A 57,276-nucleotide genomic window follows, 5' to 3' on the forward strand; every position below is an offset into this window, starting at 1 on the left:
GACTGCCCACTTCACTTCATTTGAATATACGTTTTTGCCCATGCAAAAACACCTCCGAATTAGTACTTTGTTTAAGTGTACCATTCCGAAGGTGTTTTATAGTGTCTCGTTAATTTAGGTTAGTCTACTGCTTATCTAATGCAGTTCCGGCTTTTTTCACGCATTCCAAGGCGAATCGAAATGCTGACGCAGTCCTTTCAAGGAAGTTACTATTTTTTTTGGTTTTTTCTATTGAAGCCATCCATTTCTTGTTCCAGCTCTTTTAAAATTTCTTCTTTCATTTCAGCTCTTTCCTGCATTTTCGCCACTGTTTTTGCCTGCTTCGTATCCTCAATGAACATTTTGAGCATCGAAACGACCATCATGCTCATAATAATGGAAAATGGCAGCGCTGCGACAATGGAAGCTGTCTGCAGCCCTTCCAGACCGCCGGATAACAATAATACAGCAGCAGTGCCTGCAATCAACAAGCCCCATACTAATTTTGCAAATAACGTCGGGTTAAGGCTTCCTTTCGAGGTCATGGCACCTAGAGTGTAGGAAGCGGAATCTGCTGACGTAATAAAGAAAATAACGATAAGCATGACAGCAAGACCGTTCGTAAGCCCGGCGAGAGGGTACTCCTGCAGGGTGGCAAATAAAGCAAGCTCAACGGTATCATTCACAATATTAACGATACCTGCCTGACCGGTCAATTCAAGGTTCAGCGCAGCTCCGCCAAAAACGGCAAACCAGATGACCGCAAGCAGTGAGGGGATAAGAAGAACCCCGGCGATAAATTCCCGGATCGTACGGCCGCGGGAGATCCGCGCTATGAACATTCCCATGAACGGTGCCCACGAAATATGCCAGGCCCAATAAAAAATTGTGTTTGCACCGATCCAGCTGCTGTCTGTAAAAGGGGTCATTGATAAGCTCATCTCAGGAAAATTAGATATATATCCTCCGAGCGACGTAGTGATGTTTTCCAGTAGGTAGATCGTCGGTCCGACAGCGATGACAAAAAGCAGGAGAATACCTGCGACTGTCAGATTTATAACACTTAAATACTTTATTCCCTTATCGAGCCCGCTTGCTGCGGAAAACATAAACAATACGGATATAATTGCAATAATCGTCAGCTGGGTGACAGGTTCATTAGGAAGTCCGGTCAAATAGGAAAGACCACCGCTTATTTGCATGGCACTCAGGCCAAAGGTAGTCGCTACCCCGGTGGACGTGGCAAGAACAGCCAGTATATCAATGCTCTGTCCTAACCTGCCGCGCACTTTGTCACCAAATAAAGGATAAAAGGCGGAGCTGATCAAAGCCGGCTGATCTTTTCTGAACTGAACATATCCGAGAGCAAGAGCAACAAGTGAAAAAATAGCCCACGGATGCAGGCCCCAGTGAAAAATACCGTACTCCAGCCCGAGCTGGGCGGCTTCTGCCTGAGATTCTACATCCTGTCCCAGTGGAGTATCATCAAAATATAGGATCGGCTCAGCCACACCCCAGAAGACAAAACCCACACCGATACCGGCTGAAAAGAGCATGCCAAGCCAGGCGTAAAACGAATATTCAGGCCTGTCCTCCGGTTTTCCAAGGCGCAGCCTTCCGTAGGGGCTCACTGCAAGAAAGAAAATAAAGCCCACAAAAAAAGCGGCTACAAGCATATACAGCCAGCCGAATGTATGAATGGTAAACTCCAGTGCTTCTGTAGCCGCTGCTGCGAGCTGGCCGGGGCGTATGAATCCCCATACTACAAACAGGGCCACAAAAACCGTGGACACAAGAAATACGAGTCCTGGTTTTTGTGTGTTGTATGTATATTTTTCTTTTGCCAATGGATCCACTCCTTCTAGCTTTCCGCTGCAGTATTAGATTGTGAGACAGATGTAGGGGCCCGGGCTGTAATGGCCGGCGGTAGGCTCAGCTTTCTTCAAAGCGCTTCAGATCATTTTTATGGCCAATGACGATTAACACATCGTCCCGATAGATCTTATCGTTTGCCATTGGAGAAATATTAATATTCTTTCCACGCTTAATACCGAGGATAGTGACACCGAATTTGGCACGAATATCAAGATCTATTAAGGTCTTGCGGTGCATATCATCGGTAGCCCCAATTTCTACGATGGAATAGTCGTCCGAAAGTTCTATATAATCGATTACTTTGTCAGACATGAGATGCTGGACGATCCGGTTTCCCATGTCATGCTCAGGGTGAATAATCTTGTCTGCGCCAATCTTATCAAGCACTTTATGATGGTAATAATTCTGGGCCTTTGCCCAGACGGACTCTATCCCCATATCCTTTAAAAGAAGAGTGCAGAGAATACTTGCCTGCAGATTATCGCCGATAGCTACAATAACGTGATCAAAGTTCGTAATTCCCAGGTTGCGCAGCGCTTTTTCGTCGGTGCCGTCTGCAATGGCGCTGTACGTAGAATCATTTACCATTTCATTTACCTTATGCTCGTTGACATCAATGGCGAGCACATCATGGCCGAGCTTGTGGAGCTCTGTACTTACACTGATGCCAAAGCGCCCCAGACCTATTACTGCAAATTGTTTTTTCACGCTGCTTCGCCTCACTTTTACTGCATTTCCATGACTGTAATGTACCTCTCGTGAAAAGACTTTGTCAATAATGATTCAGTACCTAAAACTTCCACTTGAATAAAAGAACGTATATTCGGTATAATAAATACAAACAAGTGTTCGTTTTTGGGAGGGGAGAAGGATTATGCAAATAAAAGAAGAAGAACATATTATGATTCATTACTTTATTCTGCTTCCTCTCGTCAAAAAAGTATTAGAAAAAGATCTGCAGTTGTTTGAAGAGGGGCCTTTTAAAGTGCGTGATCCCTATTTAATGATGGTGCAGGAATCGCTGCGCATGCTTCATGAGGATATGCGCCACATCAAAAAATATATGCACGGCCATAATATGCAGGTGAGCTTTGAAGAAAACGATGGCACTTTTTCCCGCTATTCTTATGCGTGCCGGGGTTATGAAGGTGCAAGCAGCTATTTGAACGCAAATTTAAAGCGTCAGGCTCGCCATTGCATGGAAGCGTATTTTCTGAAACAGTCTCCCCTGAAGTCCGATAAAGTTCTTCATTCTTAATTTGTCAGAAATTTTCTTTAAGCAAGTTATTCAAAAGATATTGCAACATACGTTATAATATAGGAAAGCGTATAAAAGCGCTTTCATATCTTCCGGAAAATAAGCTTCAGTGTTCCGCCATCCGGACAGGGGAAAGGAAGTATAGTTTTGCCTATTACCATTCTGTGCTCGGGCTTTGAGCCGTTCGGAGGGATGGCAGTAAATCCAACTGAACAGCTCGTGAAAGACATTGAAAGAGAGTATACGAACGAAGACGTCAATATTCAGAGCTTCGGACTGCCGGTCGATTATGAGACATGTGCCGATCAGCTGATAGAAGCCGTCATCAAGAATAAACCAGACGCTGTTTTTGCCTGCGGACTAGCATACGGCCGCAGTGCCGTAACAGTGGAAAGGATCGGAATTAATGTTCAGGATACGATCGGAGAAGGTCAGAAAGGAGATAACAGAGGACGGAAGCCTGTCGACGACCCGATTGTCGATGGAGGACCGGATGGACTCTTTGCCACGCTTCCCATCCGGAGTATTGTGGAAAGACTGAGACAAGATGACATTCCGGCGCGAATATCGAATACAGCAGGGACATATATCTGTAATACGACCCTGTACAGGTTAATGTATGAGATAAAGAGAGAAAGCCTGGCAACCAAAGCGGGATTTATTCATTTCCCAGCCACGCCGGAGATGACAGCAGCTGACACAGCGGATACTCCATCTATGAGTTACTTTATGCAGAAACAGGCACTCAAGGCAGCGATTGACGAGACCGTAATATCATTGAAAAATAACAAATTTAGTAAAAATGCGTTTTAAAGGTGCTTTAAACGGGTAAAGTCTTTATAACTAATACTATCTTTCCATAATGAGCGGGGAGCATATACATTGACCGTTCACTAAACCAACAGCCAATAACCGGCATAGAACCGGTGAAAGGACAGGGGGTTCGACGAAAATGTTACATCCAACGCATGAACAGCATTTCATGAAAAAGGTAAAATCTGCAAAAAACGGCAGGCGCCCTTCCAGACAAGTGCTTCAGTCGCTTTACGCACAAATGACGATGGAATATTCCGTATTCCATTTCAATAAAGACCGGCTTCAGCGGATGATTGATGATTCATTGGATTGTAAGGACCCGGAAAGTTTTCAAGAGCTTACCAAGGAGTATAACGCACTGATCGGTGAATACCGGCACGGAAAAATTATTTCTGAACAGGGCTATGAAATTGAATTAGATTTTAAAATTAAATAGCACGGAAAACTATTTATGCCCCGCATCAAGTAAAATTGCTGCGGGGCCGTTTTTGTATAGGACGAAGCGGTAACGAATAAGTAGAGATTTCTGCCCATCCATTACACTCCGGGAACAACGTGGTTTGCCGGACATGAGTTCCGTTATTGGCAGAAAAGTAGGGTGAAATTCCCGTCATTTAGGCAATAGAGATTCCGAAGCTGAAATATAAGAAGCAGAGAGCAGAGCCCATCCAAATAAAATTATAAGCTGCATGACGATAGTAGAGTGCGGCTTTTTGCTGTGAAGTAAAGTTTTCCATAAAAACAGCATGGTGTTTGCAGCTGTTATTCTCTATACTAAATAATAGAAAGAAAACAGGAGGGACTCACCGTTGATTTTATCAGACCAGACTATCAGAGAAATGATGGACGCAGATACGCTTCGTATCGATCCGATTAATGATCATCAAATACAGCCGGCATCCGTAGATATCAGGCTCGGCAACCATTTTTTGAAAATAGATGAAAATGCGATTGAATCAATCGCACTTGACGAGCCTGCAAAATATGTAGAGTTTGAGAGCGACGAAGTCATTATACCGCCTCACTCTTTCCTGCTTGCCACGACAAGAGAATACATAAAACTGCCGGAAAATCTGACGGCCTTTGTAGAAGGCCGAAGCTCCATCGGACGAATGGGCCTGTTTATTCAGAACGCCGGGTGGGTCGATCCGGGATTTGAAGGAGAAATCACGCTGGAGCTTTATAACGCAAACCGCCTTCCAATCCGCCTAAAAGCAGATAGACGCATTGCCCAGCTGGTGTTTGCGCAGATGGATAAGGAAGCAGGGACGCCATACCGCGGAAAATATCAGGGACAGCGAAAAGCCGTGGGGAGCCAGGTATATATGGATAAGGAAGTCAATCCAGGCTGAATACTGGGACTTGAATAATGGGCGGTGCTTTCTTTATTTAACAATTACTAGAAAAAGCCGAAATAATAGATGACGGGGTTTAGGTAGTTGTGGAGAGAGGGGACATCATTGATAAGGAAAAGTTCATTCCGCATATTACATAAGAAAGCATTGGTCATTGCAATCACTTATTTTCTCGCTGGATGTATGTGGATTAGTTTATCGGATCAGCTCCTGTTACTGCTGGCTTCCGAAGGAGAAAATCCCGGGATGGTGCAAACCTATAAAGGCTGGGTCTACGTTTTTGTAACAACGATTTTATTATATGCCGCAATATCGCTCTTTATCGAGAAAGAAAGCAATGAAAAAAAGAGAACGCTGCAGGCAGACCGCCGCTATCGGATCCTCTTTAACAGTATACCGGATATGTTGTTTATTGCTCCAAAACCAAAAATAAGTACGAAGCTGATATTCACGGAAGCAAATGAAGCGGCCTGGAGGCAGCTTGGATATGCAAAAAAAAATATAAAATCTTTTACATTTGAAGGAATTGCTGCCCCATCTCTAAAAAAAGGCGCTTCTGCCCAGGCGCAAAAAATAGCCGAATTGCCGGAATGTAAGTTTGACTGGGAGTGGGAAAGGTCAGACGGAGAAATTCTCCCTGTAGAAATACATACAAAACAGGATGTTCTGTCCGGAGAGCCGGTTATCATTGCCGTGGCACGAGATATCTCAGCCTACAAGAAAGCGGTCGAGGACATTCATCAGCTCTCTCATTATGACCGGCTGACAAACCTCCCCAATCTCCGTTATTTCAGGGAGCAGTTAACCCAAAACATTGGACCGAACCAAAAAATAGCCGTTATCACGTTAAATATCAACCGGTTTCGCCGCATTAATGAAACGAAGGGGCTGCAAACCGGTGACAAAATCCTCATGCAGATAAGCCAGCGTATAAAGTCAATTCTTCATTATCAACAGGTGCTTGCTAGAAAAGCAAATGACGAATTTTTGCTTTTCAGCAGGTTTTCAGATGATAAAGAGATTATCCAGCTGATCGAACATATCCAAAGCCTGTTTCAACGGCCGCTTGTCCCGGTAAAGGAAGAAATATACATATTGCTTACCGCCGGTATCGCCTTTGTGGGCAAAGACGGTACTGAAGCGGATGAGATGATTCAGAGTGCAGATATTGCACTTTCCCATGCCAAAAGGACCGGCAAGTCCTATGATTTTTACAGAAAAGGAATGGAGCAGGAAGCGAAGGAGTTTTACCAGCTTGAAAATGACCTTTACAACGCCGTCGTAAAAAAAGAACTCTATCTTGTCTATCAGCCGTATGTAAGTTGTCAAACGGGTGAGCTGATGGGAGTCGAAGCGCTGGTCCGCTGGAAGCATCACGAAAAAGGAAGCATTCCTCCTGGTATATTTATCCCCGTGGCTGAGGACAACGGTTACATACAAACACTAGGACACTGGATTCTTCATCAGGTGTGCCGGGAGATGGCAGTATTTCTACAAAAAAAAACCGGGCGGACAGTCTCTGTCAACATATCAAGCATACAATTAGAAGACCCGGCCTTTGCCAGTGAGCTTTATGACCTGGTTACTGCCTATGATATAGAACCGCGCCAGGTCGTTTTAGAAATAACAGAGCGGACAACCATGGACATGAAGCAGATGATGCCGGTTCTTCACAGCTTAAAAACAATGGGATTCCCGCTGAGCCTGGATGATTTTGGGACGGGATACAGTTCCTTGAGCCAGTTAAAGGATTTACCTATTGATACTTTGAAAATAGACCGGTCCTTTATTAAAGATATGACCAAAAAAGAGCAGAATCTAGCGATAGTCAAAACGATTATCGATACAGCAGATAGTTTGAATTTGAATGTCATCGCAGAAGGCGTAGAAAATGCCGAACAGGCCAAACAGCTGCTTACGTTAAGATGTCATTATTTTCAAGGATATTATTTTGCAGAACCCGCCCGCCTTCAGGAGTTAAAGCTGGGAAAAAATGCATAAACCCTGCTGGGACAAAAGTAAATTATTTATTGCAAAAATCCAGACGATTCTACTGAATCTGTCTGGATTGTTTGTTAATTATGTGTTTTCAAAATATGCTCCGTCCAAACGCTTCGCTTTCCGCGGGCACGACTCACTCATTTTGACTACGCAAAGGAGCTGATTTCTCAATCAAAGAAATTAATATTCGTCTTTCAAGATGCTATTTTTATTTGTCTTAACTTCTTCGTACGCTCATTTTTTGACTTAAATTAATATGGTGTTTATTCTTCGATTGAAGAACGGAAGGCGGCGACTCCGGGTCGATTAAAACCGGCCACGTCCTGTGGCCAACATCGACACTAACACCTCCTGTGCGTCGCGGGATCAGCGCCGTCTGAAAATCCATTCTGCCGAAGCTTCGCTGAGACAGAATTAGTTGAAGACAAGCCCCGCGGAAAGCGTCCGCCTGCAGAGATGAAATCAACAAAACCCATACTTTCTCTGTTTTTAAAAAAGTGGCTGGGACAAAAGAAAATTATTTATTGCAAAATCCAGACAATTCTATTGAATATTTGTCTGAGCCATATTTTTGTACATACGGTCGTGAAAAGTTCCCATTTCTATGTGTTACAAGTTTTTTTGAAGCTAACTGAATTAGAAAATGTTATAATAGGAGCATTGTGAAAAAGATACCCCAAATTTGGGTAAGAATAGAAAGAAGGACATTTTCATGAGTTTTTCCGGAGAAAAAGCGGTTGTTGTTTTCAGCGGAGGCCAGGACAGCACCACCTGTCTTTTCTGGGCATTGAAACGTTTTGAAGAAGTGATTGCGGTAACGTTTCATTACGGTCAGCGTCATGCTGATGAAGTTGACGTGGCAGCCAGCATTGCCACAGAGCTCGAAGTGGAGCACCACGTGCTGGACATGGGGCTGTTGAACCAACTGGCGCCGAACGCTCTCACGCGCGAGAATATTGAGGTAACTGCAGGAGGAAAGGGGGAGCTTCCCTCAACATTTGTGGAAGGGCGCAATCTGCTGTTCTTTTCATTTGCATCGATTCTAGCCTCTCAAAAAGGGGCCAGGCACATTGTTACTGGAGTGTGTGAAACTGACTACAGCGGCTATCCGGACTGCCGCGATGTGTTTGTAAAATCACTGAATGTATCATTAAACCTCGCTCTTGATAAAGAGCTGGTTCTGCATACCCCGCTAATGTGGCTTAACAAAAAAGAAACGTGGAAACTAGCAGACGAATTAGGCAGATTAAGCTTTGTGAAAAACAAGACCTTAACCTGCTACCACGGCATCCGTGGAGATGGCTGCGGAGAATGCCCTGCCTGCAGGCTGCGGCAGGACGGCTACCTTCAATATATGGATGAAAAGGAAAGGGAAAACTAATGCTTCATCAATTTTATCCTCAAGTGATGCATGACTTCAGGTATGAACTGAATAAGGATATGCATTTAGCAGCTGCTCATTTTATTCCAGATAGTGCTGCAGGTAAATGCATGGATATTCACGGGCATACGTATGTGATAAACGTTACGATTGCCGGCGATGAACTGAATCATACAGGCTTTCTGGCGGATTTTAAACTATTGAAGGAGATCGTGCACAAACGCTACGATCATACTCTTTTAAATGACAAGGTAGAATTTAATGATCAGAAAGATCCGGCTGCTTTCCCTACGACGGAGGTTGTCGCAAAAACGCTCTGGAGCTTGATTCAGCGGGAGCTTGACAACTCTGAAAATAAACCTCGCTGTCTTCAGGTGCTTGTTCGTGAAACACCGACAAGCTATGTAATGTACCGCCCAAAGAAAGGAGATTTTGAGTGATGAAAAAAATCCCCATACTAGAAATCTTTGGGCCGACGATTCAGGGAGAAGGAATGGTTATCGGACAAAAGACAATGTTTATTCGCACTGGGGGCTGTGATTATCGCTGTTCCTGGTGCGATTCTGCGTTTACATGGGACGGCTCGCAGCAGGCCGTATTAATGACGGCTCCGGAAATCATGGAGAAGCTTAAGGACGCCGGTGGAAAGAATTTCAGCCATGTGACCATTTCTGGAGGCAATCCAGCTCTGCATAAAGGCTTAGCAGAAGTGGTGGAGATGCTTCAGCAAAAGGGGATCCGTACTGCAGTTGAAACACAGGGAAGCATATGGCAGGAATGGATGCTCGATATTGACGACGTGACCATTTCACCGAAGCCGCCCAGTTCTACTATGAAAACGGAATGGGAGCAGCTTGATTATTATGTAAAACGGTTAATCAGCCGTCCAGGAAAAAGCATGAGCCTCAAAATCGTGATTTTTAATGACAAAGATCTTGATTATTTAATACAGGTGCATGAACGCTATCCATCCGTCGAAATGTACGCCCAGACCGGAAACGATGAGCTGAGCGCCGAGGACAGCAGACAGCTGCGCGACCATCTGCTTGAGCGTTATCAGTGGCTTATTGAGAAAGTGACGAACTCAGAAAAATTAAACAGTGTCAAAGTTCTACCGCAGCTTCATACTCTGCTGTGGGGCAATAAACAAGGTGTGTAATGAAAGGAGCAGCCAGCATATGCCAGACCAGAATAGAAAAGATGTGGATCAGCTTTCCCATTTAGGAAGTGAAAATACTGTCTACACTTTCGAATATGATCCGACCCAGCTGGAGTCATTTGAAAATAATCACCCCGGCCGTGATTATTTTGTGAAATTTAACTGTCCAGAGTTTACAACGCTTTGTCCAAAAACTGGGCAGCCCGATTTTGCCACCCTGTATATCAGCTACGTGCCGGATAAGAAAATGGTGGAGAGCAAGTCGCTGAAGCTGTATTTATTCAGCTTCCGAAACCACGGCGGCTTTCATGAGGAAGCGGTTAATATGATTGTAAATGATTTAGTCGAGCTGATGGACCCCCGCTACCTTGAAGTGTGGGGAAAGTTTACTCCCCGTGGAGGAATTTCGATTGATCCGTATGTTAATTACGGCCGCCCTGGTACAAAATATGAAGAAATGGCAGCTAAGCGGCTGTTATACCACGATATGTATCCGGAAACGATTGACAACCGGTAGAGCGCCAGTTTTCTAAAGTAATCGCTCAGCTCATACAGGTGAAGAAGATTGTGACTTTGTAATACAATGAAAAAACCGCCGGGGCACATATCCCGGCGGTTTTTACTTCTCCTGATTCGGTGTTGCTTCTCTCTCGGCAGCGAGTCTTGCCTGCTTTTTTAATATTTCCATTTCTGAGCATATCAGTTCATAGCGAACCTGGCCGGATTGGCGGCATTTTTCTTTACGTTCCCGGCAGCGCTGGGCAGCCGCAGAAGGAGACTCCTTTACTTTCCTGGCTGAACCAGCTGTCTTGGTGCGGGATGTTCTGCCATCTTGTGGTGCAAGCAGCAGGCCAGCCGCTGCGGAGATCAGCAGCCCGGCACCAGCTCCTGCCAATAAAGAGCCGCTGGATTTCCTGCTCATTGGGCTTGATTCCCTTCTTTAATTTCCTTTAACGTCTTACGCTTTTGTGTTAAATAGTAGCCTAAAGCAAGCACGCCATATATTCCGCCAAGATCTCTGCGCTGGGTCTCTTCTTTTCCTTCTTCTGTATTGCGTTTCATGGACATCGTCATATCCACGAGGGAGGACGACAGCTTTCTTGAGGCTTCTCCTGCATCGCCGACAATGTAAAAAAGAGGATTCAGTGCGCGCAGTTTTTCATTCAAATCAAGGATGGTTTCGTTGCTGTTATGAATAACCAGCTCAGATTGATTCATAACCTCCTCAAGCTGCTCCGGCAGCTTTTCGACCGTCTTATCAACATCGGCAAGCACCTTTGTTAAATTCGAAAGAACTTTAATTAAAAAGATAACAAGTACAGCAAATGCAATGCCAAAAATAAGTATTCCGATTCCTAGCAGATCCATAATGAAAACCTCCTGTTAAGGGTTGATTGCTTCTGTATTTTTAAATTCGACATCTTTTGATTAATTCCTTTCTTCATTTATCACATTGAGCATATCACCCATATATTCCCCAATTACCGGAACGGCCTGCAGCTGCGCTAAAATAAAAATGAGCAGTGCAATAAACAAACCAGCACCGATCGTCAGTCCGACGCCTCTTGCGATTCCTGCAATCAGATTCGTTTTGACAACCTCTCCTGGTTTAGTGTAGTGATAAGCCATATCTTTCATTCGTGATTTTGTCGTAATCTCATCGAGACGCTCGACAACTTTTTCCAGCTTCTTTACATCTTCATGTTCAGGCGGCCGTTTCTTTGTCTCCAGCCGTTCATTGCGAACCTCTCGTTCTGCGCTCACACTAACCCTCCTATTCCTGCATACAGAAAGCTTTTGATGTCTTCTTTTAGACTGATACCCCGGCAAACTTCGCTTCAAACCAAACATCTTAAAATACAGAAAATACTCTTACAGGCAGTAAATAGTTTGGATCGAAAGAAATTATCAGGGAAAGAATGATCGGTGCTGTTTTTGAAAACGATCAGCGAAAATCTCGATGTGATCAGCGGAAATTTGAAATTCATGAGCGAAATTTGGAAAATGATCAGCGGAAAATTAAATTTGATCAGCGAAAATTCGAATTTGATCAAACTGCCAGATCAAACTTCGGCACTCCCTATATGAAGAATTAATAACATGTACCGATATAATAAAAAAAAGGGGGCAGGCCATGACATCGGAACAATCGCTTCTGCAGGAAATCATTGTGATGGAAGGCAGCTTTGGGACAGGGGCCGGAAAAATTGTTGAGCTCAAACAAAATGTGTTTGGAATCGAATGGCTTGCCGGCATTAAAGAAAATAAGCCTGCAGCCGGGAATCTCGTCAACTGTCAGGTGGACCCGGTGGCTTCCGGACAAATTTACAGATTAAAAGCAGAAGTATTAACTTTTCATTCCTTTGATAATCGTCAAATTGTAAGAATTGCAGTAAAGCATTCCGAAATCTCCCAAAATAAAAGGCATCATACGCGGCTGACACTCCTCGGCTATTTTTCAACACCGGGTGCAGCAAGGTGGCGCTCGTTTCCGCCGCGTGATTCTCCCTGGAATAAGGGGGAGGTTATGGATATCGGAGAAGGAGGGGCTCGTCTGCTTACCAATACTTATTACGATACCGGGCAGCTGATTGAATGTGAAATAAAAGAGCCTGTGTTTACAGTGGCAGAGCTTGTGCTGGCAAAGGTTACATCTGTAAATGAAAGACCAGGAAAAGGTTATCAGCTCGCTATGCAGTTTTTGAATTTATCGAGAAAAAATACAAGGCGGATAAAGCAGATGGTCGAAGCTGCAGGCAGGAGGATGGACAATAGAAAAATATATAAAAAATAAACGAAGACTCTGACCGCGGTCTTCGTTTATACTTTAATGGTTTAATTTTATTAAAGAATAAAAGCATAAGCTGAGGCTGTCGCCTTTTAGAATGGGCGGCAGGCCAGGTTTTTCTTTATTTTCTCTTAAACATGAGTCAAATGCACGTAAGCGTTTTTCATCATATGATCGTGATGGATATAAGAATCATAAACCATTCGCAATGCTTCCTGTTCGTCTCCAATGGACTGAACTGCTTCGCTGAAGGAAGCCTCTAGAAAAGGATCCGTATTTACCATCTGTCTCATTCTTTCTGCGTGAAACTCCATCATCTTTTCCCCCTTCTCGCTGCAATTTCTTTTACTACTAAGATATGCTCAAACTTTAAAAATGACCTCTAGGCCACTAGGAAGATGAGCGAAATATTATTGCTGAATCTGGTCGTACAAGGAGTTGAATTTCTGGGCTGCATCGGTATCCTTTTCCGTGATGCCGCCTTCATCGTGTGTCGATAAATGTACGGTAATATCGGTATGATCGATAATAATTTTAGGATGGTGCTGCACTTCTTCGGCGTATTTCGACAATTCATCCACAAAAGAAATACCAGTAAGAAATTGGTCGAACGTATAAATTTTACCAAGCGTTTTCGCGTCTTTTCGTTTCCATCCGGCTAAATCCTGCAGCTTTTCTTCAATCTGTTCATTTCGCAGCGTGGACATAAGCTACCCTACCTTTCTTAGCTGTGTTACATGCAGTATACCCATGGAAAGCTTTTCTCTAAACGTTGAAAGGAAAAGCGTAATTTTTTCACGTATGGGGAAAAGATAGGAAAGAAGGGGGTCGAACTAAATGTTAACGAAAAAGCTGGGAATTTGCCGAACGGAATATGGCAGGCTCATTGAAGTGCTGGTATGCTCTCCAGAAGAAATGAGAATTGAAGAAGTAATTAATCGAACACAGGAGAAATATGAAGAAATCGATCAAACGAAAGCGGTGGAAGAGCATAATTATTTTGTTCTCTTGCTTCGGGAGCACGGGGTTCATGTGCACTATCTGAAGCCCTCCGAAAAAATGCCTGAACAGGTGTTTACTAGAGATTTAGGATTTACCTCCGAACAGGGGATTATTCTCGGTTCGATGCGCACAGATATAAGACGCCCGGAAACGAACCGGTTTGAAGTCTGGATGGAGAAAAACGGCTGGGCGTATGACCAGATTACAAACGCACCATTAGAAGGAGGGGATGTCCTTCTGAGCGGAGATACAATATATATCGGGGAAAGCAGCCGCACAACGAGCGCTGCAATAGAGGCTGTCCAGGGAGCATTTTCTGATTATCAGGTAGTAGTCCTTCCTTTTGCGAAAGAATATCTGCACCTCGACTGTGTCTTTAACATACTTTCCGAGGACACTGCTCTGCTGTTTCCCGATGCACTGTCTGAAGAACATGTCAGCGTGCTGGAGAATAAATTCCATATCATACGTGTAAAACCGGAAGAACAGTTTTATCTAGGGACAAATGTACTGTCGATCGGAGAAAAAAAGGTCTGTAGTCTTCCGGAAAATAAGCGGATCAATGAAGAAATGACCGCACGGGGGTTTACCGTGCTGCCGGTGCCATTTTCTGAAATTATTAAATCGGGGGGATCCTACCGCTGCTGTACGTTTCCACTTATCCGAGAATAGCCAGGGTAATAAATATGGAGCGTCGGGGGCGCCTTATATGGAGTCGAGCGCATAATTGGGAAAGGATGTAATTCAAAAGTAGGCAGCCGCATGGTTGACCTCAAAGAAGCGAAACAGCACCTCCGCGTACGTCTCAAAAAGGTTTGGAAAGCTAGCTTGCTTCGTTAACGAAGGATGTACATTCAGCACGGAAACTGATACATTTAGAGGAGAGCGGTTATTTCAGCGTATTTTATTGAAGAAAATGTAAGATAATAATCGGGAAAAGTGGATTGACAAACAAAAAAAAGTTTTTTAAAATATTAGATGCAGACTGACTAGTCGGTCTAAACTCCGTATTGTTTGTGTAATCGCTTACTTTTTATGGAAATCATAAAGTGATACTTATTCAATGGAAAAGGAAGGTGCCAGATGTTTAAAAGAATACTTATAGCGAACCGGGGAGAAATTGCCGTTCGGATCATCCGGGCCTGCAAGGAAATGGATATTGAAACTGTTGCAGTTTACTCCGAAGCGGATCGTGAAGCGCTGCACGTACTTATGGCCGACGAAGCATACTGCATCGGGCCGAATTCCTCCGCAGAAAGCTACTTAAAAAAGACTAATTTAATTTCAACTGCATTAAAAACTGGTTCAGAAGCTGTGCATCCAGGTTACGGATTTCTCGCAGAAAATGCAGAGTTCGCAGAAATCTGTGCTGATCACGATCTTACGTTTATCGGTCCTTCTCCGGAAGCGATCAATAAGATGGGTGCCAAAGCTGTAGCAAGAGAAACGATGGAAGCGGCCGGCGTTCCGATTGTGCCGGGAACAGATGGAATTATAAACAATGAAGAAGAAGCCGCAGACACAGCAGAGGAGATCGGCTACCCTGTCATAGTCAAAGCGACAGCAGGCGGAGGAGGAAAAGGAATGCGGGTCGCCAATGATCGATCCGAACTAAAAAAAGCGATCAGCATGGCTCAACAGGAAGCAGCTACTGCTTTCGGCAACTCCGGTGTTTACATGGAGAAATTCGTTGAAGAGCCGCGCCACGTAGAAATTCAAATTATGGCGGACCAGCATGGGAACGTCGTTCATTTCGGGGAGAGAGACTGCTCCATTCAGCGCCGGCATCAAAAGCTTGTCGAAGAAGCGCCATCACCTGCCCTCGATGAGAATACGCGCCAGGCGATGGGAAACGCCGCGGTGAAAGCTGCGGAAGCGGTCCAGTACTGCGGAGCCGGCACCGTCGAATTTTTACTGGATAAACATAAAAAGTTTTATTTCATGGAAATGAATACTCGAATTCAAGTGGAGCATCCAGTGACCGAAGAAGTGACCGGTATTGACTTAATAAAAGAACAGATACGGGCTGCTGCAGGTGAGAGGCTCACCGTAAAGCAGGAGGATATTGTAATTGAAGGATGGGCGATTGAATGCAGGATTAATGCGGAAAACCCGGAGAAAAACTTTATGCCCACTCCTGGCAAAATAGATATGTACCTTCCGCCCGGCGGATTCGGGGTACGCGTCGACAGCTCCGTTTACCCAGGATATGCGATCTCTCCTTACTATGATTCAATGGTAGCAAAGCTGATTGTCCGTGGGAACACCAGGGAAGAGGCAATTTCAAGAATGAAGAGAGCGTTGTCAGAATTCGTGGTAGAAGGGGAAGGGGTAGAAACAACCATTCCATTTCATTTAAAATTATTCTCACACGAAGTATTTGTATCAGGTGAGTTTAATACGAAATTTTTAGATCAATATTCTATTATGGATTAATGGAATGATTCTCCATTCAGAAAGCAGGTGATACAGAATGCCGGAAAAGTCGACAAAGCAGCGCATTACAGAAGCAGCACTGAAATTGTTTGAGGAATCTGGCTTTCACGCAGTAACTGTAGATAAAATTGTGAAAGAAAGCAATACTTCTAAAGGCGGCTTTTACCACAATTTCAAATCGAAAGATGAACTTTTATATACGATACACGATTCTTTTATCACCTATATCATCGATAAAGCAGCAGAAGCACATTCGAGCTACGACACTCCTGCAGAAAAACTTTATGAGACCGTCCGCTCCTTCGTGAAAATGTTTGAGCTTTACCGTGCTCATGTAACAGTTTTTTATCAGGAAAGCCTGTATCTGTCTCCGGAGTATTTTGACAGCATCAAAAAGAAACGAAGAAAATATAAAGACATGATGTTTACTGTGGTGGAGCAGGGCAAGCAGCGGGGTGATTTTCGAGAAGAGCTGCCGGTTCCGATAATGTCGATGGCGATTTTTGGAATGATAAACTGGACGTATAAGTGGTATAAAGCGGACGGGGAATACACCGTTCAAGAAATTGCAGACATATATGCTGACCTGATTATGCAGTCGGTACTGACAGAACAAGCCCGCAGCAACCCGGCTTATCAACGATTCTTTCTTAAAGAAAATTCTGTAAAATAATGTACTTATAAAGGAGTGTCACACCAATGTATAAAGTAAGTGAGATTAAAGAATTGATTCGTGCCCTGGATCGCTCAAGTGTAGGAGAAATAGAAATCCGGGGGGAAAACAAAACTAAGCTGACGCTTCGCAAAGAAAGTGTAGCTCAGGCAGTTTCAACAGCGGACACCGCAGCACCTGCCCCGGCAGCTGCTCCGCCACAGCCAGCACCCCAGGCTCAGCCCCAGACCCCTGCTCCATCAGATTCCAGGGAACAGGAGTCGGCGAAGGCAGCGCCTGAGGATAAGGAAACGGACAGGCAGGATGATACTCTTCATAAAATAACCTCCCCTATGGTTGGTACGTTTTACCGATCCCCATCACCGGATGCAGATCCATACGTAACGCAAGGAAAGAAAATCAGTGAGGATTCCGTGGTGTGTATTGTGGAAGCAATGAAACTAATGAATGAACTTGAAGCAGAAGTGACAGGAGAAATTGTAGAAATCCTCGTTGAAGATGGTGAACTGGTAGAATACGGCCAGCCTTTATTCCTTGTCAAAGCTTCTTAATATCCAAGGGCTGCCCACTTTAGACGTTTGCATCTAAACCGGCATGCCCTTCTTTAATGTGAATAAATTTCATAAGTCAATTTCACAATAACAAAAGCAAACATAACAGCTATGTGCTGGCAGGTATTCATCGGCCTGGAGTCGTCGCCTTACGGTGTTGATCTATTAATATGTAAGCGTTTACTATGATTTTTTGAGTACCAGGCAGGGAAAGGTGGCATTTTTGATGAGTGATATGTTTGACAAGATAGAAGAAATGGAAGACAGACGTGAAAAAGTAAAGCTGGGGGGAGGTTCGGAGCGTATTGACGCCCAGCATGACCGCGGCAAGCTGACAGCGAGAGAAAGAATTGACCTGCTTGTTGATGAACGGAGTTTTATTGAGCTCAATCCGTTTATTGAAAACCGCGGCCTGGACTATGGGCACGCAGAAGCACCTGGAGAAGGAGTCGTAACTGGATACGCGAGAGTAAACGGCAAGCTGATATTTTTATTTGCTCAGGATTTTACGGTGTACGGGGGAGCCCTGGGGGAGATGCATGCTCTAAAAATTGCGAAAACGATGGATCTGGCTGCCGAAAATGGTGCCCCGATCATTGGTTTGAATGATTCAGGAGGCGCTCGAATTCAAGAAGGCGTACTGTCTCTTGATGGATATGGTCATGTGTTTTACCGTAATTCCATATATTCCGGCGTCATACCGCAGATTTCGGTGATCATGGGTCCATGTGCGGGAGGAGCTGTTTATTCTCCGGCTATCACCGACTTTGTTTTTATGGTGGAAAAAACGAGCCAGATGTTTATAACGGGACCTAAAGTAATTGAAAGTGTTACAGGTGCGAGCATTAACACAGAGGACCTTGGCGGTGCAAAGGTGCATTCCTCGAAAAGCGGAAATGCTCATTTCACAGCGTCAAGTGAGGAACAGGTACTCAAGGACGTCCGTCGTCTGATCAGCTACCTGCCTGCGAATCATGAAGAAAAGCCGCAGCCGTTTCCTCCGAAAAAACCAGTGGATATGGAAGAAAGGATCGAGGAATTACTTGATATTGTGCCGGTCGACAGTACAAAGGTGTATGATGTCAGAAAAGTAATCCGCTGTCTTCTTGATGATGAAGACTTTATGGAAGTCCATGCCAGCTTTGCCAAAAATATAGTAGTCGGCTTCGGCCGCATCAACGGCGATACGATCGGGATTGTCGCTAACAATCCAAAAATGATGGCAGGAGGACTTGATATTGATTCCTCAGATAAATGCTCGCGCTTTATTCGTTTTTGTGACTGTTTCAATATCCCTCTCATTACTTTCGAGGATGTGAGTGGATTTATCCCAGGTGTTCAGCAGGAGCATGGCGGGATTATCCGGCACGGTGCAAAAATTCTATACGCCTATTCTGAGGCGACGGTCCCTAAAATAACGGTTATTTTACGCAAAGCCTTTGGCGGGGCGTATGTTGCTTTAAACAGTAAAGCCATTGGAGCAGACCTCGTTTTTGCCTGGCCGAATGCAGAGATTGCGGTGATGGGTCCGGAAGGCGCAGCTAACATCATTTTTGCCAAGGAAATCCGTGAAAGCGATCATCCTGAGGAAACTAGGCAGGCAAAAATACAGGAATACCGTGAACGATTTGCGAATCCATATATAGCAGCTGGTAACGGTATTGTCGATGATGTGATTGACCCGCGTGATACAAGAAAGTCTTTAGCCAGTGCTCTTGATATGCTGCGGAATAAGAAAAAACAACAGCCGAATAAAAAGCACGGCAATATCCCGTTGTAGGCGGAAAGGAGCTGCGTTATGGAACAAAGCACTCTGCACTCTTTGCTTAAAAATATTTGTGATTTCCCGGTGCCTTCTGAACAAGAATGGTGGGAAACAGCTGAGAAATCTTTAAAAGGCAAACCTGCTGACAAAGCGTTATATACAGAAACGGACGAGGATATTACGCTCCAGGCATTATATCGGATAAAAGATCGGGAAGGCCTGCCATTTGTTGAATCGCTGCCGGGGCAGTATCCGTTCATACGCGGAGCAAAAGCGACTCCACTGCCGTGGAAGATTGTCCAGGAAATTCATGAGCAGACACCGCAAGCAGTAAACACCGAAATAAAAAAAGGACTTAAAAAAGGGCAGCAGGGTGTCTCGCTGCGCTGGAAGGACGGAGTAAAGCAAGGCGTTCCGCCAACGGAAAACGACAAGCCGGAAGGAAGCTTTTTCCATTGTAAAAAAGACGCAGAAACGATATTAAAGGATATCGACCTTGACGGAGTGACACTTCATATTGAAACGGGAGCACATCCAGAAGCTATATTTTCAATGTGGGCAGCAGTGCTGCAGGAAAAAGAGGCACTTCAGCTTGTTGAAGGTTCGCTCGCTTCTGATCCGCTGGGGGAATGGCTGCGGACCGGGCGTTTATACACAAAGCTTGATATATGCTTTGATCAACTCGCACGCGTGACTGAATGGAGCCGGACAAAGCAGTCCAGGCTCAAAACAGTGCTCGTCTCAGGAGAGGTTTATCACAACGGTGGAGCGAGTGCAGTAGAAGAATTGGCTTATACAATGGCCGCAGGAGTGTCCTATTTACGGGCATTAATTGAGCGGGGGCTCACCGTGGATCAGGCTGCAGCCGCGTTCCAATTTACTTATTCTTCGGGGTCGCAGTTTTTTATGGAGATGGCCAAATTCCGTGCAGCACGTGCATTGTGGGCGAACATCCTGTCTGCTTTTAATGTCGAAGAGAATCAGCGCGGGATGACTATTCATGCCAGAACCTCTGCCCGGACAAAAACAGAGTACGATCCGTATGTAAATATGCTGCGCGCAGTCACCGAAGCGTTTTCTGCAGCAGCCGGAGGAGCAGACAGTCTTCACGTCAGCCCGTTTGACGAAGTATTTCAGCGGCCGATTGATTTTTCGAATCGGATTGCCCGCAACACGCAGATTATTCTGCAGGAGGAAGCGCATATTGGAAGAACGCTTGATACAGCAGGGGGTTCCTATTTTATCGAACGGCTGACGCATGAGCTTGCTGAAAAGGCGTGGGGTCTTTTTCAAGAGGTTGAAGGAAGAGGCGGATTAGAGCAGGATCTCCGTGAAGGAAAAATACAGGCGCGCATCAAGCAGTGCCGCGATGAAAGAGAAGAAAAAGTTCAGACGAGAAAGAATGTATTTATCGGAGTGAATAAATACCCTAATCTCGACGAACAACGTGTTTCAGTGACTCCTGATCCTGACAAGAAAGCAGTGGCTGCTTATGTTAATGCTTTCAAGAGAGAAAATAAAAAGACAACGGCATCGAAAAGCTATTATGCGAGCACAGATCAGGCAGTATCTGCTGTTGCCAAAGGAGTATCCGTTTCAGATGCAGCCATTGCAGGAGGAAGAAGGGAGAAACCAGAAATAATTGAAGCACTTCATCTTCATCGTGAAGCGGAACCGTTTGAAAAGCTTCGAAAGCAGGCAGAAGCGGTGAAAAAACGTGCAAAAGCGCCGCTTAGTGCCTTTCTATTAACTTTAGGTCCGCTTGCCGAGCATAAGCCACGGACTGATTTTACGACAGGATTTTTGCAGACCGGGGGATTTGCCATTACCCAGGCAGAAGGCTCGGACTCGGTGGAGGAGGCCGTAGAAAAAGGAGCCGCTGCTACGGAAAATATTATCGTGATGTGCGGTTCCGACACTTCGTACGAGGAGATAGGCCGTGCCGCCATTGAAAAATTAAAGGGAAGTTCCCCTTCTAAAACGTTGCTTCTCGCCGGAAGGCTTACGAAAGAGGAAGAAGCTGACTGGAAAAGCGTCGGTCTGGATGAGGTAATTCATGCGAAATCAAATGTGTATAAGACGCTGAAATGGCTCCACGAAAAGGAAGGAGGACCACAGCATGACGACTCCTGATTTTACGAAAATTGAATACGATGCGGTACTGGCTTCTGCGGATCATCACAAATGGAAGCAGCAGGCGGAGCATGAGCAGGAAGATTCAGACAAGAAGCTGACCTCCTCCACGGTGGAAAATATTCCGATAAAACCCGTGTATACAAAGGAAGATACAGAGGGGCTGCCGCACACGGATTATGTTTCCGGTATCGCCCCTTTTTTACGGGGGCCGTATCCAGCGATGTATAAAACAAGGCCATGGACAGTGCGTCAATATGCTGGCTTTTCTACAGCGGAGGAGTCGAATGCATTTTACCGCCGCAACCTTGCCGCCGGCCAAAAAGGGCTTTCTATCGCTTTTGATTTAGCTACACACCGCGGCTATGATTCCGATCACCCGCGCGTCGTAGGTGATGTCGGGAAGGCAGGCGTTGCTGTGGATTCAATTCTAGATATGAAGCTGTTATTTGACGGCATACCGCTCGATCAAATGTCAGTTTCGATGACGATGAACGGTGCGGTCCTGCCGGTTATGGCTTTTTATATTGTGGCAGCGGAGGAACAGGGGGTCAGTCAGGAGAAGCTAACCGGGACCATCCAAAACGATATATTAAAGGAATATATGGTCCGCAACACTTACATTTATCCACCGGAAATGTCGATGCGGATTATTTCCGATATTTTTGCTTATACGTCTGAGCATATGCCGAAGTTTAACAGCATCTCTATTTCCGGCTATCATATGCAGGAAGCCGGAGCAACCGCGGACCTTGAACTCGGCTATACCCTGGCTGACGGTCTAGAGTATGTAAGAACCGGTTTAAAAGCTGGACTTGATATTGATAAGTTCGCCCCGCGCCTGTCTTTTTTCTGGGCTATCGGAATGAATCATTACATGGAAATAGCAAAGCTGAGAGCAGCACGGCTTTTATGGGCCCGCTTAATCAAGCCGTTTCAGCCGAAAAATGAAAAATCCCTGGCACTGCGAACCCATTCGCAGACATCGGGATGGAGTTTAACTGAACAGGATCCATACAATAATGTCGTGCGGACGTGCATTGAAGCGATGGCGGCTGCGATGGGCCATACCCAATCTCTGCATACAAATGCTCTGGATGAAGCAATTGCCCTCCCTACGGATTTTTCGGCAAGAATTGCCCGAAACACACAGCTTTATCTGCAGGAAGAGACCGGGATGACGAATGTAGTCGACCCATGGGGAGGATCTTTTTACATGGAACGTCTCACGGCGGAGCTGGCAGAGAAGGCATGGGGCCATATCCAGGAAATCGATGAAGCAGGAGGAATGACAAAAGCAATTGAGACAGGCCTTCCAAAAATGAGAATAGAAGAAGCTGCCGCCAGACGTCAGGCCCATATTGATTCTGGGCAGGAGACGATTGTTGGAATTAATAAATACCGATTGGAAAAGGAAGATCCACTTGATATTTTAGATATTGACAATACAGCCGTCCGCGAAGCACAGATGAAACGCCTGGAGAAGCTCAGGAAAGAGCGCAGGGATGAAGATGTACTGAAGTGCCTGGAGGCATTGACTGAAGCTGCTAAAAGCGGCAAAGGAAACCTGCTTGCACTTGCAGTAGAAGCCGCCAGGGCGAGAGCCTCTCTTGGAGAAATATCTGACGCGGTAGAAAAAGCGGCAAGCAGACATCAAGCTGTGATCCGTTCCATCAGCGGTGTATACAGTGCTGAATTTGGAGAGAAAGAGCTTATGGATGATGTAAGAAATTTAACGGATGCGTTCGCGGAGGAGGAAGGGCGCCGTCCGCGGATTATGATTGCAAAAATGGGGCAGGATGGTCATGACCGGGGGGCGAAGGTTATCTCTACTGCGTTTGCGGATCTCGGCTTTGATGTCGATATCGGGCCGCTGTTTCAGACTCCGGCTGAAGCAGCAATGCAGGCTGTGGAAAATGACGTTCATATTCTCGGCATGAGCTCTCTTGCTGCAGGGCACAAGACGCTTCTGCCGCAGGTGATTGAAGAGCTTGAAAAGCTGGGCCGGGGCGATATTGTTGTAGTCATCGGCGGTGTCATTCCGGCCCAGGATTATGATTTTCTGAAGGAAAAAGGAGCGGCAGCTATCTTCGGACCGGGCACCGTCATTCCGGCAGCGGCCAAAAAAGTCATGGAGGAAGTAAGAAGCCGTCAGGAAGATGCCGATGAATGATCAAGGGAAGCACAAATTTCGAAAGCGTTCCCTGACAGTGGAGGAATTTACCGACGGTGTCATAAACGGCAATCGAGCAATTATTGCCCAGGCGATTACGCTCGTGGAAAGCAACTCCCCAAAGCATTTTGAAAAAGCGCAGAAGTTGCTGCAGAGAATCATGCCATACACCGGTAAAGCAATCCGGGTCGGCATTACCGGTGTCCCAGGGGCTGGAAAAAGCACTTTGATTGAAGAGTTTGGAGCTATGCTGTGTGTACAAGGAAATAAACTTGCAGTGCTTGCCGTAGACCCTTCCTCTAGTGTGAGCAGAGGCAGTATCCTCGGAGATAAGACGAGAATGGATACATTATCTAAACATCCGAATGCCTATGTGCGCCCGTCCCCATCCGGCGGAGCACTCGGAGGCGTCGCCAGGAAAAGCCGTGAAACAATGCTGATTTGTGAGGCCGCCGGATACAATATTATTTTTGTTGAAACAGTAGGGGTCGGACAGAGTGAAATCACAGTGCGTTCCATGGTTGATTTTTTTCTCGTCCTGATGTTAACCGGCGGCGGTGATGAACTGCAGGGAATGAAAAAAGGAATTATGGAAATCGCTGATGCCATTTACATTAACAAAGCCGACGGAACGAACAAACAGGCGGCACTGAATGCGAAAGCTGAATACAATCGTCTCCTTCATTACCTGCAGCCGGCGACGCCAGGCTGGGAAACAAGGGCATTTACCATTTCCGCCTTAACTGGCGAAGGCGTGCCTGAACTGTGGGACATGATCACCTCGTTTGAGGAAAAAATGAAAAAAAGCGGGTTTTTTGAAAAACGACGGGCCGGCCAGCTGGCAGATTGGATGGACCGTCTCATAGAAGAGGAATTAAAAAATAGATTTTATCAGAATGCTTATATTAAAGAAACACTGCCAGAGGTGAAACGGCAGGTAACGGCAGGGGAAACGCCGCTTGCCCGTGCTGTGCAGGAGCTGATACAAACGTATCAGCAATCAGATAAATTTTAGAACATCAGCTAGTAAGATCAGGGAGCTGACCAGTCGCGTCATAAGCATACGAAAACAGGCCAGCTGCGGATGGATTTCACTGCCGGCCTTTTTCGTTGTACTTAAAGAAACTTTCAAAACAAAGCCAAATTGCATGTCATTCACACCGTGCCCTTACCAGATTATTCAACATTTAATTGAAATATATAAGTCGCATTGTATACTTGTAATACAACTTAGCTGCTCAAAGAACAATAAATATAAAGAAAGCATGAGAGGTGAGATAGATCAATGTATGACGTGGCAGTTATAGGAAGCGGAATTGTAGGGCTGTCAACAGCCCTGGCATTACTGCAGAAGGATCCTCATTTAAAAATTATCATTATTGAAAAAGAAAAGGAAATTGGGACCCATCAAACGGGAAATAACAGCGGAGTAATTCATTCAGGAATTTATTATAAGCCGGGGAGCCTTAAAGCCAGGCTCGCCAAAAAAGGCAACGAAGAGATGATAAAATTTTGTAAAGCCTACGGCATTGAATTCGAACAATGCGGAAAGCTTATCGTTGCTAAAGAAAAATCAGAGCTTCCTCTATTAGAAAATCTGTATAAGCGGGGAATCCAAAATAATTTAACATTGAGCAGAGTATCACGAGAAGAAATAGCCGAAAGAGAGCCGTATTTAAGAGGCATAGAAGGCATTAACGTACCAAGCACCGGCATTGTAAATTTCCGGGATGTGGCCAAAATGTTCGAACAGCTGGTAAAGCAAAAAGATGCAGAGGTTCAATGCTCTACGGAGGTACAGGATTTTGTTCACCATAAAGACTATACAGAAATACAAACGAATAACGGCCTATTTCAAGCAAAAGTTTTAATAAATTGCACTGGCCTTTTTAGTGACAGGGTGGCAGAACTCGATAATGTGAAAACTAATATGAAAATTATTCCATTCCGGGGAGAGTATTATGAGCTGTCAGAAGAGAAAAGACATCTTGTGAATAAATTAATCTATCCTGTTCCCAATCCTGATTTTCCATTTCTCGGAGTCCATTTTACAAAGATGATCGATGGCAGGGTAACCGTAGGGCCGAATGCTGTGTTAGGCATGAAAAGAGAAGGGTATAAGAAAACGGATTTCAGTTGGAAGGATTCGTACGAAACGTTGTCGTATCCTGGCTTTTGGAAGGTCGCTTCGGGAAACATTACGGAAGGGATGAAGGAAATGGTCAGATCCATTCATAAAAAAACTCTGGTGAAGGAACTGCAGAAATTCATCCCCGCTGTCGAAGAAAAAGATTTATTGCCTTCTAAGGCAGGGGTGCGGGCACAGGCAATTGATCAAAACGGAAATATGATTGACGACTTTTTTATCGTAAAGACGAGACATGCTGTTCATGTGTGTAATGCTCCATCCCCTGCAGCTACAGCTTCTATCGAAATAGGAAGGTATATCGCAAACCAGGTAAAGGATCATGCTGCGATTAATTAAAAAATGTTTACTGGTTTCATAAACAAATTGCTGCAGGCAGCCCGGTCTGAGGGCCGTTGCTCAACTAGAAGGAGGATATGACAAATTGAATGATTATACTTTTTTTATGCCTACAAAAGTCGTGTCAGGGATAGGAAAGGCAAAAGAAACGGGAGAACTGCTGAAAGGTTACCAAGCCCGAAAAGTATTCGTTGTAACCGACAAGGGGATCGTCAACACCGGTATTCTAAATGAAATCATTGATTCACTGCATCAGAATGGAATGGAATCCTTTGTTTTTGATGAAGTGGAACCGAATCCAAACTCGGAATTAATAGTTAAAGCGACCAGGGCTCTTCGGGAAAATCAATGTGGACTTTTATTAGCGGTCGGCGGAGGCAGCAGTATCGACACGGCTAAAGCGGCTGCGGTCATGGCAAAAAATAAAGGCGCCATTCTCGATTATGAAGGTGTCGGTAAAATTCCAGAACCGCCATTACCAGTGGCAGCGATCCCAACAACTGCCGGTACCGGAAGTGAAGTAACGAATTCAACCGTGATCACCAATGAAAAAACGTTATTTAAAGCAGCTGTTGTAAGCGAGTACTTGTTTCCAGATCTGGCTGTCCTTGATCCTCAGCTTTCCATTGGCTGTCCTGCGGGCATTACAGCTTCAACTGGAATGGATGCACTGACTCATGGCATTGAATCTTACGTCTCCAAAAATGCGAACCCAATCAGCAGAGCCTTAGCGATCCGCTCTATCAAAATGATTGGAGAAAATATTGAAAAAGCCTATTTTTCCGGAACAGACATGACGAGCAGAATAAACATGTTAGAGGCTTCGATGATGGCCGGATTTGCTTTTTCACAATCACGACTTGGGGCGGTTCATGCGATTTCCCAATCCTTTGGTGGAGTATTTAATATTCCTCATGGTATAGCCAATTCCGTGCTGCTGCCGTATGTAATCCAATTTAATCTTCCGGCCTGCCTTGAGCAGATGAAAGATATTGCGGATGCCCTCGGAGCTGATACTACTGGAATGAATGAGAAACATGCGGCTGAACAGGTATTGGAAAGAGTAATTACATTAAATGCATCACTGCAAATACCTAATAACATTAAAGATTTAGGAGTTTCTATGGAACAGCTGCCAAAGCTTGTGCAGGATTCCATGGCCAGTGGCAATGTAATAGTCAACCCCCGGCTGATAAATGAGGAACAGGTGCAGAAGCTTATCGAAGATGCCTACCATGGAAATTTGTAATTTTGTAGAATTTTTATTTTTTAAATTGCCATTCTTATGAAAGGATGATTTGTTATGTATTATGAAATGAGAACTTATACGATTAAAGTCGGCCACATGAAACAGTATCTTGATCATTTTGAAAAATTCGGCCTCCCGGTAATTTCTAAATATGCCAGGCTCGTCGGCTGGTGGTATACCGACATTGGAGAACTGAACCAAGTGATACATATTTGGGAATATGAAAGTCTCGATGATAGAAAACAAAAACGGGAAGCTTTATACGAGGATGCGGAATGGGTGAATGATTTTATTCCAAAGGCATTCCCAATGCTTGAAAAACAGGAATCAAAGATCATGTATGCCGCAGATTTTTCACCTATTAAATAAAAACCATACCAATTAGTCCATAATTGTTTCGATTGCTGGGAATATGGCGTGATATGCTATACTGATGATAATTAGTCAGGTTGTATGATAATTTACCGGTAAGGAGACAGGCATGATTGAACGCAGAAAAATATCTCATCAAGTGTTGGAAGAAATGAAAAAATTAATAAAAAATAAAGAATTCCCAGTGAACGAAAAGCTTCCTTCCGAAACAGAGCTGGCGGAGCGATTCGGTGTCAGCCGAGCGCCTGTCCGTGAAGCGTTAAGTGTGCTTGCGGCAAGTGGTATTGTGGAATCAAAGCAGGGCGGCGGGAGCTGGGTCCGCCCCCTTCCAATCGAGGATCTATTAAAAGAAACAAGCCTCGAAGTGATGGGAACTGAAGAAATTCTCTATTTAATTGAAACTCGGATAATTCTCGAAAGGGAAGCTGCATCGCTTGCTGCTAATAGACGGACCCTGGAGGATATAGAGGAAATCAAGCAGGCACAGCATAAATTAACGACTATTCTAGCTGATCCGGATGAAATAGGGGATGAAGCAGATTTTCAATTTCACCGCAGTATTATCAAAGCCTCCCACAACCCTGTGCTGCTGAAAACTCTCGATAATATATCCGGACTCTACAATAAAGCTATGAAATTCTCTCTTGAGCTGAACAAACAAATCCGGGGTAAAAAGGAACAGGTGCTTAAGGAGCATGATGCGATTTTAACCGCTATTGAAAAAAACCGTGCAGACGATGCGAATCGCGCGATGGAAGAGCACTTAGTAAACAGCAGAAAGAAGCTCCAGGCATTTTTATAAAATACTGCACCCTTCTTGAGGTGTGGTTTCTAAGAGATGAAGTGGGCATTCCGCGTCCGATCCTACGGAATACGGCCGCCTGCAGCCTTTTCACTGAATTAGAGATCTAAGTAATTATTCTGCGATATAAAAGGCAGCATCTCCATTGTTAATGTGAAATTAGATCACTTTGCGGGGCTGTATCATAAATGATACTCGCCCCTTTTTGCATGGTAAAAAAAGCAGTGGACAAGTCCTTCGCTTTCCGTGGGCAGCGCTTCAGCTAATCGGGCGAAACCCGCGCCCGGCGGATCTTCAGCCGCTGCTCTTCCCACTGGAGTCTTCGGACTTGTCCCCTGCTATCTTCTATTTAGGATACTACTTTTTCTATAAAAAGGAGCTTTTGCTACAGCCCTTGGTAGAAAAAAATCAAGGTTTTTGAGATTTCTGCCGTCTTACACATAATTTTTGACTCAAAGGCTGACTTTCCAGTAAGTCAACTCAAGTTTGTTATGGTCTGGATCACTAAAATATAATGATAAACAAACTCCTCTGTCTATTACTTCATATTTAATATCCATGTTTTGAAATTTATGCTTCATCCGATCAAACTTTTCATCTTCAACGTTAAAAGCTAAGTGCATCACAGCATTTTCGTTATCATCATGAAATGGGTATACATCAGTTGCTGCCGGAAATAAGTTTATCATTGTATTACCGGCTTTAAGAATTACAGGTATAGAGCCGATTTGGGCGTTCTGTACACGTTGAAAACTCAAGACTTTCTGATACCATGTTGCTGAGTGTTCCAGGTCCTGCACTCTTATTGCTGCATGATCAATATGATTAACACACATCTTAATACCCCCTCATAAAAATTTTTCTAAGCATTCTTTGCTAACCTATATTGACTCTGTGCTCTTTTCTGGGATTCTGAAAAATATCAACCTCAAGCTCTTGTAAGACATCGATTGCTTTTTCAACTGGTAAATTCGGGAGTTGAAACTCTTCATTTATGACACTTCGTATATCGTTTATATTGTTAAGCTTCTTTTTCTCTAATTCTCCATTTATATATCTTATATTCAGTGTATGATTGACTAAAGAAAGACTTCGTTGTTTCTTTTGTTGCCATATTTGACAACGTAAAGTGTTCATAAATAAAGTACCCGGCTGAAAGTACTCCACAATAGGCTGTTCGAAGTCATCAAAATGATAGTTTTTATTAATGTTAAAAGACCAGAGCGTTTCTTTGATTAATTTTCCATCAATATATCTCTGAAATGTGTATATATCTTGTTCATCTTCCGGTTTTATGAACACGTCAATGCCGCCGAATGAAGCAGGCGTTGAAGGATGTGTTTCAAACTTTAGTGGCTTAAACAAGGGGGCGGCTGTACCGCAATCAACATAAACCAACTCCTCTGTGTCAGGTTTTTGTACCAATAAACCTAAATGAATCGATCCTAACTTAGTATAACGGCATTGAAATCCCAGATGTTTTAAAAGAGAGTAAAGGTTACTATTAATGGCATAACAGGTTCCACCCATATGAAATTGAGTGAGTTGCTGTACAAACTGTCTTTCGTTTGGGATATACCAGCCCATGCTCTGATAATCTCTGTATTGGAGCAGTGTACTAATGTTTTCAAAGGGTATATTGTTTAAATGGGCGGCACAGATTTCTTTCAGATACTCATATGACGGGTCTTTCATCGGTACGTTGATGTAGGATAAGTAATCCTGTACCCAGTAAGGCAAGCTAGTTGAACGCATTTTTTAGTTCCTCCTCTCAAATTACCTTTTTGATTCCTTTTACACTTACCTGACTTTCACTGACGAGGATAATATTGCCATCACCTCCTTTAATGCTTTTTACATGGTACAGCCATTCTAATTGGTATATAATATTATTGGAAGTAGGCACTTAAAAGTGGTATAGTATCAAAAAAGAAACTAAAGAGGAGTAAGTATGGAAGAAGATACAAGGTTATGCCAAGAAACAGAAGAAGTGATGGGGATTCTTTCTGGAAAGTGGAAACTAATCATCTTATTTCATTTAATGTACGGGGGAACCAAACGTTTTAACGAGTTAAAACGATTAATTCCTAATATCACCCAGAAAATGTTAACCAAACATTTGCGTGAATTAGAACAGCAGGATATCATCAAAAGAATCGTATATGCACAAGTTCCACCTAAAGTTGAGTATACGATGACCGATTATGGAAATAAATTGAAGCCCATTATTGAGGATTTACATGAATTTGGAAAGTCTCATTTAGTGCACATGCAAAACAAGGGATCTACGTTTAAATGAACTTTATTTATAGTGTAAAACAGTAAATAATAAGGCAAACCATAGGATAGAAGGTAATGTCAGGTGTGAAATGAGAGGGTATAAGTCAACAGATTTCAGTTGGAAGGATTTATACAGACGATTGATGTATCCTGTTTTTGTTGGAATGTGACTCGGGTTTTATTCAGTAAAATACTGGTCACTTAATGCTTGATAAACAAGAAGAACCGTGCAGATATTTATCCTACAGCACTTAATTTTTTGATTGTTGGGAAAATAGAGTAGCATGCTATATTTATAAAAAATCGCACCCTTGTTGAGGGAGGCCACTGAAAAACTGAAGGTCTTTGAAAAGTAGAATTTTAATAAAGCGGTCTGTGTGGAATTTAATTTCCACACAGACCGCTTTTCGTCTAATTTCAAGTGATTTGTTGCTCTCATAAACGAAGGAAAAGTCTATAAACTCATTAAACTCCCGAAAAAGATGTTTCCGACAAAGCTGGGGAAACGGGCTGTTTTGAGCTTTTAGCGGAACCAGTGTCCGGCAAAGTGGCCGCAGCGGGCGGGTGCTGAATGGAAAAAACCGAGCTGCTTTGATGGATCAGCAGACGACATCATTAAAGAACTCTTTCCAATTGAACTCTCATGTTGTATACTTGTAATACAACTTTTCTAATCAATGGAAATGAGGTTAGAACGATGAATGAAACGGTGAAAAAAAAGCTGCAATCGATATTGCCTCCAGAACAGCTTCATTTTGAATTATCGGAGCGCTATGCCTACAGTTTCGATGCATCCTTTGGAGAATATCTCCCCGAGGCAGTAGCGCAGCCATCCACTGCACTGGAGATCAGTGACATAATAAAGCTTGCCAATCAGCATCAATTTCCGGTGTACCCGCGCGGCTCTGCGACCTCTCTCAGCGGTGGCCCTCTTCCGGTGGAAGGCGGTCTTGTACTCGATATGTCCCAAATGAAAAGCAGGCTGACAATCGATAAAGAAAATATGTTAGCGATTGCATCCCCCGGTGTGATGACGGGGGATATTCATAAACAGGCAGAGGAAGCTGGTCTTTTTTACCCGCCGGACCCCAGCAGTGCTCATGTGTCGACTATTGCAGGAAACATCCTGGAAAACTCAAGCGGTCCGAAAGGATTAAAGTACGGCACGACAAAGGAATATGTGATTGGTCTCGAAATCGTCACTCCGCAGGGTGAGATTGTCAGAACCGGCGGAAAAACGGTCAAGAATGTCACCGGCTTTGATCTAACTAGATTAATCACTGGTTCAGAAGGCATGCTCGCTGTCGTCACGGAGGTTACCCTCCGGCTAATTCCGCTGCCGAAAGCTAGAAAAACAATGATGGTGACGTTCGATAGCGCCGTGGACTGCGGAAGAGCGATCACAAAAATTCTAGCTGCGGGCACGCTTCCAGCTGCAATGGAACTGATGGATAACGCCTGTATTAAGGCAGTGGAACATTTTGAACCGAGTGGGCTTCCTGTAGAAGCTGGTGCCCTGCTTATTCTTGAGGTGGACGGCCATCCGCTGAGCATAGAAGAGGAAATCGAGGACTGCCGGCAGATCTGCGGGGAAATGAAAGCAATTACTATTAAAGTGGCTGGAACTGATAAAGAAAGAATGGAAATTTGGAAGGCGAGAAAAAAGGTTTCTCCGGCAATTACACAGATGGGACCGACTAAAATCTCCGAAGACGCCACAGTACCTAGAAGTAAAATTCCAGAGATGATGGAAAAATTAAACGTGATCCGGGATAAGTATCAATTAAACCTCGTTGTATTCGGACATGCCGGCGACGGTAACCTTCATCCGAATATCATTACAGACAAACGAAACAGGGAAGAAATGAAACGGGCAGAGGACGCCGTCGGAGAAATATTTCAGGCAGCGCTGGATCTTGGAGGCACACTTTCCGGTGAACACGGAATCGGCACGCTGAAGGCTCCTTACCTGGAGCGTGAATACGGCAAAGAAGGTGTCGCCCTTTTGAAAGCGATAAAAAATGCGTGGGATCCTAATAATATTTTGAACCCTGGAAAAATGTTTGCAAAGGACGGACAGACAAAGGTGGTGCTGACGTAAATGGAAACGCAGCAGAAGCATCCACAGGCTGAAAAGCTTCATAACATGGCACATGATGCTGCTAATCAATGTATTCAGTGCGGCTATTGCCTTCCTTCCTGTCCGACGTACCTTTCCATGGGAAAAGAATCTGCCTCCCCGCGGGGCCGTATTAATCTCGTCAAGATGGCCGCAGAAGGCAGGATAGATTTGTCCCAGGATCTCGCAGAACCGATCGATTTATGTTTGGGATGCAGAGCTTGTGAAACAGCATGTCCTGTCGATGTGCCATATGGTCATATTCTCGAATCAGCCAAGGATTCCATTAAAAGACACCAGGCAGCAGAAAAACAGGCACCAAAGGGCAGCGCATGGAAAGAGTTTCTATTAAACCAAGTATTTACGAGACCCGCTATAATGAAGACCGCCGGCAGTATGACCTGGTTTTACCAAAAAAGCGGGGCAGGCAGGGTCGTGCGTAAAACGAACTTATTAACAAAGCTCTCTGAACCTGTCGGAGAAATGGAAAAAATACTCCCGCCCGTGGAGCACCCTGCGAAAAGGTTGAAACGAGGAACAGTGCTTGCCCCTTACACAGAAAAGAAAACGACCGTTTCTTTTTTTTCCGGCTGTGTTTCAGAGGCAGTATTAAACAGGACGAATCGATTAAGTGTTGAGCTGCTTCGACACGTCGGGTGTGAAGTTGTCATCTCGAGCAGTCAGAATTGCTGCGGGGCGCTGCATTCTCATCAAGGCAGCTCCAGTACGGCAAAGTCTCTTGCAAGAGAGAATATCAAAGCGTTTGAGGAGACCGGTGCTTCGTATATTGTGAACAATGCGGGAGGCTGCGGAGCGAGCTTAAAAGAGTATCCGCATCTGCTTCGTGATGAGCAGGAGTGGAAGAAGCGGGCGGAGCATTTTTCAAATGCTTCGAAAGACATTTCTGAGCTGCTCGTTTCCTTTGACCCTCTTCCTTTTAAAAAAGATTGGAAAGGCACAATCACCTATCAGCCCTCCTGCCATTTAAGCAACGTACAAAAGGTTACGGATGCACCGCGGCAGCTGCTTCGGTCTATTCCCGGAGCAGATTATGTAGAAATGGAAAATAGTGAGGGATGCTGTGCCTCCGGAGGGATTTATAATATCCTGCAATATCATGAATCCATGAAAATATTAGATGAGAAAATGAAGTACGCTGCCGCATCCAACGCTGCCGTTATTATTTCTACTAATCCAGGCTGCCTTCTGCAAATGCGCCTTGGCATCAAAAGAGCAGGCTTGGAAGGAAAGGCGGAGGGAATGCATCTTGTTGACATTCTCGCTGAAGCATGTGATATAAAATAAAACTTATGGTGAACTCATAAATTCGTTCTTATTTTACTGAAAAGGCCAGAAAAGATTTATAAATTTTTTGCCTTCATCGATATATGATCCGGATCACTGCTTGAAGACGACCTTCGCGGCAGTGAAAGAAACAGGAGTAAATCCGGATGACCTTGTTTTTGAATTTTCCATAAAAGCACAGTTGCAGTAAAGAGAATAGAACGCATGAAATAACCGTCACCAGGGTAAGGACTCCCAGTGACGGTTTTATTTGACTGCATTTTTTTCTCTTAACCAGTAGCTGATCCGAGGACCATGGCCGTTACTCCTACAAACCCGAGTACAATCGGCAGATTTTTTAGTGTATGAGCTGTCATGACGCTCGGGGCTTTACTTAATAAAAAGAAGCATCGGTCAGCCAGGAAAAACATAATTGCTGCCAGTACGGCCATAATCGTTACGTCAATATTTTTTGTAACGATGTAAACCAACGATGCGGCGGTCACGTGAAATAAAAAAGAATATAAATGAAAATATTTATTTATACGCTTCGCGAGCCAGTCGGATACGAATGATACGACTGAACCGTAAAAAACAATTGGAGTTAAAGAGAAAAATCCGTAAATCGTATAGCTTTGCAATACCATCCCGACGGAACTGGCACCGTTTGTTGTCTGAATAGGAAAAAGCATTCCCATCAGAAATAAAAACATCGTCCACACGGATAGCCCCGTAAGAACCTTATTCATGATGAATTCGCCTCCGCTATGAAATTTTGTATGCACATGTTTATGATAATGTCAATATCAATGTACAATAGTATATAACCGCATTTCGATTTATGTAAACAGAAAAAAACCAAGGAAAGCGCTTCCAACAGTATTCTTATTATGATTGTAAACAATTTGTAACGGCCGTAAAAAATTTTCAATATGAAAGGAGTTCTCCACATGGCCAATCAATTAATATTATTTATGCACCCGGACGAAGCCAGCTTCAACGGTGCCTTATTAAAAACATATCAGGAGGAATTAGAGGCTTTGGGGGGAGTAGTGAAGCTGAGGCACGTCTCAGCTTTGGAATTGCGAACGGATCTGACAAAAGAGGAATATGAGGACTCCCAAATAGGACGCTATCCGCCGGCGGTTGTGAAGGAACAAGAATGGATAAGCTGGGCTGACACTGTGACGCTGATTTTTCCATTGTGGTGGGGCAGCTTTCCGGCGTCAGGCAAAGCATATCTTGATAGAGTACTGTCGTACAAGTTTGCTTATGAAATGAAAGGCGAAGAGCCTGTTCCGCTGATAAAGGGTAAAAAGCTTGCGATTATATACACAACCGGCACTCCGGAGGGTGAATTTTTGAATAATGGCGGGAAACAAAGAACCGAAGAAGTTTGGAGAGAGGATATTTTCGCATTTTGTGGATTTAAATGTCTGCCTTTTTTGCATCTGGGAAACGCTGTTCAGGCGGAGGGGGAAGAAAGAGAAGCCATGTTTCAAAAAGTGCGGGAGTATGCAGCACAAATAAATGAAACGAAGCCCGGGACTACTCCCTAGGTTCCGTCATGCGAGATAGACAACGTATTCAACAGCGGCTCCATCGCTAAAAACTGCGCAGTTTTTTTCTTGTTTTTTACATCGTAATGAACGAGCAGTAATTCGCTTTCTTTCCGGATCTCCCCGCTGGCAAGGTAGCTGCTGAGCGAGAAGGAGAGCTTTTCCGTGACGATATGCTTAAATAAATCCTGTTCTTTTAAATTGAACGGAAGCCCGGTGAGCTCTGGTTTTTCTGCGAACAATGAGACAAGCTCCACATGCTTTTCCTTTGAAAGTTTCGGTTTTCCCCAGGCCTTGCGGGGTTTGTGTTTTTGGTGGAGAAAATAATCGTAGGTCATCAATCCTTCAATAATCTCGATATCCCCTGTGTCCCTGGCCAGAAGAAATTCATGCAGGCGTAAAAATAAATCCTCGAGCTGATGGCCGATTCTGCCCCATTGCTGCTGATGCCAATAGTCACCGAAATCCTGAAAAAAATCAAAGGCGCTCGGAAAAACTCGCTCGACAAGATACGTAACCGTGTGGTCCATACGATGATCATTCCAATATTTCTCTAGTACATCCTCGACCCGTTTGATGCGGGCGATATCGGCAAAGCTGAGAACATTATTGCTCAGCATTTCATAGGGAGCACGATCCATGTAGACATACTGCTGATCGGCAGCGCGAAGGCGCAGGCCGGTGCCGCGCAGCATTTTTAAAAAGCCGAGCTGAAGCTCTTCAGGCCGCATTGCGAATACATCATTAAAGGTCTGTTTAAAACGCTCATAATCTTCTTCCGGAAGGCCGGCAATTAAATCAAGGTGCTGTTCAATTTTTCCGCCTTCCTTGACCATTCTGACGGTGCGCTGCAGCTTCTTAAAGTTCTGCCGTCGTTTCACGAGTTCATTGGTTTCATCATTTGTCGACTGTACGCCGATTTCAAAACGGAAAATCCCAGGCGGGGCGTTGTCATTCAAAAATTGAAGGACCTCGGGCCGCATGATATCGGCGGTAATTTCGAATTGAAATTCACAGCCCTGATGATTGTCGATAAGAAACTGAAAAATCTCAAGCGCATAATCTCGTTTTATATTGAAGGTCCTGTCCACAAATTTTATCATTTTCGCCCCGCTCTCAATTAAATAGAGAAGATCGCTTTTTACTTGATCGATATCAAAATAACGTACGCCTGTTTCAATGGAAGAAAGGCAGAACTGACAGCTGAATGGACAGCCCCGGCTGGTTTCAAAGTAAGTAATTCTTTTGGAAAGAGCAGCCCGGTCTTCTTCAAATTGGTACGGAGAAGGAAGCTGCTCGAGCGGCAGCTTTGGCCGTGGTGCATTAATTACAGTTTTCCCGTCCTTGCGGTAGGCTGTTCCAATTACCATATGATACTTCTCGGAGCCGTTGATTTCATCAAGTAGCTGCTTAAAGGTTTCCTCACCGTCTCCCATGACGATAAAATCAACATCCGAAAGCCTTTCCATCCAATAGCCGGTATCATAGGAAACTTCCGGCCCTCCAAGTACAATCTTTAAGTTTGGATTGATTTTTTTCAGCATCGAAACGACCTGAATAGTTTCTTCAATGTTCCATATATAACAGGAAAATCCAATGATGTCCGGGTTTTTTTCAAATAGGTCGGTGACGATGTTCATCGCCGGATCTTTAATTGTATATTCTGCCATCTCCACGTCATAATACGGTTCGGCAAACGCCTTTAAGCAGCGGAGCGCGAGGCAGGTATGAATATATTTTGCATTCAGCGTACTAACTATCACATTCATGAAATAACTCTCCTTAGCAAAGGTACTGTGAATATGATACCATATGAAAGTCGCAATATCTCGTTAGTAAAGGATGTAATACTTATGGTTTGGACGCTTGTTCCATGGCTGTTTCATTTATTATTATCAATTTTTATTATCGCGACTGTTTTTTGTGCCGGTCTGCTTCTGCATAATTTTTTAAAGAAGAAAGGCAGGGATGGCAGACGCACCGAAACCATGCTCGCTTTCGGGCTTGCAATTATGATGGCCTGCTTCTATTTTATTGTGACAGAAAACTTTACAGACTCGGCATCCCAGGGAGAAAAAATAGTGACTCAATCCGGGACTGAGGAAGTGGAAGCTTCACAGGCTGTTGTGATTCCGATAGGAAATTATGTCATTATTGAGCGATTATATGAGTTCGGCTACACGGTGGAAAAAGAGGCAGGTAGTGGTACCTATCGTTATACTTTTTTACCGGAGAATTGGAATGCCCTCCTGGAGAATTATTCTTCTTACATCAGCGGAGATGGCCTATTTTCAAATAACTCTCGTTTTCAGTTTGCACGTGCTGCTGAGGAAGAGTGGGTACCGCGGGTGGAAGGCCTTTCTCCTGCAGAAGCGGAAAGTGCTCTGCCTGGTTTGACAGTTACAATTGAAGAAATAGATCAGCAATAGAAAACGTGATTTCGCTCATTTTTAAATGCTTGGCGGACATCAGGTACGCTATTTGCCTGAATGGCATGCAATTTGGCTTTGTTATTGGCCGATAGCGCAACCCATGTCCGGCAAATCAATCAAAACAGGCGATTTAGGGCATATAGTAGAACCAGTGTCCGTAGAACTGGCGGTGGTTGATCGCTGTACATCCGCATTATTACCATAGCTTCTTCTCATGGTTGAGTATTGCATAAACGCTTTACTGCAAAAAAGATTTTTATTTACAAAGGACTGGGAATTTTATAGTATTAAACATATCAGGATGAAAGATTTACAACGTAATTCAAGGGGGAGAAGCAATTGAGTAAAAAGTGGCTTCGTATGGTGCTTACAGGATTTTTATCTGTAAGCGTTTTAGCTGCCTGCGGCAGTGGGGACAATGAATCAAATGAAGAAGAGGGAGCATCGGGAGGCTCTGATTCGGAAGACTCTGAACAAGAAGCCGATTCAGGTGAAACATATACAATTGGTGCATCACAGATAGTAGAGCATCCGTCGCTCGACCAGGCGTACGCAGGCTTTCAGGAAGGTCTTGCTGATAACGGCTACGTGGAGGGTGAAAATGTTGAATATGATCTGCAGTCAGCTCAGGGAGATCCTAATAACGCATCGACGATCGCACAGAATTTAGTGTCGGACGGAGTGGATTTAATATTTGCTAATTCAACGCCGAGTGCCCAGTCTGCACTGCAGGCAAGCTCAGAGACACCGATTATTTTCACTTCGGTTACGGACGCGGTGGAAGCCGGATTGATGGAGGACATAGAGGAGCCGGGGGAACTGATTACCGGAGTGATGGATCAGCACCCGGATGCGATTAAAATGACGGTGGATTTCATTGCTGAATATTTTCCAGAAGCGAATGTTGGTATGATATATAACTCAGGGGAGCAGAATTCTGTCTCTCAGATAAAAGATGTGGAGGAAGCAGCAGAAGGCACTGATCTTGAAATTTCAACAAGGAGTGTCTCCTCTTCTGCAGAAGTGCAGCAGGCAGCAGAGTCCTTAGCCGGCGAAGCGGATGTCATGTACATTATTACAGATAATACCGTAGTATCAGCGTTGGAATCAGTCGTTGGTGCCGCTGAAGATCAGCAGGTTCCATTAATGGTGGCAGAGCCGGATTCGCTGGAGCGGGGCGGATTTGCAACTTTTGGCATTGATTATCAAACGATTGGCTACCGGGCCGGAGAAATGGCAGCGGAAGTATTGGATGGCAAAAGCACACCGGCAGATATTCCAGCCGAATACCCGGAAGATATGAAGCTGATCATAAATGAGGAAGCAGCAGAGGCCCAGGGAGTAGAATGGAACGAAGATTGGGATGAAGATGCGGAACTGCTTGAGCAGTAAATGACAAGAGGCTTTCCTCAGGCAGCGCCATGTCGGGCGGCTCTTCCTCGAGGCAGCCTCTTATTCTTTGAAATAAACTAGAAAGGGAGGCGTCCGTAGTATGTTTACTTCTATGTTTGGCGCATTTGAGTCCGGGCTTATTTATGCTCTGATGGCACTTGGCGTCTATTTATCCTTTCGAGTTCTGGACTTTCCCGATCTAACGGTGGATGGCAGCTTTGTTACGGGAGCGGCGATGGCAGCAGTAATGATCATTAACGGCCAGTCTCCTCTGGCTGCAACGATTGCCGCAGTGATTGCCGGTTTTCTTGCAGGCTGTGTAACAGGACTGCTTCATACAAAAGGAAAGATAAATCCGCTGTTATCAGGAATTTTAATGATGATTGCACTTTATTCAATTAATCTTAGAATTATGGGACAGTCCAATATTCCGCTGCTGAATGAATCAACGCTATTCACTTCAGTACGTGAGTCATGGGAAGGAATGAACTTAAGCGCATCGTTTAATGGAATGCTTCAGGCTGTCGGTATACAGGCTGGGCCGTCTACGTGGGGGATTCTGTTTTTCGGTTTAATTCTAGTTTTGATCGTAAAGTTTTTGACAGATTATTTCCTAAAGACAGATGTCGGGCTTGCACTGCGGGCCACAGGAGATAATAAGAAAATGATCCGCAGCTTTTCTGCCAATACAGACGGCCTGATTATTCTCGGCTTAGGTATCTCCAACGCATTTGTCGCGTTGTCTGGTGCGCTGATTGCTCAGCTGAACGGATTTGCCGATGCCGGGATGGGGATCGGAATGATTATTATCGGTCTTGCTTCGGTCATTATCGGGGAGGCATTATTTGGAACGAAGACAATTGCGAGGGTGACACTTGCCGTCATCGGTGGGGCCATTATTTATAGGATTGTCGTTTCGCTCGCTTTACGGGTAGAATTTTTAGAAACCGGAGATATGAAGCTGATAACAGCAGTCATTGTAATCGGAGCACTAGTGACTCCAAAGCTGCTCGAATCACGGCGCGAAAAGCGCAGAAGACTTCGAAAACGAAAAGAGATTGAAGACATCACTGACCGCGAAGAAGAGGGAGGGAAGCAAAATGCTGCAACTTAACCACGTCTCTTTAACCTTTAATGAAGGTACGATGGATGAAAAAAAGGCATTGAGGAGTACGAATCTTCAATTGAAATCGGGAGACTTCTTAACGGTCATCGGTAGTAACGGAGCCGGAAAATCAACGCTTATGAATGTGATCTCGGGATCGTTAATTCCAGACACAGGCGATATCATTATAGGAGAAAAGCCAGTAACTCATATCCAGGAGTACAAGCGGTCCCGCTTAATCGGCCGTGTCTTTCAAGACCCGATGGCAGGCACAGCACCATCGATGACCATTGCGGAAAATCTGGCGATGGCATGGTCCCGCAATAAAAAACGTTCTTTATCCATTGGCGTAACAAAGAAGCGCAAGGATGTATTCAGAGACCATCTAAAAACCTTGAATCTCGGGCTGGAGGACAGGCTGAGCGCAAAGGTGGGACTGTTATCCGGAGGAGAGCGGCAGGCACTGTCTCTCTTAATGGCAACTTTCACCCAGCCGCAGATTCTTTTGTTAGATGAGCACACGGCCGCGCTTGATCCGTCGCGGGCAGAACTAATCACTTCCATCACAAAAGATATAGTGGCCAGGTTTGAACTGACTACCTTAATGGTTACTCACAACATGCAGCAGGCGCTTGATTTAGGGAACCGCTTAATAATGATGGATAAGGGCCAGATTATTTTAGACGTGAACAGTGAGGATAAGAAAAAATTGAGCGTGGAAAAACTACTTCAGGAATTTCAGCGGATCCGCGGAGAAAAAATGGCGAGCGACAAAGCAATTCTTGGATAGCAGCACACGAGAGACGCAGGGTATCCGGGCGTCTCTTATGCTGCATATACAAAGAAGAAGGGAGCATCCTCTATGAAACTGACTACTATTTCATTAAACAAGGAACATATCATCGCAGCCGTATGCGAGGACGAGCAGGTCTACATCGATCTGCCAAAAGCTCAAAAGACAAAAGGTGGAACTCTGGAAATACCTTCTTCCATGCTGGAAGCAATTCGCCTTGGAGCTTCATTTTTAGAAGAAGCGGAGCGTACCGTGAACTGGGCACTTGCAGAGCCGCAGGAGAGTTATGTGTACAGATTTGACGATGAGCTTATCCGCCGCGAGGCTCCGATCCCTGTTCCAGTAAAGAATGTAATGTGCGCCGGAAAAAATTATGCAGAGCATGCGATTGAAATGGGAAGTAAAGCAGACATACCGGGGCATCCGATTATATTTACAAAATCACCGACCACGGTTATCGGTCCTGATGATGAAATAGAAGCTCATCAAAATGTGACCAGTGCACTTGATTATGAAGGAGAAATTGCTGTAATTATTGGCAAAAAGGGAAGAGCAATTGCTAAAGAAGAGGCGCATGATTATATTTTTGGGTACACACTCTTAAATGACGTCACAGCGAGAGATCTGCAAAGCAGGCATAAACAGTTTTTTCTCGGCAAAAGCCTGGACAGCTTTTGTCCGATGGGGCCGTATATTGTCCCTGCTACGCATATCAATATTGATCACAGTACACTCACCACCAGAGTGAACGGTGAAATACGACAGGAATCCACCGTGGACAAAATGATTTTCAGCATTGCTGAGCTGCTGGAAATTATTTCCCGGGGAATGTCTCTGGAGCCGGGAGATATCATTGCTACAGGTACTCCAGCCGGTGTGGGAAAAGGATTTACACCTCCCAAGTATTTAAAAGGTGGCGATGAGGTTTCTATTGAAGTCGATGGGCTTGGTATGTTAAAAAATAAAGTAAATAGCGGCTGATATAATCAATTACATTACTTAGAGAAACTAGAGGCTGTGATTTAACCTCTGAAGAGGAAATAAAGCTTCCGAGAAACAAGCGATGTATTTTTTATAGATAGGTACGGACACTGGTTCCGCTATCGGTCAAAAAGAAAACCCAATTCCCTTACCCTGTGGTTAAAATCACACTAAAATAAGTTATCCCGTACCACTTTTAGAGTGATACGGGATTATTTTTGAGATGACGTCAATTGATTATAACCTTTTGATACAGCCCATTTTCATTTACTGGGTTTTGCCACGGCAGCTTATTCTTCCTCGGCAGGGACTACAAATGGAAGCTCCCAGCGCAGCGGCGATGATTGCTGGCGTTTCGCGATAAGTGTAAAAGTATTGCCTGGGTCGCCCATAAATTCAAGCTCCGTTTTCAAATAATGCTCTTCTTCACTCAACGTATTTGTAAACATCGGAAAGATTTGGTCGGCGTTCTTTTCCAGGCTCCATTCCACATTTTTTATAGGAAGTACATCTGTAGCAGTGATCGTCAAGGTATTTTTATCGATGGATATATCCTGAATCGTCATTTCGCTTCGAGTCACTGGTAGGTCTTCAGCTGAGATGGATTCAAATCGGACATTTTCTTTCGTGCCGCTGAGCTCCAGTTCAGTAGGCACGGATAAATACTCGCTTTTATCCTCTAGTTTTCCTTCAAAAAATTGGGAGGCGTGCAGGACGTGAGCGTGTTTCTTATCACGTGTAACTTCCGCTTCTTCTGAAAGAATGTAAGAGCCGCCATTGTCATCTTCTATTTCCTCAGGGAATATCATCGTTGTTTCTTCTGAGTTTAACGTTCTGCTTTCATCTTCTGCTGTAATGCTGAAATGAATAGTAAATCCGTCCCCGTTTTCTTTTATATCCTCAAATGCAATGCTGTAAAGAGAATTTGAAAATACTGTATCTTCCGAATCTGTGAGGGTCTCATTTTGGCCGCTGTCATTAGGGGAGCATCCGAACAATAAAAGTAAGAAAGCAGCGGCCGCATACACCTTCATGTTATTCATCCCGTCCTCATCTTTGTAATACAACTATTTTACCACGAACAAATTCAAGTATGTGTGATACCAGTATGAGAAAATGACAAACAATATGGGAAAATCAATTCAAAAAAAGGAGACGGGCTGCTCCCGCTCCTCCTTTTCTCAAAATATAAGAAAATATAGATTTTGTTGATTTCATCCGTGCCCGCGGCAAGCATCCACCGCTAAGCGATTCGTGAGAATCCACAACAAACGTTGAAAGTTCTTTCAGATTAGAAAGGACTTTTTCAGTGGCCACGGGTATTGCCCGGTTTTTCTCAAACTGTTTTGTTACTTCCCAGCGTTAACCGTATCTCTGATCCGTCGTTTTTTTTGTGGCATATCAGGCATTTCGTTTACTGAGACTACATCTTCTACTTTCTTGCCCGGCTTGTTCCAATACTGTTCGTTGCCAGGCAGTTCATCAAACCAGCCGGCATCATCCGGACAGTCGAGCACCATAAACTTCCCGTAATTGTTATCGCGCGACTGATGATATTTTAAATAGGCTTTGCCATCTTCAATCGCAAGAATTTCAATTTTTCCAGAAGTATGGCTCATCGATAACCGGATCCTTTTACCAAGTCCGCTCGTTTTTGCTTTAGCCTCTTCCACAGCCTCGTAGGCTTCTTTTAAGGATAAAACAAAATCATTGTTGCCGGCTACAGGGCGGTTAATGAAAAAATAATACGGAGTGACGCCGGCCCAGGAAAGCTTATCGAGCAATTCAGCCAGGTCGTCCGGATTGTCATTAATATTTTTCAACACAGGTGTCTGGTTCACAACGATTGCCCCCGCGTTGTGAAGAGCGTCAAAGCCTCGTTTTGCTTCTTCAGTAATTTCGCGTGGATGATTGACATGCGCCATAATGTAAATACGGTTTTCTGGAGTAGAATATTCCCGGATGAGCTCAAGCAGGCTTTCATCCTCGTAAATGCGCATCGGGTTGAATACCGGCATTTTAGATCCAATTCGAATAATTTTCACATGAGGAATGCTGCGAAGCTCTTCTATAATATAGCGCAGCTTTTTTGTCGCAAGAATGAGCGGGTCTCCTCCTGTGAGAAGTACATTATTAATCTCAGGATGATTACGGATATATTCGAGGCCAGGATCCACGTCGGACATCGCTTCTTTTACGTCATTTCGAAAGAGGCGTTTTCGGAAACAGTAGCGGCAGTAAGCACCGCAGACCTCCGAACAGATCAGCAGAGCTGTCGTCTCGTACTTATGCTGACAGCCAGGGACTACATAGTTGGTATCTTCATCCGATGCATCCCAGCGGCCATATTCTGAAAGCTCACCTTCATTAGGGATAACAAGATTTTTAATCGGATCGTTCGGATCATTCCAGTCAATCAGGTCTAAATAATATTCATTGACACGGAAGACGAATTTTTCCGTGATTTTCTTTAGCTTTTCTTTCTCTTTTTCGGGAATGTGTTCCAGCTTATCAATTTTCGTAATATATTTTGGCTGTGCCATTTTCCTCACCTTTCCTTCTGATTAATTTGAATTAGCAGGTGCGCTGGTACGATGTACGGTAATGGAAAATTCAACAAGTATTCAGAAGAAGTATAACAGCAGCTATTGAAAGTAGTCAAAAAAGAAAGAAAAGTTTAATAATTTAAAGATAATGAAGGAAATATTTCGATTTTTAATGGGTACACGCACATAATGAAATTTTACATTCTTTTTAAGTCATCAATGAAAGAGATCATTCATATGATGTAAGAATAATATATTTCATAAAAATAAAAAAGTGAAATTAATACTTCACAAACTGGTTTTATTTCGTTAATATGAAATATATAATTCAAATTAATTTGTTATGAAATATATAATTCACAAAGGAGCGAACATTGATGGCAGTTCACAAGCTGAATCATCCAATCCTAGACTTCCAAAAGAAAACTGCTGCTTCTGCAGCATTTATGAAGGAAGCAGAATCCGTCATGCCGGGAGGAGTTACAGCAAATATAAAGTATTTTGAGCCTTGGCCGATTGTGATGAAGCAAGGAAAGGGGGCGCAGCTGACAGATCTTGATAATAATACGTATATTGATTACTTAATGAGTTATGGAGCTCTGGTTACCGGTCATGGCCACGACCGTGTGCGTGAGGCAGTCGTTAAGCAAATGGATAAGGACGGAACGTGGCTCTTCGGCACCCCTCACCATTTAGAAGTAGAAATGGGAAAGAGACTGCAAAAGCATTTTCCAAGCATGGAACTAATCCGCTACACGAATTCAGGTACAGAGGCGACACAGCTGGCGTTAAGACTTGCAGCTGCTTATACGAACAAACACAAGGTAGCGAAATTTGAAGGGCATTATCACGGAGGCTACGACCAGGTTCTTGTAAGCGTGAGTCCATCAGTTCACGAGGCTGGCAGAGAAGAAGAACCTGCCTCTTTTCCTGAGTCAAAGGGAATGCACCCATCACATTCGCGTAATACGATTATTCTGCCTTTTAACGATTTAAACTCTTGTATAAAAATTCTGAAGAAACATAAGGATGAAATAGGTGCTGTAATTATTGAACCAGTACAGGCTGGTTTTATTCCGGCGGAGCAGGAGTTTATGAATGGCTTGAGAAAATGTACAGAAGAATTGAACATTGTTCTAATTTTTGACGAGGTAAAAACCTGCTACCGTATTTGTGTCGGAGGTGCTCAAAGTATTTATGGTGTAACTCCTGATCTTACAGTACTGGGAAAAGCAATCGGCGCAGGATATCCTATCGGTGTGACCGGCGGAAAAAAGGAAATTATGATGGTAAGTGCTCCCACGGGGGGATCAGATGTATTTGACAGCAGTCAAAGCGCCCATTCCTCTACGAAGGATGTACTTTTCCACAGCGGTACGTACAACGGGCATCCAATGATTTTAGCTGCCGGGTTAGAAGTGTTATCGATCATGGAAGAAGAGATGAACACTGTGCTGGAGAGAACAAACCGTTTAAAAAAGGGCATAGATCAATTGTTTCAAGACCTCGGCATAGACGGGAGGACTATTGGCATTGGTTCAATATTTAGTGTAGTATTGAATGCAAAAGGCAGATTGAAAAATTACAGGGACCTGCAGAAAACGGATCTGGCTACACGGAAAGAAATTGATTTCCGTCTTCTTCAAAAAGGCATATACACAAAACCTATGAATCGATACAGTTTATCTACTGCTCATACAGATGAGGACATTTCCCGCACTCTGAATGCTTTCTCGGAAGCCATCCAGGAAACGTTTATTCACTCCCAGCCTTCTTCATGAGATAATGGCGGAGAGTTTTGGCAGGTCTTGTTAGAAGCTGTATGCGGCTCAATGCAAGGGAGGACGACTGCTATGCTCGAGAGCGATGTTTTTCAAAGAATTACTGCACTGCAGGACAGCATGAGTAAATCGCAGAAAAAGATCGCAGGCTATTTGATCAACCATGCAGAAACAGCACCCTTTCTCACCGCGTCAAAGCTGGCTAAAAATGCAGGAGTAGGAGAAGCGACGGTTATTCGCTTCGCTGTGTTTCTAGAATTTAAAGGGTACCCTGATATGCAGCGTCATCTACAGGAAGCACTGCAGCGCAAATGGACCTCTGCAGAAGTTTTTGCTCGTACAACTGATAAAGAAGACCAACCTGAAAATGCTGTTAAAGAAATTCTGGCTGATGATATCCAGAACCTGAAAGACACACTTCATCAAGTAGACTCTAAGGAATTTCAAGGAGCCGTAAATGATATTGTCCGGGCAAAACGTATTTATATTATTGCTTATCGCAGCGCAGCCAGCATCGGTTCTTTTCTTGAATTTTATCTAGATCTTGTTCTCCAAAATACCGAGCTGCTGAGAGAAGCAGACGGAGTATCTGAACATCTATTAGATATTTCCGAAAATGATCTCGTCATTGGATTCGGTTTTTCCAGGTATACGAAGCGGACTGTCGAGGTGTTACGCTATGTAAAGCAGCGGGGGGCAAAGACCCTCGTTCTCACTGATCATCTGATGTCTCCGCTCGTTCCATTCGGTGATAGAAAGCTGCTGGCAGCCACTGAAATTAATTCATTTATTGATTCCTTCTCCGCTCCGCTCAGTATCGTCAGTGCTTTAGTCACTGCGGTGACTCGATCGCAGCACAAGAAGGTAGAAGGCAGGCTGAACGAATTAGAAGGTCTATGGGACACCTTTGATGTATTTTATGATTAAGTCCAAAAAACCTGTATAGAAAAGCTAAAATTTCGCGCAAAAATTCAAACGTAAAGCTTCCGACTATCTTTTTTGATAATCGGAAGCTTTTTTTACTTTTTCAGCCACTTTTTGATGAATGACGAAGAGGCTGGTTTCATACGGACTGCCATTCGCCGGTACTCCCTGCGTGCCTTATGAGACGGCAGTTTCTTCAGGTTTATTTTTCCCTTTTCCGCTGCGGATCCGTTGAATGGTATATACTAGCGCCAGTAAGACGAATCCTATGCTGGAGTAAAGTAAATTTGGAAGCAGAAGCATAATGCCGCCGCCTAGCAGGGCAGCCCGCTCAAGAATATTGTTTTTAATCACGAAATAATTAATCATCCCTGCGCTGACTCCAATCATTCCAAGCAGTGCTGTTATAAGCGCTGGAATGAGGGTGGACCATTCTGCATCCTGCAATAGCAGTACCGGGTTGGTGACAAAGATATATGGAATGACAAATGCGGCGATCGCGAGTTTAACAGACGTAACCCCGGCTTTCATTGGGTTTGCTCTCGCAATTCCCGCGCCGGCATAGGCCGCCAGGCAGACAGGCGGTGTTATGTCAGCAACAATTCCGAAATAGAACACGAAAAAGTGAGCTGCAATTTCCGGAACGTCAAAGGCCATCAATGCGGGAGCTGCTAAGGAGGCGGTAACTACGTAATTGGCGGTAGTAGGCAGCCCCATTCCGAGAATGATACAAGCAATCATGGTGAAAAACATTACGAGGAAAAACTGTCCGCCGGCAAGGTCAATGATGCCGTTCGCTATCTTTCCGCCGAGACCGGTAAAAACAACTATGCCGACAATGATACCGGCGGATGCACAGGCAGCTATTACCGGAAGTGCAATCCTCGCGCCCTGCTCCAGCGTCTCTACCATTCCTTTTATGGAAAGCCTCGTATCCCTGCGTAAAAAACTAATGGCAAATGCTGCCGCTATACCCCATAAAGCAGCAGTAGTAGGAGTATAGCCGCTGTATAGCATAAATAAAATGGCGACTAATGGGAAAGTGAGGTCTGCTCTTTTTAATAAATCTCTTGCAGAGGGCAGTTCACTTTTGGGCTGCCCGTAAATTTTGAGCTTGCGTGCTTCAAAGTGTGTGCCGATAAATACCCCGGTAAAATACAGCAGAGCTGGGACGATTGCTGCAACGATAATAGTATTATAGGAAACGTTAATCGTTTCTATCATAATAAATGCGGCTGCACCCATAATCGGCGGCATAATCTGCCCGCCTGTAGAGGCAGAGGCTTCGGTGGCAGCGGCAAATTCCGGCTTGAATCCGGCACGTTTCATCATTGGAATGGTAAAAGAACCGGAACTTACTGTATTAGCCACAGAGCTGCCTGTTACCATTCCCTGGAGGCCGGAGGCAACTACCGCAGCCTTGGCCGTGCCGCCTGTGTACTTACCTGTCAGACCAAAAGCCAGGTCATTAAAAAATTGTCCGATGTTTGTTTTGACCAGCATCACACCGAAAAATAAGAACAGATAAATATACGTTGAAGATATTTGAATCGGTGTACCAAAAATCGCTTCACTAGAATATACGAGCTGGGTCATCAGCCGGTCAAAGTTAAAGCCCGCATGTCCGAAATTAGGAATACCACTTCCCCAGAGACCATACGCAATCGCAAGCACAGCAATAACGACAATCGGCAGACCGACTGCGCGGCGTGTGCCTTCAAGCAGCAGCACAATAAATGTAATGGCGACGGTTTTATCTATTACATCGTAGCCCGCAATGATGGAGCTTCGGAATAAATCGTCATAATTATAAACGATATAAAAGTTTACGAATAAAGCAATAAATGCCAGTATGACGTCATAAAAGGGAATGCCTTTTCGGTTCGTCAACGACTTTTTGATAGGGTAGAGTAAAAAAATCAGCGACATTCCACCGGCCAGATGAATAGCCCCCTGAATGACCGACCGATAAGGGTTCCCTGCAGTCACGAGGTGAAAGATGGTTAAGGCAATTCCGATTAATGAAACAACAATCATCCAGCGGCCCAAATTAGTCCGGTAAGCCGATTCTTTGTCAAATTTTTTCAAAAGCTCTTCCTGGGAAAGGTCATTCAATTTGTTATTGTCTGCCATGCTCTGCACCACCTTATGTTAAATTTCCAATCGAATAATGCTGCGCTTACTGTCGAAAAAAATATGAAAATACTATTACTATATTATATTAATGATAGCAGACGTAAATCCTTTAATTTATATTAGATAATGCTTTAATTAAAGCAGTAGCTTCCAATGGAGTGAACCGATGACCTGAAAGTAAACCAATGCCCTGGTGAAAAGGACAATTCGAGAACTTATGAAATTTCAGCTTAATTTATTTAAGTATAAAAAAAGGCCGGATTACTCCGGCCATTGGACGCAGGGCATTAACCCTCTTCGTCCTCGTCTTCTGAATCGGACTCCTCTTCACCTTCTGTATCACTGGCTTCTCCATCCAAGAGTCCTTCTTCTTCAAAATATCTCTCTGAACCAGGATGGAGAGGCATTCCTTCAGAGCCGTTCATGATGTTTTCCATTGTCATAAACTCGCCCTGCTCATGAGAAATACTATCTGCATTCTCGTAAAGCTGTTTCGTAATTTCATAGCCTGTGTCTTCATCTACCTGATCAAGAGAACCAATTAATACAGCATATGCTGTAATTGTGGTGACCGGCTCATCCATGAAATCATAAATATCAGCTTCGATTTCAAGAGGGCCATATTCACTGTTTTCTTCAATATATTCCATTGCTTCGTCTTCGATTGGCAGTATTACTACCTCACGCTGAGTAGCAAGTTCTGTGACATTCCCTGCCGGCAGACCGAGAAGGCCAAAGTTTGCTTCAAGTTTCCCATCTTGAAGACGTCCGGCTGCATCACCGAAGCCTTCTTCATAGACTTTATAGTCGCCTTCTTCTAATCCGTGCGCTTCAAGAATTAATTTTCCTGCCGAGTTGGATGCACTTCCTGCAGGACCGAGGTTGACACGCTTGCCTTCAAGATCTGCAATGGAAGTGATTCCTGTGTCTTCCGTCGTTACAACCTGCATGACCTCCGGATAAATGTGTCCCATAAACCCAAAGTTATCGATCGTTTCACCGTCAAAGTCTCCCGCACCTTCGAGCGCCTCAAGAGCACTTAGGTGTACAGACATTCCAAGCTGCATTTCACCGCGGCCGATTTGGGCAATATTATCAATAGATGCATCAGAAGAAACCGAGCTGACATCAAAACCTTCAATGTCCACATTGTCGTTAAGTACATTGGCAATTTCCTGTCCGAGAGGATAATAAGTGCCTCCTGTAGAGCCAGTACCAAGCTGCAGCTCTGTCATAGCATCAGCTGCTTCTTCTCCACCATCATCACCGGAATTTTCTCCGGCATCTCCTTCGTTTTCTCCGCCGCCACAGGCAGCAAGGATGAGGCCGAACGAGAGCATTAGAACTAGAAGAAATGACCATTTTTTCATAAATCGAAAACCCCCTTTAAATTCCAAATTATTGAATCTTTGTTCAGTATAATTTAATCAAAAAATACTGGACATGTCAAAGTATTATCATGTCGAAAGAAACAATAACTTTGTTTGATAATCTGACATTTTTCCTAGAAAATCGGAAAATTTCGGGAAAAGGAAAATGTCCTGCCGCAGCTGCAGCAGGACATTTTCTATATATAAATATAAGGGGGGAACAAAGGTTATTTGACAATTCTATCTTCAGAATCCGGGTCAAAGAAGTGACACTTATTCATATTCAGAGCCAATTCTACCCTGTGACCGGATTCCACAGTAGTGCGGGAGTCAACACGGGCGATACACTGCTGACCGCTGATGTTGCTGTATAGAATTGTTTCTGCACCGTTCATCTCTGACACTTCAATATCAAAGTGTAACGTGGACTCGGGAGAAGATTCGATAAACAGCGGCTCATCATGAATATCCTCCGGCCGAATGCCGAGAACAAGCGGCTTATCTACAAATCCTTTTTCGCGGAGTACTTTCATTTTTCCTTCAGGTACTTCAACAGATTCATTGCCGATTTTAAAGCGGTTCCCTTCAAGCTGTCCCTCCATAAAGTTCATGGATGGGGAGCCGATAAACCCGCCGACAAACATGTTTTCCGGGTTATCGTACACATCTTTTGGAGAGCCGACCTGCTGAACGATCCCGTCTTTCATAATAACGATTCTCGTAGCCATTGTCATTGCTTCTGTCTGGTCGTGTGTTACGTATATAGTTGTAGAATCAAGCCGCTTATGAAGCTTAATGATTTCTGCACGCATCTGTACACGAAGCTTTGCATCAAGGTTGGATAAAGGCTCGTCCATCAAGAAAACCTTCGGATCGCGGACGATCGCACGTCCGAGGGCGACACGCTGACGCTGACCGCCGGATAAGGCTTTCGGTTTTCTGTCCAGATATTCTTCGAGACCGAGAATTTTAGCAGCGTTATCAACGCGCTCTTTAATTTCTGTCTTTGGAAACTTCCGGAGTTTGAGGCCGAATGCCATGTTGTCATAAACGTTCATATGAGGGTACAGGGCATAGTTTTGGAATACCATTGCGATGTCCCGGTCTTTCGGAGGCACATCATTCATTCGCTTTTCATCAATAAGCAGGTCTCCGTCTGTAATGTCCTCGAGGCCGGCAATCATCCGCAGTGTGGTTGATTTACCACAACCGGAAGGGCCGACGAAGACAATAAATTCTTTATCCTGAATGTCGAGATTAAAGTCGCTTACAGCTTTTACATCACCGTCGTAGACTTTATCAATATGATTGAGTTGAATTTCTGCCATGTTTGTCCATCTCCTTTAATTCTTAAAAAATATAATCGCTTTATCTGTGTTTTACTATACCTTCGATGGATGCGCTTTCATATGGACAAACTGAACAAAAAAACGACAGGCTGCTTTGTGCAACCTGCTGTATCGTGGAGAAACACGTCATGTGTTATGGTTCAAAAACGAATAAAGACGCACACGAAGTGTTATCGTCACCGTTCCCGGAGCAAAGCTTATGGATTTGCGGTGAGATGTGCTTTCTTAATGAGCAGATACATAGGAACGGCAGCTGGAAATTGTCGAATATCCATACCTGTCCTTTCTGTGATTTTGTCAAGTCGGTACTGCAGTGTATTGCGATGCATATGAAGTGTTTTCGCGGTGGAGCTGATGTTTAAGTGACATTGAAAAAAATGATAAAGTGTCTCAAGCATTTCATCATCTCGTTCCATGCCGGCGAGCGTGTAAGACAAAAGCTGCTGCCTTTCTTTTGAGGAAAATGCAGGTAGTGCAAAAGGCAGCATGTCATAGCCGGTGAATGCTTTCACTTTAGGAAGCTCCTCCTGCAGAGCCTGAAACAGTCTGCGTTCTACTTGATATATAGAAGAGACCATTTCCTCTGCGTGTACACGTCTGCCGCTGTAAACCTTTACATCCAAAAACAAATCGCCCATTAATATTTCGGCTATTTCATCTGCGTGAAAAATGGAGGTGTCAATGCCGATATCGCCGATGACAGCAATAAGATCGTGCTCTGACAGAAATGTGATCAGGACGTTTTCATCAAAATAACCACTTAACGCTTCAGTGAGTTCAAGTCTCGTTTCATACAGCTTACGTCCGTGAATATGAATAAAACGAAAATATGTAAGTCTCGAAAAGGTGTCCGGCTTTGCGGATTCTTCCATTAAATAGTCGTATAGTGCTTGATTTCCCGGCTCGAATGGTTTTTCCTGAACCTTTTTTAAGAGCGTATTTACGAGTGCCTTTTCATTAGGAGCCAGGGTGTCCAGGTTTATCGCTATTTTTTCTTGTGCAGGCGTTTCATATACAGTGTATTGATTCTTTTCCTTTTCTGATACATCCGCCCATCTTTTCACATCGGGCAGGATCGCCTGAAGCTTTTCAATCATCTGGTCCACTCCTATTCTCATTACTGTCTCTGCTTTTATAATACTAACATTTGGTTTTCTCATCCAGTGTTTTAAAATGAAAGAATTCAGGTAATATGGAAGAGGGTTTTAGGCATTTTTACATGAAAATTATGGTATGATTAAAAGAACAACAAAACTGACAAATACGTGGTGATGATATGCCCCAAAGTAAGTTTTTCAGGATTTGCTACGGATTAATATTAATCCTGTTAATCATTTTTCTCGGAACACTTGTTGATTTTATATTCCAGCCTCTCGTCGTATTAGTTTCTACTTTGTTTGCTCCTATTGTGATAGCAGGAATCATGTTTTATCTGTTTAGGCCGTTCGTGAATCTGCTCGCTAAGAAAATGCCGAGAACATTAGCGATAGCCATCCTGTATTTACTTGCTGCAGGCATCATAACCGGACTTGTCCTGATTGTCGGTCCGGAGCTGCAGAAACAGTTTACCGGATTGATTAATAACATACCGTCGTTAATTAATGATACACAGAGATTAGCTGTTCAGCTGCAGAATCAAGAATGGTTCAACCGCTTCCTTCAGGAAATGGATGGCGTTTCCTGGTCGGAAATAACGTCCAGAGCTTCAGAGTATCTGCGGAACTCCTTGTCCGGCATCGGAAGCAATATCGCAAGCATTGTCGGAATGATAACGAGTGTTGTTATTATTATACTCATTCTTCCTTTTATTTTGTTCTATATGCTTAAAGAGGGGGAAAAGGCGCCTGAATTTATTTTGAAGCTTCTTCCTGCGCAGCAGGAGAAAGAAGGACGCCGTATTCTTCACGATATGGATGAAGCGTTGAGTTCCTATATTCAAGGGCAGATTATTGTCAGTTTTTTTGTAGGAATTTGTGTCTTTATCGGCTATCAGGTTATCGGTCTCGATTATGCGCTTGTACTCGCTTTAGTAGCGATGTTTACAAATGTTATACCATTTATCGGACCGTGGATTGGTACTTTTCCCGGTGTCATTGTCGGTCTGCTTGACTCGCCCTTTACGGCATTACTTGTTATCCTTGTAGTAGTGATCGTCCAGCAGATTGAAAGCAACCTGATTTCTCCACAGGTAATGGGCAGAAAGCTGCAGATTCATCCGTTAACGATCATATTGCTGCTACTAGTGGCAGGAAGCCTTGCTGGCCTGCTCGGTTTAATTTTTGCGGTGCCGGCATATGCCGTAATTAAAGTAATTGCAAGCCATACGTACAGGCTTATTAAGCTGCGTGCGAAAAGAGATGAGGAAAATAAAACACCTCCGCCAGCAAATGTAAAATAGTCAAAGAAAAGAGGGAGTCTCATGAGCTACGAGCTCGAAGGAATTGAGCAGATAGAGATCGATGAAATAAAAAGAATATATGATAAGAAAGAGAAATCTCCAATCATTATTGATGTAAGAGAGCCTGATGAATATGTGGAGGGACATATCCCGGGAGTTCCGCTTCTTCCGATGCATTCATTTCCGGAGGTTATCGAAGAGTTTGAGAAAGATAAGGACTATATTTTAGTGTGCAGAAGCGGGAGCAGGAGCCACCATACTGCTTTATTTTTAAAAGATAACGGAATTGAGAACGTGAGAAATTTTGCAGGTGGAATGCTTGCCTGGGACCGTGAAACTGAATCAGGAATGGAAAACCCTGTCCAGAATATGAAGGATCTTTATAAGTAAACAACCCGGAACCCGGCCTTCTCTAATGGAAAGTGCGTTGGAGGGGCCATTTTTTTGTACATTATGAAAGTTTCAACTTTTTGGCCCCTGGTGGTGAGCCATGATTTTTTTAGATGTTAGGAGGAAAATTATGAAAAAAATTCTTTATTTTGCATGTTTTCTGTTTTTTACCGGGACGGCGGGACAAGCAGCAGCAGCACCACCTTTACCTGTGTTTGATGATAACTCAGAGGTGGAAGAACAGGAAGCGCCTGCTGAAGAATCCGGGGATCGTGAAACAGCAGAAGAGTATGAGCTTTACATAGACGGCCAGTCCGACAGCCTAAGCGGCCCGCCTGTATTTAATAACGGCGAATTGCTGGTCCCTTTGACGGCTGCTGTGAGGGGAATGAATGAATTTGCAGAGGTAGAGAGGAATGCTGTATTTACTGAGGCGGATTCTGCCTATGATTATCTTGAGGAGAATCAATTGATCGTAGAAATCGACGGAAGAGAATTTGTCAATGTGACTACTCTTCAGGATGCCGGACTTACGGCTGATTGGAAGGACGACTCCGGCAGGCTTCATCTGGAAACGGCCGATATGCTGAGCACTGGTAACATAAGAGTTGGTGAGAGTATCGATGATATTAATAATAAGATTGATATTCATTGGAATACAGCTTTCGGAAATGCAGCTGATTATATAGGGTTTCACGGTAATATGCATGAATTTACTTACACCGATCGTTTTGGGGAGAATCGTACAGGAGAAGTACCAGACCTTCAGGTGGAAGCTGCAGAGAATCAAGTTACCTATCTGATCCTTTCCTCTTCAGAGTGGGAAACAGCCCGGGGTGCCGCGGTCGGGGATTCGCTTTTTGATGTGGCCAGGGCACATGGGTCCGATTATATTCAAGAAGAAATTGACGGAAAGACGGTACATATCTATCATGTGAACAATGGAAGCCTCTGGTTTATTGCCAATGAAAATAAGGACGTAGAACGAATTGGACTTTGGTCCGGACAGCTGGAAGGCTATGAAAGATAAAATGTGACAGCTGTTCATCTTCAAAGGTACTGTATACTGGATACTGGAAAAGATGTTTATTCTCCTTTGAACAGGGAAAAAGTATAAATGTAATTCTTTAAAACGATCACATTCGATGTACAATCATTTTTATGAAGTGAGGGATTGTTATGGGTAAGCGAAGTGTTTTACTATCAACAGTAGTTGCAGGCGCAGTCGGTGCAGCAACATTTATTTTAAGAGATGAAGAGAAGAGGGAAAAGCTAAAGCAGGCTTCTCAGCAGACTCTGGCTAAATGGAATGGCAGAACAAAGGAAGCAGAAGATGAGAAGTTGAATGAAAAAGTAGGCCATTCCGAGCCATATGATTTCGAGGATAATAAAATGGTTTCCGAGGGAGCTATGCATTCTGTCCAGCACTTTAATAAAGCTCAGGAAACCGGTGAAGATCCTGTTCATTCCAGTATTGAGGACGATAATAAAAAGCAGTAACCGTGAAACAGCCGCACCTTTATCCTAAGGAGCGGCTGCTTTTTTCTTTTAACCACTTCCATAGTAAAGTACAATATAAAAGGAACTTATGACTATGAAATAAAGGGCGCTGAAATGATATGATTACTGTAACAGACGAATGCATCGCAGACATTCCCGCCTTACATATAACGGACAGTGCTGTTAGTGAAGAACCGCTGCCGGCCGTGATATTCTGGCACGGTTTTTTAAGTGGTAAAGAACATAATCTCCATTTTGCCTACAATCTGGCAAAAAATGGAGTTCGTGTAATTATGCCTGAAGCTGCCCATCATGGGGAAAGACATGAGGGCCTTACAGAAAAGCAGATGCTTTTGCAGTTTTGGACTATTGTTCTGCAAAGTGTGAATGAAACTGCAATAATACGTGAGGAATTGGAGAGACAAAAGCTTATTGATGATAAGCGTTTGTTTATTGCAGGAACATCCATGGGAGGGATAATTGCCTGCGGCGTTCTTGCTGCTTATTCATGGATTAAAGGGGCTTCTATACTTATGGGAAGTCCCTCCTGGGAATCCTTTGCACGGCATCAGATTACTGTATTAGAGCAGCAGGGAGCTCTGCCATTAACAGAAGAAGAAACAGAAAAGCTGATACAAAAGCTGATTCCATATGACCTCAGTCAAAATCAGGAAGTGATAGCGG

The 57,276-nt window shown here is 44.0% G+C and carries 56 protein-coding genes and 1 pseudogene (1 of these 57 only partly in view); 39 read left to right on the plus strand and 18 right to left on the minus strand.

What is annotated here, in order from left to right:
- Nucleotides 1-209 precede the first annotated feature (209 nt).
- Both ACE4RR_RS05660 and ACE4RR_RS05665 read right to left on the minus strand, forming a co-directional pair.
- Nucleotides 210-1,826: a BCCT family transporter gene (locus ACE4RR_RS05660; protein WP_375534435.1), complete on the minus strand. Its 1,617-nt coding sequence runs from the start codon at nt 1,824-1,826 to the stop codon at nt 210-212.
- A gap of 85 nt (nt 1,827-1,911) precedes the next feature.
- Nucleotides 1,912-2,562: a potassium channel family protein gene (locus ACE4RR_RS05665; protein WP_375534436.1), complete on the minus strand. Its 651-nt coding sequence runs from the start codon at nt 2,560-2,562 to the stop codon at nt 1,912-1,914.
- A 166-nt stretch (nt 2,563-2,728) separates the two neighbouring features.
- Here ACE4RR_RS05665 and ACE4RR_RS05670 point away from each other — a divergent pair, with 166 nt between their 5' ends.
- The 5 genes from ACE4RR_RS05670 to ACE4RR_RS05690 all read left to right on the plus strand — a co-directional run bounded on the left by ACE4RR_RS05670 (nt 2,729) and on the right by ACE4RR_RS05690 (nt 7,284).
- Nucleotides 2,729-3,112: a YhjD family protein gene (locus ACE4RR_RS05670; protein WP_375534437.1), complete on the plus strand. Its 384-nt coding sequence runs from the start codon at nt 2,729-2,731 to the stop codon at nt 3,110-3,112.
- 147 nt (nt 3,113-3,259) lie between these two features.
- A complete protein-coding gene (locus ACE4RR_RS05675; RefSeq protein WP_375534438.1) occupies nt 3,260-3,925 on the plus strand; it encodes a pyroglutamyl-peptidase I in 666 nt (221 codons plus the stop codon).
- A gap of 139 nt (nt 3,926-4,064) precedes the next feature.
- Nucleotides 4,065-4,364: an IDEAL domain-containing protein gene (locus tag ACE4RR_RS05680; RefSeq protein WP_375534439.1), complete on the plus strand. Its 300-nt coding sequence runs from the start codon at nt 4,065-4,067 to the stop codon at nt 4,362-4,364.
- Nucleotides 4,365-4,737: 373 nt separating this feature from the next.
- Nucleotides 4,738-5,280, plus strand: a complete 543-nt coding sequence (gene dcd, locus ACE4RR_RS05685; protein ID WP_375534440.1) for a dCTP deaminase — start codon at nt 4,738-4,740, stop codon at nt 5,278-5,280.
- Nucleotides 5,281-5,388: 108 nt separating this feature from the next.
- The gene (locus ACE4RR_RS05690) at nt 5,389-7,284 is read left to right on the plus strand and encodes a sensor domain-containing protein (RefSeq protein WP_375534441.1); all 1,896 of its coding nucleotides are present in this window, start codon (nt 5,389-5,391) and stop codon (nt 7,282-7,284) included.
- 217 nt (nt 7,285-7,501) lie between these two features.
- Here ACE4RR_RS05690 and ACE4RR_RS05695 read toward each other — a convergent pair whose 3' ends face one another.
- On the minus strand, nt 7,502-7,753 hold the full coding sequence (locus ACE4RR_RS05695) for a hypothetical protein (RefSeq protein ID WP_375534442.1): 252 nt from the start codon (nt 7,751-7,753) through the stop codon (nt 7,502-7,504).
- 243 nt (nt 7,754-7,996) lie between these two features.
- Between ACE4RR_RS05695 and queC the strand changes: the two genes are divergently transcribed.
- Genes queC through queF form a run of 4 tightly spaced genes read left to right on the plus strand, consistent with a single transcriptional unit; the run spans nt 7,997 to nt 10,341 of the window.
- The gene (gene queC, locus ACE4RR_RS05700; RefSeq protein WP_375534443.1) at nt 7,997-8,665 is read left to right on the plus strand and encodes a 7-cyano-7-deazaguanine synthase QueC; all 669 of its coding nucleotides are present in this window, start codon (nt 7,997-7,999) and stop codon (nt 8,663-8,665) included.
- Nucleotides 8,665-9,105: a 6-carboxytetrahydropterin synthase QueD gene (gene queD, locus ACE4RR_RS05705; protein WP_375534444.1), complete on the plus strand. Its 441-nt coding sequence runs from the start codon at nt 8,665-8,667 to the stop codon at nt 9,103-9,105. Before queC ends, queD begins: the two co-directional genes overlap by 1 nt.
- Complete coding sequence (queE, locus tag ACE4RR_RS05710; protein WP_375534653.1) at nt 9,105-9,824, plus strand: 7-carboxy-7-deazaguanine synthase QueE; 720 nt, start codon at nt 9,105-9,107, stop codon at nt 9,822-9,824. The genes queD and queE overlap by 1 nt, the downstream gene beginning before the upstream one ends.
- Before the next feature lie 19 nt (nt 9,825-9,843).
- Entirely contained in the window at nt 9,844-10,341 is a 498-nt protein-coding gene (gene queF, locus ACE4RR_RS05715; protein ID WP_375534445.1) for a preQ(1) synthase, read from the plus strand.
- 102 nt (nt 10,342-10,443) lie between these two features.
- On the opposite strand, the gene ACE4RR_RS05720 is transcribed toward queF, so the two are convergent.
- The 3 genes from ACE4RR_RS05720 to ACE4RR_RS05730 are packed head-to-tail and all read right to left on the minus strand — an operon-like array spanning nt 10,444 to nt 11,588.
- The gene (locus tag ACE4RR_RS05720; RefSeq protein WP_375534446.1) at nt 10,444-10,746 is read right to left on the minus strand and encodes a YtxH domain-containing protein; all 303 of its coding nucleotides are present in this window, start codon (nt 10,744-10,746) and stop codon (nt 10,444-10,446) included.
- Nucleotides 10,743-11,192, minus strand: coding sequence for a DUF948 domain-containing protein (locus ACE4RR_RS05725; protein WP_375534447.1), 450 nt, complete (start codon nt 11,190-11,192; stop codon nt 10,743-10,745). Before ACE4RR_RS05725 ends, ACE4RR_RS05720 begins: the two co-directional genes overlap by 4 nt.
- A 60-nt stretch (nt 11,193-11,252) precedes the next feature.
- Nucleotides 11,253-11,588: a DUF5665 domain-containing protein gene (locus ACE4RR_RS05730; RefSeq protein ID WP_375534448.1), complete on the minus strand. Its 336-nt coding sequence runs from the start codon at nt 11,586-11,588 to the stop codon at nt 11,253-11,255.
- Between the two features lie 370 nt (nt 11,589-11,958).
- Between ACE4RR_RS05730 and ACE4RR_RS05735 the strand changes: the two genes are divergently transcribed.
- The gene (locus ACE4RR_RS05735; RefSeq protein ID WP_375534449.1) at nt 11,959-12,618 is read left to right on the plus strand and encodes a PilZ domain-containing protein; all 660 of its coding nucleotides are present in this window, start codon (nt 11,959-11,961) and stop codon (nt 12,616-12,618) included.
- A 125-nt stretch (nt 12,619-12,743) separates the two neighbouring features.
- On the opposite strand, the gene ACE4RR_RS05740 is transcribed toward ACE4RR_RS05735, so the two are convergent.
- Complete coding sequence (locus ACE4RR_RS05740) at nt 12,744-12,929, minus strand: hypothetical protein (protein WP_375534450.1); 186 nt, start codon at nt 12,927-12,929, stop codon at nt 12,744-12,746.
- Nucleotides 12,930-13,022: 93 nt separating this feature from the next.
- Entirely contained in the window at nt 13,023-13,319 is a 297-nt protein-coding gene (locus ACE4RR_RS05745; RefSeq protein WP_375534451.1) for a 4a-hydroxytetrahydrobiopterin dehydratase, read from the minus strand.
- A 130-nt stretch (nt 13,320-13,449) separates the two neighbouring features.
- On the opposite strand from ACE4RR_RS05745, the gene ACE4RR_RS05750 reads away from it, so the two are divergent.
- The 12 genes from ACE4RR_RS05750 to ACE4RR_RS05805 all read left to right on the plus strand — a co-directional run bounded on the left by ACE4RR_RS05750 (nt 13,450) and on the right by ACE4RR_RS05805 (nt 28,253).
- Nucleotides 13,450-14,286, plus strand: coding sequence for a dimethylarginine dimethylaminohydrolase family protein (locus ACE4RR_RS05750; RefSeq protein WP_375534452.1), 837 nt, complete (start codon nt 13,450-13,452; stop codon nt 14,284-14,286).
- 411 nt (nt 14,287-14,697) lie between these two features.
- Nucleotides 14,698-16,050 (plus strand): acetyl-CoA carboxylase biotin carboxylase subunit, encoded by a 1,353-nt coding sequence (gene accC, locus ACE4RR_RS05755; RefSeq protein ID WP_375534453.1) that lies wholly within the window; start codon nt 14,698-14,700, stop codon nt 16,048-16,050.
- Between the two features lie 37 nt (nt 16,051-16,087).
- Nucleotides 16,088-16,723: a TetR/AcrR family transcriptional regulator gene (locus tag ACE4RR_RS05760; protein ID WP_375534454.1), complete on the plus strand. Its 636-nt coding sequence runs from the start codon at nt 16,088-16,090 to the stop codon at nt 16,721-16,723.
- Nucleotides 16,724-16,749: 26 nt separating this feature from the next.
- Complete coding sequence (gene accB / locus ACE4RR_RS05765) at nt 16,750-17,274, plus strand: acetyl-CoA carboxylase biotin carboxyl carrier protein (protein WP_375534455.1); 525 nt, start codon at nt 16,750-16,752, stop codon at nt 17,272-17,274.
- Nucleotides 17,275-17,500: 226 nt separating this feature from the next.
- Nucleotides 17,501-19,054: an acyl-CoA carboxylase subunit beta gene (locus ACE4RR_RS05770; protein WP_375534456.1), complete on the plus strand. Its 1,554-nt coding sequence runs from the start codon at nt 17,501-17,503 to the stop codon at nt 19,052-19,054.
- A gap of 18 nt (nt 19,055-19,072) precedes the next feature.
- The gene (locus ACE4RR_RS05775; RefSeq protein WP_375534457.1) at nt 19,073-21,172 is read left to right on the plus strand and encodes a methylmalonyl-CoA mutase subunit beta; all 2,100 of its coding nucleotides are present in this window, start codon (nt 19,073-19,075) and stop codon (nt 21,170-21,172) included.
- Nucleotides 21,159-23,345 (plus strand): methylmalonyl-CoA mutase, encoded by a 2,187-nt coding sequence (scpA, locus tag ACE4RR_RS05780; protein WP_375534458.1) that lies wholly within the window; start codon nt 21,159-21,161, stop codon nt 23,343-23,345. Before ACE4RR_RS05775 ends, scpA begins: the two co-directional genes overlap by 14 nt.
- Entirely contained in the window at nt 23,338-24,360 is a 1,023-nt protein-coding gene (gene meaB, locus ACE4RR_RS05785; protein ID WP_375534459.1) for a methylmalonyl Co-A mutase-associated GTPase MeaB, read from the plus strand. The genes scpA and meaB overlap by 8 nt, the downstream gene beginning before the upstream one ends.
- 270 nt (nt 24,361-24,630) lie before the next feature.
- Entirely contained in the window at nt 24,631-25,830 is a 1,200-nt protein-coding gene (gene lhgO / locus ACE4RR_RS05790) for an L-2-hydroxyglutarate oxidase (protein WP_375534460.1), read from the plus strand.
- Between the two features lie 85 nt (nt 25,831-25,915).
- Nucleotides 25,916-27,079 (plus strand): iron-containing alcohol dehydrogenase, encoded by a 1,164-nt coding sequence (locus ACE4RR_RS05795; RefSeq protein ID WP_375534461.1) that lies wholly within the window; start codon nt 25,916-25,918, stop codon nt 27,077-27,079.
- A gap of 54 nt (nt 27,080-27,133) precedes the next feature.
- Complete coding sequence (locus tag ACE4RR_RS05800; protein ID WP_375534462.1) at nt 27,134-27,448, plus strand: NIPSNAP family protein; 315 nt, start codon at nt 27,134-27,136, stop codon at nt 27,446-27,448.
- 112 nt (nt 27,449-27,560) lie between these two features.
- On the plus strand, nt 27,561-28,253 hold the full coding sequence (locus tag ACE4RR_RS05805; protein ID WP_375534463.1) for a FadR/GntR family transcriptional regulator: 693 nt from the start codon (nt 27,561-27,563) through the stop codon (nt 28,251-28,253).
- Nucleotides 28,254-28,705: 452 nt separating this feature from the next.
- On the opposite strand, the gene ACE4RR_RS05810 is transcribed toward ACE4RR_RS05805, so the two are convergent.
- Both ACE4RR_RS05810 and ACE4RR_RS05815 read right to left on the minus strand, forming a co-directional pair.
- Nucleotides 28,706-29,089: a VOC family protein gene (locus tag ACE4RR_RS05810; protein ID WP_375534464.1), complete on the minus strand. Its 384-nt coding sequence runs from the start codon at nt 29,087-29,089 to the stop codon at nt 28,706-28,708.
- Nucleotides 29,090-29,129: 40 nt separating this feature from the next.
- Nucleotides 29,130-30,008, minus strand: a complete 879-nt coding sequence (locus ACE4RR_RS05815) for an arylamine N-acetyltransferase (RefSeq protein ID WP_375534465.1) — start codon at nt 30,006-30,008, stop codon at nt 29,130-29,132.
- Nucleotides 30,009-30,204: 196 nt separating this feature from the next.
- Between ACE4RR_RS05815 and ACE4RR_RS05820 the strand changes: the two genes are divergently transcribed.
- From ACE4RR_RS05820 to ACE4RR_RS05835, 4 genes and pseudogenes are all read left to right on the plus strand, one after another.
- The gene (locus ACE4RR_RS05820; protein WP_375534466.1) at nt 30,205-30,552 is read left to right on the plus strand and encodes a winged helix-turn-helix transcriptional regulator; all 348 of its coding nucleotides are present in this window, start codon (nt 30,205-30,207) and stop codon (nt 30,550-30,552) included.
- A 678-nt stretch (nt 30,553-31,230) separates the two neighbouring features.
- On the plus strand, nt 31,231-32,634 hold the full coding sequence (locus ACE4RR_RS05825; RefSeq protein WP_375534467.1) for an FAD-binding oxidoreductase: 1,404 nt from the start codon (nt 31,231-31,233) through the stop codon (nt 32,632-32,634).
- Nucleotides 32,635-33,957, plus strand: coding sequence for a (Fe-S)-binding protein (locus ACE4RR_RS05830; protein WP_375534468.1), 1,323 nt, complete (start codon nt 32,635-32,637; stop codon nt 33,955-33,957). It abuts the gene before it with no gap.
- Between the two features lie 43 nt (nt 33,958-34,000).
- Nucleotides 34,001-34,120, plus strand: a pseudogene (locus tag ACE4RR_RS05835) (EAL domain-containing protein); the annotation flags it as partial.
- Nucleotides 34,121-34,226: 106 nt separating this feature from the next.
- On the opposite strand, the gene ACE4RR_RS05840 reads toward ACE4RR_RS05835, so the two are convergent.
- On the minus strand, nt 34,227-34,685 hold the full coding sequence (locus tag ACE4RR_RS05840; RefSeq protein ID WP_375534469.1) for a hypothetical protein: 459 nt from the start codon (nt 34,683-34,685) through the stop codon (nt 34,227-34,229).
- A 201-nt stretch (nt 34,686-34,886) separates the two neighbouring features.
- Between ACE4RR_RS05840 and ACE4RR_RS05845 the strand changes: the two genes are divergently transcribed.
- Nucleotides 34,887-35,495: an NAD(P)H-dependent oxidoreductase gene (locus ACE4RR_RS05845; RefSeq protein ID WP_375534470.1), complete on the plus strand. Its 609-nt coding sequence runs from the start codon at nt 34,887-34,889 to the stop codon at nt 35,493-35,495.
- On the opposite strand, the gene ACE4RR_RS05850 is transcribed toward ACE4RR_RS05845, so the two are convergent.
- Nucleotides 35,492-37,264: a B12-binding domain-containing radical SAM protein gene (locus ACE4RR_RS05850; protein ID WP_375534471.1), complete on the minus strand. Its 1,773-nt coding sequence runs from the start codon at nt 37,262-37,264 to the stop codon at nt 35,492-35,494. The two genes, ACE4RR_RS05845 and ACE4RR_RS05850, sit on opposite strands and share 4 nt — an antisense overlap.
- Before the next feature lie 84 nt (nt 37,265-37,348).
- On the opposite strand from ACE4RR_RS05850, the gene ACE4RR_RS05855 reads away from it, so the two are divergent.
- The 5 genes from ACE4RR_RS05855 to ACE4RR_RS05875 all read left to right on the plus strand — a co-directional run bounded on the left by ACE4RR_RS05855 (nt 37,349) and on the right by ACE4RR_RS05875 (nt 42,198).
- Nucleotides 37,349-37,924 carry a hypothetical protein gene (locus tag ACE4RR_RS05855; RefSeq protein WP_375534472.1) on the plus strand — a complete coding sequence of 192 codons (576 nt, stop codon included), beginning with the start codon at nt 37,349-37,351 and terminating at the stop codon, nt 37,922-37,924.
- A 342-nt stretch (nt 37,925-38,266) separates the two neighbouring features.
- On the plus strand, nt 38,267-39,319 hold the full coding sequence (locus tag ACE4RR_RS05860) for an ABC transporter substrate-binding protein (RefSeq protein WP_375534473.1): 1,053 nt from the start codon (nt 38,267-38,269) through the stop codon (nt 39,317-39,319).
- A gap of 100 nt (nt 39,320-39,419) precedes the next feature.
- Nucleotides 39,420-40,433: an ABC transporter permease gene (locus ACE4RR_RS05865; RefSeq protein ID WP_375534474.1), complete on the plus strand. Its 1,014-nt coding sequence runs from the start codon at nt 39,420-39,422 to the stop codon at nt 40,431-40,433.
- Nucleotides 40,420-41,214, plus strand: a complete 795-nt coding sequence (locus ACE4RR_RS05870) for an ABC transporter ATP-binding protein (RefSeq protein ID WP_375534475.1) — start codon at nt 40,420-40,422, stop codon at nt 41,212-41,214. Before ACE4RR_RS05865 ends, ACE4RR_RS05870 begins: the two co-directional genes overlap by 14 nt.
- 72 nt (nt 41,215-41,286) lie before the next feature.
- Nucleotides 41,287-42,198 carry a fumarylacetoacetate hydrolase family protein gene (locus ACE4RR_RS05875; RefSeq protein ID WP_375534476.1) on the plus strand — a complete coding sequence of 304 codons (912 nt, stop codon included), beginning with the start codon at nt 41,287-41,289 and terminating at the stop codon, nt 42,196-42,198.
- 290 nt (nt 42,199-42,488) lie between these two features.
- Here the strand turns inward: ACE4RR_RS05875 and ACE4RR_RS05880 are convergent, their stop codons facing one another.
- Nucleotides 42,489-43,241, minus strand: coding sequence for a hypothetical protein (locus ACE4RR_RS05880; protein WP_375534477.1), 753 nt, complete (start codon nt 43,239-43,241; stop codon nt 42,489-42,491).
- Nucleotides 43,242-43,547: 306 nt separating this feature from the next.
- On the minus strand, nt 43,548-44,741 hold the full coding sequence (locus ACE4RR_RS05885) for a KamA family radical SAM protein (protein ID WP_375534478.1): 1,194 nt from the start codon (nt 44,739-44,741) through the stop codon (nt 43,548-43,550).
- 380 nt (nt 44,742-45,121) lie between these two features.
- On the opposite strand from ACE4RR_RS05885, the gene ACE4RR_RS05890 reads away from it, so the two are divergent.
- Together ACE4RR_RS05890 and ACE4RR_RS05895 are read left to right on the plus strand one after the other, a co-directional pair.
- Nucleotides 45,122-46,525, plus strand: a complete 1,404-nt coding sequence (locus tag ACE4RR_RS05890; RefSeq protein ID WP_375534479.1) for an aspartate aminotransferase family protein — start codon at nt 45,122-45,124, stop codon at nt 46,523-46,525.
- Between the two features lie 72 nt (nt 46,526-46,597).
- Nucleotides 46,598-47,452, plus strand: coding sequence for a MurR/RpiR family transcriptional regulator (locus ACE4RR_RS05895; protein WP_375534480.1), 855 nt, complete (start codon nt 46,598-46,600; stop codon nt 47,450-47,452).
- Between the two features lie 174 nt (nt 47,453-47,626).
- Here the strand turns inward: ACE4RR_RS05895 and ACE4RR_RS05900 are convergent, their stop codons facing one another.
- From ACE4RR_RS05900 to ACE4RR_RS05915, 4 genes are all read right to left on the minus strand, one after another.
- Complete coding sequence (locus ACE4RR_RS05900) at nt 47,627-49,582, minus strand: TRAP transporter permease (protein ID WP_375534481.1); 1,956 nt, start codon at nt 49,580-49,582, stop codon at nt 47,627-47,629.
- 290 nt (nt 49,583-49,872) lie between these two features.
- Nucleotides 49,873-50,955 (minus strand): TAXI family TRAP transporter solute-binding subunit, encoded by a 1,083-nt coding sequence (locus ACE4RR_RS05905; protein WP_375534482.1) that lies wholly within the window; start codon nt 50,953-50,955, stop codon nt 49,873-49,875.
- A gap of 227 nt (nt 50,956-51,182) precedes the next feature.
- The gene (locus tag ACE4RR_RS05910) at nt 51,183-52,283 is read right to left on the minus strand and encodes an ABC transporter ATP-binding protein (protein ID WP_375534483.1); all 1,101 of its coding nucleotides are present in this window, start codon (nt 52,281-52,283) and stop codon (nt 51,183-51,185) included.
- Nucleotides 52,284-52,501: 218 nt separating this feature from the next.
- Nucleotides 52,502-53,422 (minus strand): PucR family transcriptional regulator, encoded by a 921-nt coding sequence (locus tag ACE4RR_RS05915; RefSeq protein ID WP_375534484.1) that lies wholly within the window; start codon nt 53,420-53,422, stop codon nt 52,502-52,504.
- Nucleotides 53,423-53,580: 158 nt separating this feature from the next.
- Here ACE4RR_RS05915 and ACE4RR_RS05920 point away from each other — a divergent pair, with 158 nt between their 5' ends.
- From ACE4RR_RS05920 to yjfP, 5 genes are all read left to right on the plus strand, one after another.
- Nucleotides 53,581-54,702, plus strand: coding sequence for an AI-2E family transporter (locus ACE4RR_RS05920; protein ID WP_375534485.1), 1,122 nt, complete (start codon nt 53,581-53,583; stop codon nt 54,700-54,702).
- 21 nt (nt 54,703-54,723) lie between these two features.
- Nucleotides 54,724-55,092 carry a rhodanese-like domain-containing protein gene (locus ACE4RR_RS05925; protein WP_375534486.1) on the plus strand — a complete coding sequence of 123 codons (369 nt, stop codon included), beginning with the start codon at nt 54,724-54,726 and terminating at the stop codon, nt 55,090-55,092.
- Between the two features lie 130 nt (nt 55,093-55,222).
- Entirely contained in the window at nt 55,223-56,122 is a 900-nt protein-coding gene (locus tag ACE4RR_RS05930; RefSeq protein WP_375534487.1) for a hypothetical protein, read from the plus strand.
- A 149-nt stretch (nt 56,123-56,271) separates the two neighbouring features.
- Nucleotides 56,272-56,592, plus strand: coding sequence for a hypothetical protein (locus ACE4RR_RS05935; RefSeq protein ID WP_375534488.1), 321 nt, complete (start codon nt 56,272-56,274; stop codon nt 56,590-56,592).
- A 119-nt stretch (nt 56,593-56,711) separates the two neighbouring features.
- Nucleotides 56,712-57,276, plus strand: partial view of an esterase gene (gene yjfP, locus ACE4RR_RS05940; RefSeq protein ID WP_375534489.1) — the 5' portion only. The gene runs 197 nt beyond the window's last position; the window shows 565 of its 762 coding nt (coding positions 1-565); its start codon is at nt 56,712-56,714; its stop codon lies off the right edge, out of view.

The organism is Alteribacillus sp. HJP-4 (genome assembly GCF_042139015.1).
Taxonomy (GTDB): domain Bacteria; phylum Bacillota; class Bacilli; order Bacillales; family Marinococcaceae; genus JBHIKY01.

What these genes read in the sequence shown, in the direction of transcription:
- ACE4RR_RS05670 (WP_375534437.1), top strand. Translation starts at nt 2,729, where the DNA reads ATGCAAATAAAAGAAGAAGAACATATTATGATTCATTACTTTATTCTG.
- ACE4RR_RS05680 (WP_375534439.1), top strand. Translation starts at nt 4,065, where the DNA reads ATGTTACATCCAACGCATGAACAGCATTTCATGAAAAAGGTAAAATCT.
- queC (WP_375534443.1), top strand. Translation starts at nt 7,997, where the DNA reads ATGAGTTTTTCCGGAGAAAAAGCGGTTGTTGTTTTCAGCGGAGGCCAG.
- queD (WP_375534444.1), top strand. Translation starts at nt 8,665, where the DNA reads ATGCTTCATCAATTTTATCCTCAAGTGATGCATGACTTCAGGTATGAA.
- queE (WP_375534653.1), top strand. Translation starts at nt 9,105, where the DNA reads ATGAAAAAAATCCCCATACTAGAAATCTTTGGGCCGACGATTCAGGGA.
- queF (WP_375534445.1), top strand. Translation starts at nt 9,844, where the DNA reads ATGCCAGACCAGAATAGAAAAGATGTGGATCAGCTTTCCCATTTAGGA.
- ACE4RR_RS05720 (WP_375534446.1), bottom strand. Translation starts at nt 10,746, where the DNA reads ATGAGCAGGAAATCCAGCGGCTCTTTATTGGCAGGAGCTGGTGCCGGG.
- ACE4RR_RS05725 (WP_375534447.1), bottom strand. Translation starts at nt 11,192, where the DNA reads ATGGATCTGCTAGGAATCGGAATACTTATTTTTGGCATTGCATTTGCT.
- ACE4RR_RS05735 (WP_375534449.1), top strand. Translation starts at nt 11,959, where the DNA reads ATGACATCGGAACAATCGCTTCTGCAGGAAATCATTGTGATGGAAGGC.
- ACE4RR_RS05740 (WP_375534450.1), bottom strand. Translation starts at nt 12,929, where the DNA reads ATGATGGAGTTTCACGCAGAAAGAATGAGACAGATGGTAAATACGGAT.
- ACE4RR_RS05745 (WP_375534451.1), bottom strand. Translation starts at nt 13,319, where the DNA reads ATGTCCACGCTGCGAAATGAACAGATTGAAGAAAAGCTGCAGGATTTA.
- ACE4RR_RS05750 (WP_375534452.1), top strand. Translation starts at nt 13,450, where the DNA reads ATGTTAACGAAAAAGCTGGGAATTTGCCGAACGGAATATGGCAGGCTC.
- accC (WP_375534453.1), top strand. Translation starts at nt 14,698, where the DNA reads ATGTTTAAAAGAATACTTATAGCGAACCGGGGAGAAATTGCCGTTCGG.
- ACE4RR_RS05760 (WP_375534454.1), top strand. Translation starts at nt 16,088, where the DNA reads ATGCCGGAAAAGTCGACAAAGCAGCGCATTACAGAAGCAGCACTGAAA.
- accB (WP_375534455.1), top strand. Translation starts at nt 16,750, where the DNA reads ATGTATAAAGTAAGTGAGATTAAAGAATTGATTCGTGCCCTGGATCGC.
- ACE4RR_RS05770 (WP_375534456.1), top strand. Translation starts at nt 17,501, where the DNA reads ATGAGTGATATGTTTGACAAGATAGAAGAAATGGAAGACAGACGTGAA.
- ACE4RR_RS05775 (WP_375534457.1), top strand. Translation starts at nt 19,073, where the DNA reads ATGGAACAAAGCACTCTGCACTCTTTGCTTAAAAATATTTGTGATTTC.
- scpA (WP_375534458.1), top strand. Translation starts at nt 21,159, where the DNA reads ATGACGACTCCTGATTTTACGAAAATTGAATACGATGCGGTACTGGCT.
- meaB (WP_375534459.1), top strand. Translation starts at nt 23,338, where the DNA reads ATGAATGATCAAGGGAAGCACAAATTTCGAAAGCGTTCCCTGACAGTG.
- lhgO (WP_375534460.1), top strand. Translation starts at nt 24,631, where the DNA reads ATGTATGACGTGGCAGTTATAGGAAGCGGAATTGTAGGGCTGTCAACA.
- ACE4RR_RS05800 (WP_375534462.1), top strand. Translation starts at nt 27,134, where the DNA reads ATGTATTATGAAATGAGAACTTATACGATTAAAGTCGGCCACATGAAA.
- ACE4RR_RS05805 (WP_375534463.1), top strand. Translation starts at nt 27,561, where the DNA reads ATGATTGAACGCAGAAAAATATCTCATCAAGTGTTGGAAGAAATGAAA.
- ACE4RR_RS05810 (WP_375534464.1), bottom strand. Translation starts at nt 29,089, where the DNA reads ATGTGTGTTAATCATATTGATCATGCAGCAATAAGAGTGCAGGACCTG.
- ACE4RR_RS05815 (WP_375534465.1), bottom strand. Translation starts at nt 30,008, where the DNA reads ATGCGTTCAACTAGCTTGCCTTACTGGGTACAGGATTACTTATCCTAC.
- ACE4RR_RS05820 (WP_375534466.1), top strand. Translation starts at nt 30,205, where the DNA reads ATGGAAGAAGATACAAGGTTATGCCAAGAAACAGAAGAAGTGATGGGG.
- ACE4RR_RS05825 (WP_375534467.1), top strand. Translation starts at nt 31,231, where the DNA reads ATGAATGAAACGGTGAAAAAAAAGCTGCAATCGATATTGCCTCCAGAA.
- ACE4RR_RS05830 (WP_375534468.1), top strand. Translation starts at nt 32,635, where the DNA reads ATGGAAACGCAGCAGAAGCATCCACAGGCTGAAAAGCTTCATAACATG.
- ACE4RR_RS05840 (WP_375534469.1), bottom strand. Translation starts at nt 34,685, where the DNA reads ATGAATAAGGTTCTTACGGGGCTATCCGTGTGGACGATGTTTTTATTT.
- ACE4RR_RS05845 (WP_375534470.1), top strand. Translation starts at nt 34,887, where the DNA reads ATGGCCAATCAATTAATATTATTTATGCACCCGGACGAAGCCAGCTTC.
- ACE4RR_RS05850 (WP_375534471.1), bottom strand. Translation starts at nt 37,264, where the DNA reads ATGAATGTGATAGTTAGTACGCTGAATGCAAAATATATTCATACCTGC.
- ACE4RR_RS05855 (WP_375534472.1), top strand. Translation starts at nt 37,349, where the DNA reads ATGGTTTGGACGCTTGTTCCATGGCTGTTTCATTTATTATTATCAATT.
- ACE4RR_RS05865 (WP_375534474.1), top strand. Translation starts at nt 39,420, where the DNA reads ATGTTTACTTCTATGTTTGGCGCATTTGAGTCCGGGCTTATTTATGCT.
- ACE4RR_RS05870 (WP_375534475.1), top strand. Translation starts at nt 40,420, where the DNA reads ATGCTGCAACTTAACCACGTCTCTTTAACCTTTAATGAAGGTACGATG.
- ACE4RR_RS05875 (WP_375534476.1), top strand. Translation starts at nt 41,287, where the DNA reads ATGAAACTGACTACTATTTCATTAAACAAGGAACATATCATCGCAGCC.
- ACE4RR_RS05880 (WP_375534477.1), bottom strand. Translation starts at nt 43,241, where the DNA reads ATGAATAACATGAAGGTGTATGCGGCCGCTGCTTTCTTACTTTTATTG.
- ACE4RR_RS05885 (WP_375534478.1), bottom strand. Translation starts at nt 44,741, where the DNA reads ATGGCACAGCCAAAATATATTACGAAAATTGATAAGCTGGAACACATT.
- ACE4RR_RS05890 (WP_375534479.1), top strand. Translation starts at nt 45,122, where the DNA reads ATGGCAGTTCACAAGCTGAATCATCCAATCCTAGACTTCCAAAAGAAA.
- ACE4RR_RS05895 (WP_375534480.1), top strand. Translation starts at nt 46,598, where the DNA reads ATGCTCGAGAGCGATGTTTTTCAAAGAATTACTGCACTGCAGGACAGC.
- ACE4RR_RS05900 (WP_375534481.1), bottom strand. Translation starts at nt 49,582, where the DNA reads ATGGCAGACAATAACAAATTGAATGACCTTTCCCAGGAAGAGCTTTTG.
- ACE4RR_RS05905 (WP_375534482.1), bottom strand. Translation starts at nt 50,955, where the DNA reads ATGAAAAAATGGTCATTTCTTCTAGTTCTAATGCTCTCGTTCGGCCTC.
- ACE4RR_RS05910 (WP_375534483.1), bottom strand. Translation starts at nt 52,283, where the DNA reads ATGGCAGAAATTCAACTCAATCATATTGATAAAGTCTACGACGGTGAT.
- ACE4RR_RS05915 (WP_375534484.1), bottom strand. Translation starts at nt 53,422, where the DNA reads ATGAGAATAGGAGTGGACCAGATGATTGAAAAGCTTCAGGCGATCCTG.
- ACE4RR_RS05920 (WP_375534485.1), top strand. Translation starts at nt 53,581, where the DNA reads ATGCCCCAAAGTAAGTTTTTCAGGATTTGCTACGGATTAATATTAATC.
- ACE4RR_RS05925 (WP_375534486.1), top strand. Translation starts at nt 54,724, where the DNA reads ATGAGCTACGAGCTCGAAGGAATTGAGCAGATAGAGATCGATGAAATA.
- ACE4RR_RS05930 (WP_375534487.1), top strand. Translation starts at nt 55,223, where the DNA reads ATGAAAAAAATTCTTTATTTTGCATGTTTTCTGTTTTTTACCGGGACG.
- ACE4RR_RS05935 (WP_375534488.1), top strand. Translation starts at nt 56,272, where the DNA reads ATGGGTAAGCGAAGTGTTTTACTATCAACAGTAGTTGCAGGCGCAGTC.